The organism is Kitasatospora sp. NPDC051164 (genome assembly GCF_044455625.1).
In the GTDB taxonomy this organism is placed as follows: domain Bacteria; phylum Actinomycetota; class Actinomycetes; order Streptomycetales; family Streptomycetaceae; genus Kitasatospora.
The window spans coordinates 21,843-77,595 of record NZ_JBITFB010000008.1 but is presented as its reverse complement, the minus strand read 5'-3'; the positions used below and the strand labels follow the sequence as shown (position 1 = coordinate 77,595).

53 protein-coding genes and 1 pseudogene (1 of these 54 running past the window's edge) are annotated in these 55,753 nt (G+C 72.7%); 26 read left to right on the top strand and 28 right to left on the bottom strand.

The window, feature by feature from the left end; translation table 11 throughout:
• On the top strand, nt 1–663 hold the 3' portion of the coding sequence (locus ACIBEC_RS13935) for a helix-turn-helix transcriptional regulator (RefSeq protein ID WP_360499196.1). Its footprint begins 225 nt before the window's first position; 663 of the gene's 888 nt are visible here — the last part of the coding sequence; the start codon falls outside the window, past its left edge; the stop codon is at nt 661–663.
• A 55-nt stretch (nt 664–718) separates the two neighbouring features.
• Here ACIBEC_RS13935 and ACIBEC_RS13930 read toward each other — a convergent pair whose 3' ends face one another.
• The 4 genes from ACIBEC_RS13930 to ACIBEC_RS13915 all read right to left on the bottom strand — a co-directional run bounded on the left by ACIBEC_RS13930 (nt 719) and on the right by ACIBEC_RS13915 (nt 6,422).
• On the bottom strand, nt 719–1,486 hold the full coding sequence (locus ACIBEC_RS13930) for a ricin-type beta-trefoil lectin domain protein (protein WP_360499194.1): 768 nt from the start codon (nt 1,484–1,486) through the stop codon (nt 719–721).
• Nucleotides 1,487–1,837: 351 nt separating this feature from the next.
• On the bottom strand, nt 1,838–3,520 hold the full coding sequence (locus tag ACIBEC_RS13925) for a DEAD/DEAH box helicase (RefSeq protein ID WP_360499193.1): 1,683 nt from the start codon (nt 3,518–3,520) through the stop codon (nt 1,838–1,840).
• Between the two features lie 160 nt (nt 3,521–3,680).
• Nucleotides 3,681–3,887 carry a cold-shock protein gene (locus ACIBEC_RS13920; RefSeq protein ID WP_030242345.1) on the bottom strand — a complete coding sequence of 69 codons (207 nt, stop codon included), beginning with the start codon at nt 3,885–3,887 and terminating at the stop codon, nt 3,681–3,683.
• 342 nt (nt 3,888–4,229) lie between these two features.
• Entirely contained in the window at nt 4,230–6,422 is a 2,193-nt protein-coding gene (locus ACIBEC_RS13915; protein WP_360499191.1) for an MMPL family transporter, read from the bottom strand.
• 592 nt (nt 6,423–7,014) lie between these two features.
• On the opposite strand from ACIBEC_RS13915, the gene ACIBEC_RS13910 reads away from it, so the two are divergent.
• From ACIBEC_RS13910 to ACIBEC_RS13895, 4 genes are all read left to right on the top strand, one after another.
• Nucleotides 7,015–9,261, top strand: a complete 2,247-nt coding sequence (locus ACIBEC_RS13910; protein ID WP_360499398.1) for an MMPL family transporter — start codon at nt 7,015–7,017, stop codon at nt 9,259–9,261.
• Between the two features lie 120 nt (nt 9,262–9,381).
• Nucleotides 9,382–10,275, top strand: coding sequence for an aminoglycoside phosphotransferase family protein (locus ACIBEC_RS13905; protein WP_360499189.1), 894 nt, complete (start codon nt 9,382–9,384; stop codon nt 10,273–10,275).
• A 204-nt stretch (nt 10,276–10,479) separates the two neighbouring features.
• Entirely contained in the window at nt 10,480–11,553 is a 1,074-nt protein-coding gene (locus ACIBEC_RS13900; RefSeq protein ID WP_360499187.1) for a polysaccharide deacetylase family protein, read from the top strand.
• Between the two features lie 26 nt (nt 11,554–11,579).
• A complete protein-coding gene (locus ACIBEC_RS13895) occupies nt 11,580–12,668 on the top strand; it encodes a hypothetical protein (RefSeq protein ID WP_360499185.1) in 1,089 nt (362 codons plus the stop codon).
• On the opposite strand, the gene ACIBEC_RS13890 is transcribed toward ACIBEC_RS13895, so the two are convergent.
• From ACIBEC_RS13890 to ACIBEC_RS13875, 4 genes are all read right to left on the bottom strand, one after another.
• The gene (locus tag ACIBEC_RS13890; protein ID WP_360499396.1) at nt 12,596–13,309 is read right to left on the bottom strand and encodes a 3'-5' exonuclease; all 714 of its coding nucleotides are present in this window, start codon (nt 13,307–13,309) and stop codon (nt 12,596–12,598) included. The two genes, ACIBEC_RS13895 and ACIBEC_RS13890, sit on opposite strands and share 73 nt — an antisense overlap.
• Nucleotides 13,309–13,482 carry a hypothetical protein gene (locus ACIBEC_RS13885; protein WP_396287925.1) on the bottom strand — a complete coding sequence of 58 codons (174 nt, stop codon included), beginning with the start codon at nt 13,480–13,482 and terminating at the stop codon, nt 13,309–13,311. The genes ACIBEC_RS13890 and ACIBEC_RS13885 overlap by 1 nt, the downstream gene beginning before the upstream one ends.
• Before the next feature lie 311 nt (nt 13,483–13,793).
• Complete coding sequence (locus tag ACIBEC_RS13880; protein ID WP_360499183.1) at nt 13,794–14,726, bottom strand: GNAT family N-acetyltransferase; 933 nt, start codon at nt 14,724–14,726, stop codon at nt 13,794–13,796.
• Nucleotides 14,727–14,800: 74 nt separating this feature from the next.
• Nucleotides 14,801–15,991, bottom strand: a complete 1,191-nt coding sequence (locus tag ACIBEC_RS13875) for an SAV2148 family HEPN domain-containing protein (protein ID WP_360499394.1) — start codon at nt 15,989–15,991, stop codon at nt 14,801–14,803.
• A 502-nt stretch (nt 15,992–16,493) separates the two neighbouring features.
• Here ACIBEC_RS13875 and glgX point away from each other — a divergent pair.
• From glgX to treZ, 3 genes are all read left to right on the top strand, one after another.
• Nucleotides 16,494–18,719 (top strand): glycogen debranching protein GlgX, encoded by a 2,226-nt coding sequence (glgX, locus tag ACIBEC_RS13870; protein WP_360499181.1) that lies wholly within the window; start codon nt 16,494–16,496, stop codon nt 18,717–18,719.
• 152 nt (nt 18,720–18,871) lie between these two features.
• Complete coding sequence (gene treY, locus ACIBEC_RS13865) at nt 18,872–21,436, top strand: malto-oligosyltrehalose synthase (protein ID WP_360499179.1); 2,565 nt, start codon at nt 18,872–18,874, stop codon at nt 21,434–21,436.
• 41 nt (nt 21,437–21,477) lie between these two features.
• The gene (gene treZ, locus ACIBEC_RS13860; RefSeq protein ID WP_396287934.1) at nt 21,478–23,283 is read left to right on the top strand and encodes a malto-oligosyltrehalose trehalohydrolase; all 1,806 of its coding nucleotides are present in this window, start codon (nt 21,478–21,480) and stop codon (nt 23,281–23,283) included.
• Nucleotides 23,284–23,350: 67 nt separating this feature from the next.
• On the opposite strand, the gene ACIBEC_RS13855 is transcribed toward treZ, so the two are convergent.
• Nucleotides 23,351–24,244: a transketolase C-terminal domain-containing protein gene (locus ACIBEC_RS13855; RefSeq protein ID WP_360499176.1), complete on the bottom strand. Its 894-nt coding sequence runs from the start codon at nt 24,242–24,244 to the stop codon at nt 23,351–23,353.
• Nucleotides 24,245–24,337: 93 nt separating this feature from the next.
• The gene (locus tag ACIBEC_RS13850; RefSeq protein ID WP_396287924.1) at nt 24,338–25,087 is read right to left on the bottom strand and encodes a transketolase; all 750 of its coding nucleotides are present in this window, start codon (nt 25,085–25,087) and stop codon (nt 24,338–24,340) included.
• 57 nt (nt 25,088–25,144) lie between these two features.
• Here ACIBEC_RS13850 and soxR point away from each other — a divergent pair, with 57 nt between their 5' ends.
• Entirely contained in the window at nt 25,145–25,693 is a 549-nt protein-coding gene (gene soxR, locus ACIBEC_RS13845; RefSeq protein ID WP_360499174.1) for a redox-sensitive transcriptional activator SoxR, read from the top strand.
• Nucleotides 25,694–25,736: 43 nt separating this feature from the next.
• Nucleotides 25,737–26,666, top strand: coding sequence for an aminoglycoside phosphotransferase family protein (locus ACIBEC_RS13840; protein WP_360499172.1), 930 nt, complete (start codon nt 25,737–25,739; stop codon nt 26,664–26,666).
• Nucleotides 26,667–26,678: 12 nt separating this feature from the next.
• Here the strand turns inward: ACIBEC_RS13840 and ACIBEC_RS13835 are convergent, their stop codons facing one another.
• The 7 genes from ACIBEC_RS13835 to ACIBEC_RS13805 form a co-directional block, all read right to left on the bottom strand.
• Nucleotides 26,679–27,200, bottom strand: a complete 522-nt coding sequence (locus ACIBEC_RS13835; RefSeq protein ID WP_360499170.1) for a GNAT family protein — start codon at nt 27,198–27,200, stop codon at nt 26,679–26,681.
• Nucleotides 27,201–27,246: 46 nt separating this feature from the next.
• Entirely contained in the window at nt 27,247–27,918 is a 672-nt protein-coding gene (locus ACIBEC_RS13830) for an SUMF1/EgtB/PvdO family nonheme iron enzyme (RefSeq protein WP_360499168.1), read from the bottom strand.
• A gap of 182 nt (nt 27,919–28,100) precedes the next feature.
• Nucleotides 28,101–28,553, bottom strand: a complete 453-nt coding sequence (locus tag ACIBEC_RS13825) for a hypothetical protein (protein ID WP_360499166.1) — start codon at nt 28,551–28,553, stop codon at nt 28,101–28,103.
• A gap of 44 nt (nt 28,554–28,597) precedes the next feature.
• Nucleotides 28,598–29,056, bottom strand: coding sequence for a hypothetical protein (locus ACIBEC_RS13820; RefSeq protein WP_360499164.1), 459 nt, complete (start codon nt 29,054–29,056; stop codon nt 28,598–28,600).
• Nucleotides 29,057–29,121: 65 nt separating this feature from the next.
• Nucleotides 29,122–29,298, bottom strand: coding sequence for a hypothetical protein (locus ACIBEC_RS13815; RefSeq protein ID WP_360499162.1), 177 nt, complete (start codon nt 29,296–29,298; stop codon nt 29,122–29,124).
• The gene (locus tag ACIBEC_RS13810; protein ID WP_360499160.1) at nt 29,295–29,570 is read right to left on the bottom strand and encodes a hypothetical protein; all 276 of its coding nucleotides are present in this window, start codon (nt 29,568–29,570) and stop codon (nt 29,295–29,297) included. Before ACIBEC_RS13810 ends, ACIBEC_RS13815 begins: the two co-directional genes overlap by 4 nt.
• Nucleotides 29,567–29,959 carry an ATP-binding protein gene (locus ACIBEC_RS13805; RefSeq protein WP_360499158.1) on the bottom strand — a complete coding sequence of 131 codons (393 nt, stop codon included), beginning with the start codon at nt 29,957–29,959 and terminating at the stop codon, nt 29,567–29,569. Before ACIBEC_RS13805 ends, ACIBEC_RS13810 begins: the two co-directional genes overlap by 4 nt.
• A gap of 306 nt (nt 29,960–30,265) precedes the next feature.
• Between ACIBEC_RS13805 and ACIBEC_RS13800 the strand changes: the two genes are divergently transcribed.
• The 5 genes from ACIBEC_RS13800 (at nt 30,266) to ACIBEC_RS13780 (ending at nt 33,901) form a co-directional block, all read left to right on the top strand.
• Nucleotides 30,266–31,111: a helix-turn-helix transcriptional regulator gene (locus ACIBEC_RS13800; protein WP_360499156.1), complete on the top strand. Its 846-nt coding sequence runs from the start codon at nt 30,266–30,268 to the stop codon at nt 31,109–31,111.
• Complete coding sequence (locus tag ACIBEC_RS13795; RefSeq protein ID WP_360499154.1) at nt 31,108–31,329, top strand: DUF397 domain-containing protein; 222 nt, start codon at nt 31,108–31,110, stop codon at nt 31,327–31,329. The genes ACIBEC_RS13800 and ACIBEC_RS13795 overlap by 4 nt, the downstream gene beginning before the upstream one ends.
• 150 nt (nt 31,330–31,479) lie before the next feature.
• A complete protein-coding gene (locus ACIBEC_RS13790) occupies nt 31,480–31,683 on the top strand; it encodes a DUF6879 family protein (protein WP_360499152.1) in 204 nt (67 codons plus the stop codon).
• A 205-nt stretch (nt 31,684–31,888) separates the two neighbouring features.
• A complete protein-coding gene (locus tag ACIBEC_RS13785; RefSeq protein ID WP_360499150.1) occupies nt 31,889–32,605 on the top strand; it encodes a class I SAM-dependent methyltransferase in 717 nt (238 codons plus the stop codon).
• A gap of 36 nt (nt 32,606–32,641) precedes the next feature.
• The gene (locus ACIBEC_RS13780; RefSeq protein ID WP_360499148.1) at nt 32,642–33,901 is read left to right on the top strand and encodes an alpha/beta hydrolase-fold protein; all 1,260 of its coding nucleotides are present in this window, start codon (nt 32,642–32,644) and stop codon (nt 33,899–33,901) included.
• A gap of 113 nt (nt 33,902–34,014) precedes the next feature.
• Here the strand turns inward: ACIBEC_RS13780 and ACIBEC_RS13775 are convergent, their stop codons facing one another.
• On the bottom strand, nt 34,015–34,491 hold the full coding sequence (locus ACIBEC_RS13775; RefSeq protein WP_360499146.1) for a MarR family transcriptional regulator: 477 nt from the start codon (nt 34,489–34,491) through the stop codon (nt 34,015–34,017).
• 109 nt (nt 34,492–34,600) lie between these two features.
• On the opposite strand from ACIBEC_RS13775, the gene ACIBEC_RS13770 reads away from it, so the two are divergent.
• Both ACIBEC_RS13770 and ACIBEC_RS13765 read left to right on the top strand, forming a co-directional pair.
• The gene (locus ACIBEC_RS13770; protein ID WP_360499144.1) at nt 34,601–34,984 is read left to right on the top strand and encodes a hypothetical protein; all 384 of its coding nucleotides are present in this window, start codon (nt 34,601–34,603) and stop codon (nt 34,982–34,984) included.
• A gap of 580 nt (nt 34,985–35,564) precedes the next feature.
• Complete coding sequence (locus ACIBEC_RS13765) at nt 35,565–36,389, top strand: hypothetical protein (protein ID WP_360499142.1); 825 nt, start codon at nt 35,565–35,567, stop codon at nt 36,387–36,389.
• A 223-nt stretch (nt 36,390–36,612) separates the two neighbouring features.
• On the opposite strand, the gene ACIBEC_RS13760 is transcribed toward ACIBEC_RS13765, so the two are convergent.
• From ACIBEC_RS13760 to ACIBEC_RS13750, 3 genes are all read right to left on the bottom strand, one after another.
• The gene (locus ACIBEC_RS13760; protein ID WP_360499140.1) at nt 36,613–37,170 is read right to left on the bottom strand and encodes a hypothetical protein; all 558 of its coding nucleotides are present in this window, start codon (nt 37,168–37,170) and stop codon (nt 36,613–36,615) included.
• Nucleotides 37,171–37,313: 143 nt separating this feature from the next.
• Nucleotides 37,314–37,871: a GNAT family N-acetyltransferase gene (locus ACIBEC_RS13755; protein ID WP_360499138.1), complete on the bottom strand. Its 558-nt coding sequence runs from the start codon at nt 37,869–37,871 to the stop codon at nt 37,314–37,316.
• A gap of 68 nt (nt 37,872–37,939) precedes the next feature.
• Nucleotides 37,940–38,839, bottom strand: coding sequence for a LysR family transcriptional regulator (locus ACIBEC_RS13750; protein WP_360499390.1), 900 nt, complete (start codon nt 38,837–38,839; stop codon nt 37,940–37,942).
• A 79-nt stretch (nt 38,840–38,918) separates the two neighbouring features.
• On the opposite strand from ACIBEC_RS13750, the gene ACIBEC_RS13745 reads away from it, so the two are divergent.
• Nucleotides 38,919–39,665 (top strand): hypothetical protein, encoded by a 747-nt coding sequence (locus ACIBEC_RS13745; RefSeq protein WP_360499136.1) that lies wholly within the window; start codon nt 38,919–38,921, stop codon nt 39,663–39,665.
• Between the two features lie 32 nt (nt 39,666–39,697).
• On the opposite strand, the gene ACIBEC_RS13740 is transcribed toward ACIBEC_RS13745, so the two are convergent.
• The 3 genes from ACIBEC_RS13740 to ACIBEC_RS13730 form a co-directional block, all read right to left on the bottom strand.
• Nucleotides 39,698–40,312, bottom strand: coding sequence for a GNAT family N-acetyltransferase (locus ACIBEC_RS13740; protein WP_360499134.1), 615 nt, complete (start codon nt 40,310–40,312; stop codon nt 39,698–39,700).
• A gap of 169 nt (nt 40,313–40,481) precedes the next feature.
• Entirely contained in the window at nt 40,482–41,081 is a 600-nt protein-coding gene (coaE, locus tag ACIBEC_RS13735; protein ID WP_360499132.1) for a dephospho-CoA kinase, read from the bottom strand.
• A 134-nt stretch (nt 41,082–41,215) separates the two neighbouring features.
• Entirely contained in the window at nt 41,216–41,857 is a 642-nt protein-coding gene (locus ACIBEC_RS13730) for an MBL fold metallo-hydrolase (protein ID WP_360499130.1), read from the bottom strand.
• A 62-nt stretch (nt 41,858–41,919) separates the two neighbouring features.
• On the opposite strand from ACIBEC_RS13730, the gene ACIBEC_RS13725 reads away from it, so the two are divergent.
• Nucleotides 41,920–42,351, top strand: a complete 432-nt coding sequence (locus ACIBEC_RS13725) for a MarR family transcriptional regulator (RefSeq protein ID WP_360499128.1) — start codon at nt 41,920–41,922, stop codon at nt 42,349–42,351.
• Here ACIBEC_RS13725 and ACIBEC_RS13720 read toward each other — a convergent pair.
• Nucleotides 42,334–44,619: an MMPL family transporter gene (locus tag ACIBEC_RS13720; protein WP_360499126.1), complete on the bottom strand. Its 2,286-nt coding sequence runs from the start codon at nt 44,617–44,619 to the stop codon at nt 42,334–42,336. The two genes, ACIBEC_RS13725 and ACIBEC_RS13720, sit on opposite strands and share 18 nt — an antisense overlap.
• A 210-nt stretch (nt 44,620–44,829) precedes the next feature.
• Nucleotides 44,830–46,320, bottom strand: a complete 1,491-nt coding sequence (rpsA, locus tag ACIBEC_RS13715; protein WP_360499124.1) for a 30S ribosomal protein S1 — start codon at nt 46,318–46,320, stop codon at nt 44,830–44,832.
• Nucleotides 46,321–46,734: 414 nt separating this feature from the next.
• Here rpsA and ACIBEC_RS13710 point away from each other — a divergent pair, with 414 nt between their 5' ends.
• Complete coding sequence (locus ACIBEC_RS13710) at nt 46,735–47,646, top strand: class I SAM-dependent methyltransferase (protein ID WP_360499122.1); 912 nt, start codon at nt 46,735–46,737, stop codon at nt 47,644–47,646.
• 8 nt (nt 47,647–47,654) lie between these two features.
• Entirely contained in the window at nt 47,655–50,168 is a 2,514-nt protein-coding gene (gene hrpB / locus ACIBEC_RS13705) for an ATP-dependent helicase HrpB (RefSeq protein ID WP_360499120.1), read from the top strand.
• 47 nt (nt 50,169–50,215) lie between these two features.
• Here the strand turns inward: hrpB and ACIBEC_RS13700 are convergent, their stop codons facing one another.
• On the bottom strand, nt 50,216–50,761 hold the full coding sequence (locus tag ACIBEC_RS13700) for an NUDIX hydrolase (protein WP_360499118.1): 546 nt from the start codon (nt 50,759–50,761) through the stop codon (nt 50,216–50,218).
• Nucleotides 50,762–50,775: 14 nt separating this feature from the next.
• Nucleotides 50,776–52,065: a helix-turn-helix transcriptional regulator gene (locus ACIBEC_RS13695; RefSeq protein ID WP_360499116.1), complete on the bottom strand. Its 1,290-nt coding sequence runs from the start codon at nt 52,063–52,065 to the stop codon at nt 50,776–50,778.
• A 243-nt stretch (nt 52,066–52,308) separates the two neighbouring features.
• Here ACIBEC_RS13695 and ACIBEC_RS13690 point away from each other — a divergent pair, with 243 nt between their 5' ends.
• The 5 genes and pseudogenes from ACIBEC_RS13690 (at nt 52,309) to tgmC (ending at nt 55,607) form a co-directional block, all read left to right on the top strand.
• On the top strand, nt 52,309–52,737 hold the full coding sequence (locus ACIBEC_RS13690) for an ATP-binding protein (protein WP_360499114.1): 429 nt from the start codon (nt 52,309–52,311) through the stop codon (nt 52,735–52,737).
• Between the two features lie 14 nt (nt 52,738–52,751).
• Complete coding sequence (locus tag ACIBEC_RS13685; RefSeq protein ID WP_360499112.1) at nt 52,752–53,306, top strand: hypothetical protein; 555 nt, start codon at nt 52,752–52,754, stop codon at nt 53,304–53,306.
• 129 nt (nt 53,307–53,435) lie between these two features.
• Entirely contained in the window at nt 53,436–53,708 is a 273-nt protein-coding gene (tgmA, locus tag ACIBEC_RS13680; RefSeq protein WP_360499110.1) for a putative ATP-grasp-modified RiPP, read from the top strand.
• Nucleotides 53,708–54,061: pseudogene (locus ACIBEC_RS13675) on the top strand (MvdC/MvdD family ATP grasp protein); the annotation flags it as partial. The gene tgmA and the pseudogene ACIBEC_RS13675, both read left to right, overlap by 1 nt.
• A 400-nt stretch (nt 54,062–54,461) precedes the next feature.
• Nucleotides 54,462–55,607, top strand: a complete 1,146-nt coding sequence (gene tgmC, locus ACIBEC_RS13670; protein ID WP_360499108.1) for an ATP-grasp peptide maturase system methyltransferase — start codon at nt 54,462–54,464, stop codon at nt 55,605–55,607.
• Nucleotides 55,608–55,753: the final 146 nt, after the last annotated feature.

Here is a 55,753-nt window from a genome sequence, read left to right as displayed (position 1 = left end):
GCGAGCCTGGCCCGGACGCTGCGGCTGGACCGGGCGGAGACGGCGTACCTGTTCCGGCTGTCCGGCAGTCACCCGCAGGACGGGGAGGTGGCCGCGCCGGGGGACGTACCGGTCCCGCTGCTGCGGCTGATGCACGCGCAGTGGCCGGCGCCGTCCTTCGTGATGGACGCCAACTGGGACATCCGGGCCTGGAATCCGGGCGCGGACGCGCTGTTCGGCCTGACCGGCCGGCCGCCGCAGGAGTGCAACCTGGCCTGGGTGGTGTTCGGCAACCCCGTGCACCGGGCCCGGGTCGAGCACTGGGAGGAGCATGCCCGCAGTTTCCTGGCGCAGCTGCGTTCCGCCTATGCCGAGCGCGGTGGCGAGACGACGGCCGTGGGGCGCCATCTGGCCCGGATGATCCAGCAGATGCGCGGCGAGTACGCGGAGGCGGACCGTTGGCTGGATGAGCACCAGGTCGCCGAGCGTTCCGGCTCCGAGAAGGTCCTCCGGCACGAGGCGGTGGGTCTGCTGCGGATCGACCAGCATGTGCTGCTGGCCGCCGAGGGCCTGCAGCTGATCGTGATGGCCCCGCGTGACGCCGAGACGGAGGAGCGGCTGCGCGCCCTCGCCCCGGCCCCGGCCCTGGCCCTGACTCCGGCGGCGGCGGTGGCAGCGGTGTGACGCGGAACGGTCCGCCGCCCCCGTGTGGCGCGGGGCGGCGGATCGGGAGCGGCGGTCAGGCCGGGAGGTTCCACTTCTGGTTGGCGGCGCCGTTGCAGTCCCAGATGCCGAGCTGGTTGCCGTTGGTGGTGGAGAAGCCGAGGTCGTCCAGGCAGCGGCCGGACTGCGGGTTGAGTAGCGAGCCGTCCGGGCGGACCTGCCACTGCTGGGCGCCGGTGCCGTTGCAGTCGTAGATCTGCACCAGGGTGGCGTTGCCGGTGTTTCCGCCCTGGACGTCCAGGCACCTGCCGAGGGCGCGGATGGTGCCGTCGGTGCCGACCCTCCAGGTCTGGTTGGCGGCGCCGGTGCAGTCCCAGATCTGGACGGGCGTGCTGTTGGCGTTGCTGCCGCCGCGCACGTCCGCGCACTTGTTCACGTAGCCGCTGATCTGGCCGACCGGTCCCGCCGGCACCGGGGAGCCGTACACGATCCAGCCGGAGGTCGGCATCGCCGGGAAGAAGCACCCCGCGGTGGCGGTGACGTTGCCGGTGGCCCAGCCGCTGGACGTCCCCGAGAAGACGGGGAAGCCGTTGCTGCCGATGCTCTGGCAGGTGCCCGCGACGCGCCAGGTCTGCTGCGGGTCGATGCCCGTGCACGTGCCGACGAAGCCGTAGCCGTTGCGGCCGACGGTACAGCTTCCGGCGGTCAGGGCATTGGTGGTCGGCGCGGCGGACGCGGACGGCGCGTTCCGGGTGGTGCTCTCGGCGGCGTTGGCGGCGGGCGCGGTGAGCGCGGCGGCCCCGGCGAGCAGGGCGGTGGTCAGAAGTGCGGAGGTTCGGCGCATCGGTACGGTCGTCCTTCCGGTTGGCGGATCACGTCGACTCACCCTCGGCCGCACCGTGTTGACGGTGTGGCAGATGTGTGGGCCGGGTGAGAGCTTCGGGGCCTCGTGATCGACCGTCAACCGGCAGTAAGGCGGAAGCTGCCGGTGCGATCGGGGCTGACCAGCACCGTTGCCCCGGGCGGCAGTTTCACCGCGAGCGGGCAGTTTCACCGCGCGCGGGCAGCGGTGTCGCGGCCGCCTGGGTGCGGACAGGCGCTGTCGCGGCCGTCGGCCCCGAAAACGCGGAACGGGCCCCGCGCCCCCCACGACAGAGGGGAGGCACGGGGCCCGTTCGGCGGGCTCGGACGGTCGTCAGTCCGTCTTGCGACGCTGGCGCCCGGTCCCGTAGTTGGAGCCGGACTTGGTGCCGCTGCCCGGCTTGGCGCGGCCGGAGGAGCGGCCGATGAAGCCGGCCGCCTGGGGGCGGTCGCCCTGGGCGGCGGCGGCGCCCATCCGCTGCTTGGGGCGGGGGCGGCGCGGGTTGCCGTTCATGTCGACGTCGGCGGGCAGCCCGGAGCGCTTGCCGGAGCGGCGGCGCGGGGACCCGCTCTTGGACCCGGCGCGCTTCTCGTCCGCCGAACCCGCCGAGTCGGCCGGGGCCCCCGCGGCGGCCTGGGCCACCGGCACCGCCAGGGTGACCGGGACACCGCTCGGCGTGCGGGCGCCGGTGATCCGCGCCAGGTCGGCGTCGCCGGGGCGGATCTTGGTGACGGTCGGGCGGATGCCGGCCACCGTCATCAGCCGGTTGACCTCGCGGCGCTGCTCGGGCAGTACGAGCGTGACGACCGTGCCGGACTCGCCGGCCCGGGCGGTGCGGCCGCCGCGGTGCAGGTAGTCCTTGTGGTCGATCGGCGGGTCGATGTTGACGACCAGGTCCAGGCCGTCGATGTGGATGCCGCGCGCGGCGACGTTGGTGGCGATCAGCGCGGAGATGTGGCCGTCGCGGAACTGGTCGAGCACCCGGTTGCGCTGCGGCTGGGACTTGCCGCCGTGCAGGGCGGCGGCCTTCACGCCGTTGGCGAGCAGCTGCTTGGCGAGCCGGTCGGCGCCGTGCTTGGTGTGCACGAACATGATCACGCGGCCCTCGCGGGAGGCGATGTGCGCGGTCGCGGAGGCCTTGTCGGTCGGCTCGAGCTGCAGGACGTGGTGGTCCATGGTGGAGACCGCGCCGGCCGACGGGTCGACCGAGTGGGTCACCGGGTCGGTCAGGAAGCGCTTGACCAGCCGGTCGACGTTGCGGTCCAGGGTGGCGGAGAACAGCATCCGCTGCCCGCCCTCGGCGACCTGCTCCAGAAGCTTGCTGACCTGCGGCAGGAAGCCCATGTCGGCCATCTGGTCGGCCTCGTCCAGGACGGTGATCGCCACGTCGGAGAGGATGACGTCGCCGCGCCCGATCAGGTCGTCCAGCCGGCCCGGGGTGGCGACCAGGACCTCGGTGCCACGGCGCACGGCGTTGGCCTGCCGACCGATGGACATGCCGCCGACGACGGTGGTGATCCGCAGGTTCACGGCGGTGGCGTACGGGGTGAGCGCCTCGGTGACCTGCTGGGCCAGCTCGCGGGTGGGCACCAGGACGAGGGCCAGCGGGTGCCGGGCGTCGGCGCGGCGTCCGGCGGTCCGGGCGAGCAGCGGCAGGCCGAACGCCAGGGTCTTGCCGGAGCCGGTGCGGCCGCGGCCGAGCACGTCGCGTCCGGCGATCGAGTCGGGCAGCGTGGCGCCCTGGATCGGGAACGGCTCGGTGACGCCCTGGCGGGTGAGCGCGGAGAGGAGCGCCTTGGGCAGCTCGAGCTCGGCGAAGGTGGCCGCCGGGGGGCGGGCCGGGGTGCCCTGGACCACGGTGAAGTCGGCGGCCTCGGGCGCGGCGGCGCGGGCCTGCTTGGGGGCACCGGTGCGGCCGCGCGGCTTGCGCAGGCGGTCGCCGCCGCCGGCGTTGCGGCGGGACTGGTCGGTGGTGCGGGGGCCGCGGTCGCGCGGCGGGCGGGCAGGGGTGGTCATGGGATCTCCGATCCGTCGGTCTGAAGCCCGCGGTGTGCGGACTGGTCGGCCGTCGGAAGGGAGTGCGCCGCCCCGGCCGTACGGCGGCATGAACGGGGGCCCGCACCGTGCGGTGCGGGCCCCGCTTCGCGATGATCGCGAGTCAGCGCTGGGGCTGACGTCAGCCGATGATCATGATGTTCTCGGCCTGCGGGCCCTTCTGGCCCTGCGTGACGTCGAACTCGACCTTCTGGCCCTCGAACAGCTCACGGAAGCCCTGAGCCTGGATGTTCGAGTAGTGGGCGAACACGTCAGCGCCACCACCATCCTGCTCGATGAAGCCGAAGCCCTTTTCGCTGTTGAACCACTTCACGGTGCCGGTAGCCATAACCGTCTCCTCTAACTGGGGCATCAGGGACTCACACCTCGTGAATCCCCAAGTAGCCGCGATCCCCATCCGGAGACTGAAACACCGGACAAAACAAATGCGCCTGTTGGTTGGTACCAGCAGGCGCACATACACGTTCATGGGAACCAAAACTGCAACTGACTCGACTGTAGCACGGCGCCACCCAGAGCGACCGGGGATTTTCCGCTGAACAGATCACGTTTGGCGCCCCCGGCAAACGGGCAGGCGACGCCCCGCCGAAGCGGGGCGCCGCCGGTGGATCGGCCCGGGGCCGGTCCCGGGGAGGAACCGGTCCCAGGCCGATCCTGGGTCAGCCCGAGGTCAGTGCCGGCCGGCCGGCTCCGGCACGCCGTGCGTGCCCGCCAGCGGGGCCGGACCGTCGCCGTGCCCGTGGTCGGGGCTGTCGGCGTGGCCGGGCCACCAGGCGCGGTGGCCGAGCAGCGCGGTGAGCGCCGGAGTGAAGAACATCGCCATCACGAAGGCCGCCAGCACGATGCCGAAGGCCAGCGAGAAGCCGAGCTCCATGAAGAGCACGTTGCCCGCGAGCATGAAGGTCGCGAACGACGCCGCCAGGATGAAGCCGGCCGCCGCGACAGTCGGGCCGCCGTGCTTGACGGCCTCGCGGGCCGCGTCGCGCGGGTTGCGGCCCTCGCGGGCCTCCTCGCGGAGGCGGGCGATGATCAGGATGTTGTAGTCGGTGCCGATCGCCACCACGAAGAGGTAGATGAAGATCGGCAGCATGAACATCAGGCCCTGCTCGCCCTTGATGTTCTGGAACACCAGGGTGGTGGCACCGAGGGTACCGCCGAAGCCGAGGCCGACCGAGGCCATCAGGTACCACGGCGCGACCACGCTGCGCAGCTGCAGGCCCAGGATGATCATGATGAGCAAGGCCGCGATCGGGAAGACCAGCGTGTAGTCGTGCACCATCGCGGTGTTGATGTCCTTGTACACCGAGGTGATGCCGCCGACCAGGGCCTTGCTGTCCGCCGGGGCCGAGGCGTGGGCGGTGTCGCGGACCTTCTCGATGGCGTCGATGGCCTTGTTGGAGGCCGGGGCGTCGTTGAGCATCACCGTGAAGTCGGCGGTGCCGCCGTCGGCGCTGATCCCCTTCTGGGCGACCGGCGTGGTGACCGAGGCCACCCCGGAGACGCCCTGGAGCTTGCCGGCGAAGTCCGTGATCGCCGAGTCGCTGAGCTTGGCGCCGTTGGTGCTGGTCAGGTAGACGTGGCTCGGGTCGGCGGCGCCGGCCGAGAACGCGGTCATCAGCTTGTCCTGGACGACCATCGACTCCTTGCCCTTGGGCATGGAGCTGCCCGCCAGGTCGTAGGTGCCGTTGTAGTTGATGCCGGTCAGGGTCAGCAGCACCAGGACGCCGCCGGAGACCAGGGCGACCAGGCCGGGCTTCTTGCCGGTCATCCGGCCGAGCGCGGCGAAGCGGGCGTTCTTCGGCTCCTGCATCCACTTCTTGCCGGGCCAGAACACGGCCTTGGACGGGAGGACGGCGAGCACGGCGGGGGCCAGGGTCAGCGAGACCAGGGCGGTCGCGATGACCGCGATGGCCAGTGCCGGGCCGAGCGCGGTGAACATGCCCAGGCTGGACAGGATCAGCACGGCGAAGGCGACGGCGACGGCACCGGCGGCGGAGGCGATCGCCTCGCCGACCCGGCCGACGGCGTTGGCCACGGCCGTCTTGCGGTCCTCGCCCAGGCGCAGCCGCTCGCGGTAGCGGAAGGCCAGGAAGAGGAAGTAGTCCGTGCCGACGCCGAGGACCACGATGATCAGGATCGCGGAGGTCATCGGGGAGGACTTGAGGTCGAACATCTTGATCGCGTCGGCGATCAGGCCGTTGGCCACCGGCATCGCGATGACCAGCGAGAGGAGGACCGGCAGGAGTCCGGCCAGGATGCTGCGGAAGATGATTCCGACGATCAGTATGACGAGCAGCAGGCTGCCGAGCATCACGATGGCGTCGGTGGAACCGGAGGCGTCCTTCTGGTCCAGGCTGCTGGCGGCCTGGCCGCCGACCTGGAACTTCAGTCCGGAGCCGTCGGCGAGCTTGGCGCCCTCCTCACGCAGCTTCTTGGCCGCGTCGGGGAACTCGTCGGTCTGCATCTTGGTCTTGTCGATGGCGACCATGGACAGCGCGTACTTGCCGTCCTTGGACTTCGAGGCCTTGGGGTCGACCGGGATGATCTTCTCGACGGCGGGGATGTTCGCCGCGGTCAGACCGTTGACGACCTTGTCCATCGAGGCCTGGTCGGCGTCGTTCAGCGCCTGGCCGTCGTTGCGCTCGAAGAGCAGCAGCGCGGCGGGGGTGAAGCTGGACGGGAAGGCCTGCTCCTGGAGCTGCGCCGCCTGGATCGACTCGTAGTGCTTGGGCAGGAACGCGGACTCGTCCGTCTGGGAGGTGACCTTCGGGGCCGACGCGACGATGGCGAGCATCGCGACGACCCAGGCGAGGATCACCCACCACGCACGGCGAACGACGAAGTGTCCTAGTCGGTGGAACATGCTCGTGATGCCTCCTGGGCATGGTTCACCGCCGGCCCTTGGGGGACGGGACGCTGGGCGACGGCAGGACCGGCCCAGGCATGCACGGGAGGCACACCCTTGCCGGTCGGCAGGTAAGTAGGTTTGGGGCATCATCTTACGAGCACTTGCTTGCCGCCCGGCAAGGAGCCCCCGTATTCCAACCCCCGTTACGGGGCCGCCCCGAACGGCCCCGACCCAGTTTCTCCCGAGCGCAAGCCCGTTGACCTCGTGCTCCGGGTGGAGTCGCCTCCCCCTCAGGGTGGAGTTGTGCCCCCTACCCCTGAGGAGGAGTTCTCGGGGTCGGGAGGTAGGGAAAACCCCACCCCGGCCCCGAGGCAAGCCCCAGGGAAGGGTCACCCGCCAGCCGGATTACCGGCCAACCCCCGCTTCCCTACTGTCTGTTGGGACGCCGGATCCGCACCCGGCAGACAGCCGGCGGGCAACCGGCGCGGCACCGGCGACCACCGCCGCCACCGCTCCCGTCCGGCGACGACCGCTCTCCCAGGGGGGACCTCCCGTGAAGCCCGTACAGACCGGACCCGTGCAGGCCCGACCAGGCCTGGCCGCCGCCATGGGCGTCTGGAGCGCCCGGCACCGCAAGACCGCCGTCTTCGGCTGGCTGCTCTTCGTCGTGCTGGCCGCCGTGCTCGGCGGCATGCACGGCAGCACCAAGGTGACCGACGCCGAGTCGATGCCCGGGCAGGTCGCCCGGGCCGCGAGGATCCTCGACGAGGCCGGACTGACCAGCCCGGCGAGCGAGACCGTCCTGGTCCAGAGCGCCACCCGCAGCGCCGACGACCCCGACTTCCGCACGGCCGTCGGCCAGGTGGTCACCGCTGTCGACGGCACCGGCAAGGCCGCCGGGATCCGCTCGCCGTACGACACCAAGGCCGTCTCCCCGGACGGCCACTCCGCGCTCGTCCTGGTCACGCTCAAGGGCGACCGGGACACGGCCGTCGCCGAGGTGCAGTCCGTGATGGACGCGGTGGCCGGCGTGCAGAAGCAGAACCCCGGCCTGACCGTGGTCGAGCTCGGCGACGCCAGCTCCGGCAAGTGGATCCAGGACCAGTTCAAGAACGACTTCACCCGCGCCGAGTGGACCGCCGTGCCGCTCGCCCTCGGCATCCTGCTGATCGCCTTCGGCGCGCTGGTCGCCGCCGTGCTGCCGGTGGTGCTCGCCCTGACCGCCTTCGTCGCGGCCGCCGGACTGGTCGCGCTCGGCAGCGGCCTGCTGCACACCAGCGACGACGCCAGCTCGGTGATGCTGCTGGTCGGCCTCGCCGTCGGCGTCGACTACTGCCTCTTCTACCTGCGCCGCGAACGCGAGGAACGGGCCGCCGGACGCGACGCGCACACCGCGCTGACCGTGGCCGCCGCCACCAGCGGGCGGGCGGTGCTGGTCTCCGGCGTCACCGTGGTGGTCGCCATGGCCGGCATGTTCCTCACCGGGATCGGCGACTTCCGGGCGATGGCCTTCGCCACCATCCTCGTCGTGGTCACCGCCGTACTCGGCTCGCTCACCGTGCTGCCCGCGCTGCTGTCGATGCTCGGCGACCGGGTCGACAGGGGCCGGGTGCCCTTCCTCTCCCGGCTCCGCCGCCCGAACGCCGCCGGGAGCCCCGCGACCGGCGGACGGTTCTGGAACGCGGTGCTCACCCCGGTGCTCAACCGCCCGCTGGCCTCCACCCTGCTCGCCGGTGCCTTCCTGCTCGCCCTGGCCGCGCCGCTGCTCACCATGCACACCGCCAACCTGACCTTCCAGCAGCAACTGCCCCGCGGCAACGAGCTGGTCGCCGCCTCACAGAAGATCGAGGCCGCCTTCCCCGGCAGCCCGGCCCCCGCCACCGTCGTCATCAAGGCAACGGACATCGGCTCCCCCGCGATGACCGCCGCGATCGCCGACCTCAAGGCCAAGGCGCTGGCCAGCGGACGGATGCACGGCCCGATCGAGGTCGCCGTGCACGCCGACCGGAACGTCGCCACCGTCGACATCCCGCTCGACGGCACCGGCAACGACGCCACCAGCAACGACGCGCTGAAGACCCTGCGCGAGGACCTGGTGCCCTCGACCGTCCTCAAGGTGCCGGGCACCGAGGCCCCGGTCACCGGAAGCACCGCCGGCTCGTACGACTTCAACGCCACGATGACCGGCTCGATGCCACTGGTCTTCGGCTTCGTGGTCGCCTTCGCCTTCCTGCTGATGCTCACCTCCTTCCGCTCGCTCGCCGTGGCCGGCACCGCCGTGGTGCTCAACCTGCTCTCGGTGGGCGCCGCGTACGGGGTGCTGACACTGGTCTTCCAGCACGGCGTGGGCGCCTCGCTGCTGGGCACCGCCGGCGTCGGCGCGGTGGAGTCCTGGGTGCCGCTGTTCCTCTTCGTCATCCTCTTCGGGCTCTCGATGGACTACCACGTCTTCGTGGTCTCCCGGATCAAGGAGGGCCACGACCGCGGCCTGCCGACCCGGGCCGCGATCGCCCACGGCATCCGCTCCACGGCCGGGGTGGTCACCAGCGCCGCGGTGATCATGGTGGCGGTGTTCGCGGTCTTCGGCACCCTGTCCATGCAGGCGATGAAGCAGATGGGCGTGGGCCTGGCGGTCGCGGTGCTGATCGACGCGACGGTGATCCGCGCGGTGCTGCTCCCCTCCGTGATGAGCCTGCTCGGCGACCGCAACTGGTACCTGCCGCGCTGGCTGAACTGGCTGCCGGACCTCTCGCACCGCGAGTCCGTCCCACCGCTGGGCACCGCGACCGCCCTGCACGGGCAGCCCGCCGCCCCCGCCGAGGGCACCGCCCGGCACCGGCGGGTCGAGGCCTGAGCCGCCACCGGTGACGCGCACCACGCCGGGCCCCGCCACGCGCGGGGCCCGGCGCCCGTGCGTCATGATGATCACCGTCCGGGGTCCCCCGGGTGAACCCCGCCGGAACGGAGCCCCCTCATGATCCCCTTCGACGAGGGCCGCGCCCGGCTGCTGCTCGCCCACGCCTGCGAGTCCGCCGACCTGCCCGGCTCCGGCGACGCCCGGCTGCTCGCACTCGGCGAGAACGCCGTCTTCGACCTCGGCGACCCGGCCGTGGTCGCCAAGGTCGGCCGCGGCCCCGAGCTGTACGACCGGGCGCACCGCGAGCTGACCGTCGCCCACTGGCTGGCCGGACAGGGCGTCCCGGTGGTGCGCCCGTACGACGCGGTCGCACCCGAACCGCAGCTCGCCGACGGGCACCCGGTCACCTTCTGGCACCGGCTCGCGCCCGCCGTCCGCCCCGCCCGCCCGGTCGACCTCGCCCCGCTGCTGCGCACCCTGCACCGGCTGCCGGTGCCGCCCGTCCCGCTCGGCCGGCGCGACCTGCTCGCCCCGGTGGAGCGCTGGCTGGCCTCCGCCGAGGGCCACGTCGCCCCGGCGGACGTCGCCTTCCTGCGCCACCGCAGGGACGCCTTCGAAGCCGCCCTGCCCGACCTCGCCCCGCGGCTGCACCCCGGGGTGATCCACGGCGACGCGCTGCCGCGCAACGTCCACGTCGGCCCGGACGGGCCGGTCCTGCTCGACCTCGAGTTCGTCGCCAACGACCTGCGGGAGCACGACCTGGTGGTCCTCGCACTCGCCCACGACCGCTACAGCGTGCCCGACGAGGAGTACCGCGCGTTCACCGAGGCGTACGGCTGGGACGTGCGCGACTGGCCCGGCTTCACCGTGCTGCGCGGCGCCCGGGAGACCGCCAGCGCCTCCTGGGTGGCGCAGCAGGCGGCGAGCAACCCGGCCGCGCTCGCGGAGTTCCGGCGGCGCGTCGACTCGCTGCGGAGCGGGGCCACCGAGGTGCGCTGGTACCCGTTCTGACGGCGGCCCGACCGGCCTCGACCGGCTGAGGTGAGGAGCCCGGTACCCCGATCGGCGGGCGGACGCCAACCGGTACGGGTGTGAGAAGGCTCTTAGAGCGCCGCGGTCCGGCGTGCAACCGGGCCACGTACGCTCGGCGTCCTATCGGACAGTCATCCTGACCCGAGAGATCGGCACCGCACTCGCACCTCAGGAGCCGCCGCCATGCACCGGAACGCCCACCGGACCACCCTCCGCCCCTCCGCCCCGACCCACCCGTCCCGCTCCCGGCGCCGGCTGATCGCGGGCTGCGTCGCGGTGGCCGCCGTCCTGGGACTGACCGCGTGCGGAACCGCCAGCGGGGCGCTGCAGCCACCGGGCGCCACGGCCCAGACCGGCACACAGCCGCCGATGGCCGCCCAGCCGAACGGGACGGCGGCGACCACCATCGCACCGACGCCCGGCTCCGACGGAATGCCGCCGGTCGCAGGCTCCTCCGGGTCCACCGGCTCCTCCGTGTCGTCCGCTCCGGCCGCGTCGTCCGCACCGGCGAAGCCGCGCACGCCCAAGCCGGCAGACCCCTCCTCCCCCGCCGCACCGGCCACACCCGCGGCGCCGGCCACACCCGCCGCACCGGCCTCCCCCGCCGCGGCCTCCTCGCCCGCCGCGCCGCGGGCCACCCCGCCCGAGCACCCCGGGGCGGGCACCGTGATCGGCTCCACCGCCTCCGGCGGCCGCACCGTCGCGCTCACCTTCGACGACGGCCCCGGCCCCGCGACCGGCCAGATCCTCGACCTGCTCGCCCAGTACCACGCCAAGGCCACCTTCTGCGAGATCGGCCAGAACGCCGCCGCCAACCCGGCCACGGTCAAGCGCGTCCTGGCCGCCGGGCACCGGCTCTGCGACCACAGCGTCCACCACCCGCAGCCCTTCGCGAAGCTCCCGCACGACAAGGCCGTGTACGAGATCACCGCGGCCCGGGACATGATCGTCCAGGCCGGCGGCCCGGGCACCCAGGTCGACTGGTTCCGCGCCCCGGGCGGCGGCTTCAACGCCGACAACGAGCAGATCACCGCGAGCCTGGGAATGGGCTCGCTCGGCTGGACCGTCGACCCGCGCGACTGGTCCCGCCCCGGCGTGCCCGCCATCGTCTCCACCGTGCAGAAGCAGCTCAAGCCCGGCGGCGTGATCCTCATGCACGACGGCGGCGGCGATCGCAGCCAGACCGTGGCCGCGCTCAAGCAGCTGCTGCCCTGGCTGGTCGCCCAGGGGTACACCTTCGACTTCCCTGCGGCCTGACGGACCGTACCCCTAGGGTGTGCGGCGTGACCGACACCCGCCCGACCCCCGCCGAACTCGTCGCCGCCGTACCGGGGCTGGCCCCGTACCTGCGGCCCGCCACCCTGCTCCACCCGTACGCCGCGACGCCCGACCCGCAGGCGAGCCGGATCGGCGGCCCCGCGCTCTGGCCGGCCGACGAACCCTGGCCGCACTGCACCGCCGGGCACCTGGAGGACGAGTACCAGGACGTCTCCGCCGCCGACCGCGCGATCTGGGAGGACATCGACCGCGCGGTGCGCGAGCGCACCCGGGCCGGCGGCCCCGCGCACGTCTTCACTTCGGCGGAAGCCGCCGAGCAGCGCCGGATCATGGGCGACGGCCGCTCCCTCGACCTGGTCAACTGGCGCACCCACCGCATGGTCCCCGAGCGGCCGGCCGCCGGAACGGCCATGGTGCCGCTCGTCCACCTCCGGGCCGAGGACGCCCCGCACCTGCCCTGGCCGGACGGCACCGACCGGCTCCAGGTGATCTGGTGCCCCAACGACCACGACGACCTCCCGAACACGCGCTACTACTACGGCCCGAACGTCGAACTCCACTGGCAGCGCGCCGCCGACCTCGCCCCGGCCACACCCCCGGCACCCCGCCGCAGCGACAAGACGTACCTGCCGACCCCGTGCGCGCTGCGCCCCGAGCAGGTCCGGGACCTGCCCGACCAGGACGAGCTGCCCAGCGAACTCCACGACGCAGCCGAGGAGTTCGCGCAGCGGCACGGCATCGAGTACCACCGCTTCCTGTCCTGCGCGGAGGGCTGGAAGGTCGGCGGCTGGCCGTCCTGGCACTCCACCGACCTGGTCCGGGAGGACCGAGCCGACCCGGAGCGATCGGAACTGGGCCTTTCTGAGGACTCTCCGCCGCGGGCAGATCGCCACCGGCACGGTCACCAAGATCCTCGACGTCGACCTGGTGCGCGAGCGCGTGCCGCTGTCCCTGAAGGCCTTGCAGGAGGACCCGATGTCGCCGTTCGTACGGCAGGTCGGCCGGACGGTGACCGACGCGGTCACCGACTCCGGGGAATGAGCGGCCAGGCCGGCTCGACGACTGCCGTCGGATCCGCGGTACGCCGCAGATAGGCCTGGAGGGAGACCGACTGCTCAGCCGCCGCACGCACCTGAAGGTCATGCAGATCCGCCAGCGGCATCAGGCCCACGGGCTGGTGCTTCTCACCCATGCGCCGCACCACGCGGGCGGCGGCCACGGCATCGGCCCTCGCGTTGTGCGCGTCATCGAGCGACACCCCGTAGTGCGCACACAACGCGTGGAGGGCCCGCTTGCCCTTCCGGTACTTGTCGATGTGCTTGTCGATCACCAGCGGATCGATGACGGGCGAAGGCACACCACCCAGCCGCGCACTGATCGACTCGACCCCGTGCCGCCGACACTCGCGGTCCAGCAGTGACAGGTCGTAGCGTGCGTTCATCACCACCAGAGGCGTCCCCGTGCGCAGCCCCTCGACGACGACCTGCACGATCTCCTCGATGGCCGAGGCAGCCGGCGCCCCGTGCTCGCGGGCGTGTTCCGTCGAGATGCCATGGATCGCCGATGCCTGCTCGGGTATGGCTACCCCGGGATTCAGCAGCCAGGTCCGCTCGGCCGAGACGGCCCCGGCCGATTCCAGGCGCACGACCGCCGCCGTCACGATGCGGTCGGTCTCGACGTCGGTGCCCGTGGTCTCCAGGTCGAAGGCCACCAAGGGCCCACTGATCCAGCTCATCACGCGGCCCTCGTTCCGGCGTGGGCTGCCGGCCGGCGCCGTGCCTCGCCATGAGACACCCGAGCGGCCCCGACCGTGTCCACGAGCGCGGCCGTGACGATGCGCTCCACGGCCGGGTCGGTGCCCGTGGTCTCCAGGTCGAAGCCGACCAGTGGCTGCTGCCACCAGCTCATCAGGTGTGTCCTTCCGTCCTACCGCTCGAAACAGCCCCTATCATCACCCGCCCCACCGACAACCCGACCCACGGGCCGCCCGCTCCCCCTGCCCGGCGGGCCCGGGCTGCTCCTCGGGCAAGAACGCAGGAGCCACCCATGAGCACTGCCCCGAACCTGCCCGGGTGCCCCCTTACCGGCCGGACGAGTCCCACCCGCTGCGGACGATCAGAGACGCGCCAGCGAGGGCGCCGGGCCGTGGGCATCTCGGATGACTACCGGCCGCCGGCCGTCCGGCCTACGGAGGCCTGAGGCCGGTCGCCGACGAATCGTTACTGCCTCAGGCGGCGGGCCTCGGCGAGGACGTCGGCGTCCAGGTCCTCCCGAGTGCGCGTGCCGTAGTCGAGCATGTCGTACTCGTCGTCGAGGCACGAGAGCGGGTCGGACTCGTCGAGCTGGTGCCCCCAGCGCTGGTGCACGACGCGGGTCAGCTCCCGGGGCGTCAGCTCCCCGTCCAGGCAGCGCGCGGCGAGCGCCCGCAGCGCGGCCTCGTCGGCGGAGCGGCTCCCGTTGGGGTGGAAGTCCAGGCCCTGTTCGGCCAGCGCCGGGGGCAGCAGCGCGTCCAGGTCGGTGACGGCGTCGGCGTACTCGCAGGCGGCCAGTTCGCGCAGGGCCGGCCCGTCGAGTCCGACGACCAGGGCCTCGCAGGCCGCGTCGATCACGGTGCGGCCGGGGGCGGCGCCGGTGCTCCAGAGGGCTGCCCAGTCCTGGAGCCGGGTGCGCGCCTGCTCCGGGGTGGTCGCGGGGGTGGGTTCGGGGGCGGGGCGGTGCATGTGGACGTCGATCGGGTCCTCGTGGACGACGGTGAAGCCGTGCCGCTCGTACAGCCGCTGGGCGGCGCTGCCCCGCAGGACGACGAGGCGCACCGGCTCTCCGGCGGCGTCGGCCTCGGCGAGGAGCCGGCGCAGCACGGCGGTGCCGAGGCCGCGGCCCTGGAGGTGCGGGGCCAGGTAGAACAGTTCCAGGTGGCGCCCGCCCTGCTCGTCGGGGCGGACGGTGACGGAGCCGGCGAAGGCGCCCTCGACCAGCAGCACGGACGTCCACCTGGTGGAGAAGGAGTCCGCCACCCGCCGGCGGGAGCGGTCCGGGTCCCAGCGGCCGAGGCGTTCCAGGTCGGCGCGCATGACCTGGTCCTTGAGGTCGGTGATGCGTTCGAGGTCGTCGAACGCGGCGGGTTCCAGGGTCCACGCGGGAAGGCTGTTCACGGTCCGCAGTCTGGCAGCCACCGCACCCCGTGGACCAGCGGTTATCTCACGACGCGGGCCTCACGGCGGGGGCCTCACGACACGGGCCGGGAGTCCGCCCAGACCCCTTCGAACTCCTCGCGGTAGACCTCCAGCAGTCCCGGCTCGGTGCCGCCGGGCTGCTGGCCGGCGCCGCCGCGCAGTACCAGCGCCGGGGACTCCATGCCGCGGGCGCGGCGCAGGTAGGGCTGGATGACGCCGAGGTCGCGGCCCTGTCGGCGGCCGCCGGCCTGGCCGGTGGTCCGGGGGCCCTCGACCAGGTAGGCGGTGAAACGCGGGGTCTCGTCGAAGACCCGGATCTCGAAGCCGCCCTGGTCGCGCAGCCGGGCCCGGACCCGCCGTACGTGCATGATGTTCATCTCGATCGAGCGGGACAACTCGTTGCGCCCGAGACCGAGTTCGCGTTCACGGCGGCGTACCGCGCTGCTCGCCGGGTTGAGGAAGAGCAGCCGGACCCGGCAGCCCTCCCCGGCCAGCCGCACCAGGCGCTTGCCGGTGTAGTTCTGACAGAGCATGCCGAGGCCGATGCCGAGCGCGTCGAGTCGTCGGGCACCGTCCAGGAGGTCCTCCACCGGAAGGTCGCGCTGCAGCCGGACACGGTCGGCGTGCACCGCGACCACGTCCGCGTACCGGCCGGCCACCAGGGACTCCACGACGTCGGCGGGCACCCCGCCCGCGCCGCCGTCCAGGACGGCCAGCAGCCGGGCGGCGGCCCGCTCGGTCTGGGCCAGGACGGTCTGGGTGAGCACCCGGTTGCGGGAGACCACGTGCCGGGCCACTTCCAGCTCGTCCAGGGCGAGTTCGATCTCGCGGCGGTCGGCGAGGTACGGCTCGAAGCAGGGCCAGTGCTGGACCATCAGCTCGCGCAGCTGGGGCAGGGTGAGGAAGACCAGCGGGTCGTCGTCGGCCGGGTCGAGCAGGTAGCCCTTGCGGCGGCTGACCTCGCGCACGGCCCCGGCCCGGTGTGCCCATTCCTCGCCGGCCGGTCCGGCGGCGGCGGTGACCCAGTCCTCGCCGTGGGCGGGGGCGTAGATGGGGTGCAGGACTTCGTCCACCAGGGAGCGCAGCCGCTGTTCGACCAGGTTGAGCCAGACGTAGGCGCGGCCGGACAGCCGCACCCGCTGGTAGGCGTCCTCCCATTCGGCGGCGGACCAGGCCAGTGCGGGTATCTCGACGGGGCCGCTCTGGGCGGGGACCAGCGCGCGGCCGGTCAGGGTGGGGCGCATGACCACCGTGGGCGCCTCGCTGCGGGCCCCGACCCGGTGGGGGCCGTCGGGCCCGGGGCCACGGCCGCCGGCGGGGAACACCATGCGCCACCTCATCTGGTTGCTGCTCGTTCTGCCCCGGGGCCGTCGACTGTCCGCTGACTGTCCGTCGGCAGTGCGCCGGGTCGGCCGGGGCGGCCGGACGATCAAGGGTACTGCCCGCCGCGAGCCGACCGCAGCCGGATGCTCGAGGGCTCCGCCCGCACCACTGGTCCGCACCACCCGCACCACTCTTCACAGGAATGCCCGCCGGACACTCGTTCGGACCAACCCGGGCCGGTTCTCCCGGCCCCCGGGGAAGGGCTCGGGAAGTATGCGGGCTGTGCCGTGCGTCACGGCGCACGAGCACCGCACATGCCCGGCCGCCCGGCCGGGCAGGAGAGCGTCCGAGTCCGGGCAGTCCGTCGGACTTATTGTCGGACCACATGTCAGTTTCCATAGGCAGCAAGGAAGTTGAGGAGTCATGCAGGTCTGGCCTGGTACGCCCTACCCGCTCGGCGCCACCTACGACGGGGCCGGCACCAACTTCGCCGTGTTCTCCGAGAGCGCCGACCGCATCGAGCTGTGCCTGCTCGACGAGGACGGCTCCGAGACCGCCGTCGAGCTGCGCGAGACGGACGCCTTCGTCCGGCACGCCTACCTCCCGGGCATCCAGCCCGGCCAGCGCTACGGCTTCCGCGTGCACGGCCCGTACAACCCGGGCCTCGGCCAGCGGCACAACAGCGCCAAGCTGCTCCTGGACCCGTACGCCAAGGCGATGAGCGGGAACATCGACTGGGACGAGTCGGTCTACGGATACCACTTCGGCGCACCCGAGCGCCGCAACGACCTCGACTCCGCCCCGCACACCATGCACTCGGTGGTGATCAACCCGTACTTCGACTGGGGCACCGACCGCCCGCCGCGCACCGACTACCACCGCACCGTCATCTACGAGGCCCACGTCAAGGGCCTCACCCGGCTGCACCCGGGCATCCCCGAGGAGATCCGCGGCACCTACGCGGGCCTGGCCCACCCGGCGGTGATCGAGCACCTGGCCAAGCTCGGTGTCACCGCGATCGAGCTGATGCCGGTGCACCAGTTCGTCCGCGACCACCGGCTGCGCGACCTCGGCCTGGCCAACTACTGGGGCTACAACACCATCGGCTTCTTCGCCCCGCACTCCTCCTACTCCTCCACCGGCGACCGCGGACAGCAGGTGCAGGAGTTCAAGTCGATGGTCAAGGCCCTGCACGCGGCCGGGATCGAGGTGATCCTGGACGTCGTCTACAACCACACCGCCGAGGGCAACCACCTCGGCCCGACGCTCTCGCTGCGCGGCCTGGACAACGTCTCCTACTACCGCCTTGCCCAGGACCAGCGCTTCTACGAGGACACCACCGGCACCGGCAACAGCCTGCTGATGCGCAGCCCGCACGTGCTCCAACTGATCATGGACTCGCTGCGCTACTGGGTCACCGAGATGCACGTGGACGGCTTCAGATTCGACCTCGCCGCCACCCTCGCCCGGCAGTTCCACGAGGTCGACCGGCTCTCCTCGTTCTTCGACCTGGTCCAGCAGGACCCGGTGGTCTCCCAGGCCAAGCTCATCGCCGAGCCCTGGGACCTCGGCGAGGGCGGCTACCAGGTCGGCAACTTCCCGCCGCTGTGGACGGAGTGGAACGGCATGTACCGGGACACCGTGCGCGACCTGTGGCGCGGCGAGAACGCCACCCTCGCCGAGTTCGGCTCCCGGCTCACCGGCTCCTCCGACCTCTACCAGGACGACGGCCGCCGCCCGATCGCCTCCATCAACTTCGTCACCTGCCACGACGGCTTCACCCTGCGCGACCTCGTCTCCTACAACGACAAGCGCAACCAGGCCAACGGCGAGGACAACCGCGACGGCGAATCCTTCAACCGCTCCTGGAACTGCGGCGTCGAGGGCCCCACCACCGACCCGGCCGTCGAGGAACTGCGCGCACGCCAGCAGCGCAACTTCATCGCCACCCTGATGCTCTCCCAGGGCGTGCCGATGCTCTCCCACGGCGACGAACTCGGCCGCACCCAGCTGGGCAACAACAACACCTACTGCCAGGACAACGAGCTCAGCTGGGTGCACTGGCCCGAGGACGACGGGCCGCAGGCACGGCTGCTGGAGTTCACCCAGGGGATGATCTGGCTGCGCCGCGACCACCCGGTGTTCCGGCGGCGGCGGTTCTTCCACGGGCGGCCGGTGTCGGGGCCGTCGTCGGTGTCCGAGCCGTCGGGGGCCGGGCGCTCGGGGGCCGGGCGGCCGGGCTCCGGACAGTCGGGGTCCGGGCGGCCCGGTGCGGGGGCGCCGGCCTCCGGCGGCTTCGACGACCTCACCGACATCGCCTGGTTCACCCCGACCGGCGAGGAGATGACCAAGCGCAACTGGGGCGCCAGCTACGCCAAGTCGCTGACCGTCTTCCTCAACGGCTACGCGATCTCCGAGCCGGACCGGCGCGGTGGGCGCATCGTCGACGACTCCTTCCTGCTGATGTTCAACGCCCACTTCGAGCCGCTGGAGTTCACCGTGCCCGCCGACCACGGGCAGGAGTGGCAGCTCGTGGTCGACACCGCGCAGGCCCGGCTGCCCGCCCGGGGCACGGGGGCGCGCGTCAAGGCGGGCGACACGCTGTGGCTCATCGACCGCTCACTGATGGTGCTGCAGCGGCCGGCGTAGCGAGACTCCCCGAACGGCGGCGGTCGCCCCTCCGCGACGGTGACGGTCACCGACCGCGAACGCTGACGGTCACCGTCCGCGAACGGCGGTGGTCACCTGTTCGGGTCAGCAGCGGGTCTTGGCGGCGGGCTCCCCCGGGTACCTATGGAGCTATGACCTCCGCCGCCGAGCCCGCGCAGTCCCGCCCGGCCGCCACCCCTCCCGGCGGCACGCCCACCGCCAGCTACCGCCTCCAGCTCCAGCCCGGCTTCACCCTCCACGACGCCACCGCCGCCGTCCCCTACCTGGCCGCCCTCGGCGTCTCCCACCTGCACCTCTCCCCGCTGCTGGAAGCCGCCCCCGGCTCCACCCACGGCTACGACACCGTCGACCACACCCGGATCAGCGAGCAGCTCGGCGGCGAGGCCGCGCTGCGCGCACTGGCCGCCGAAGCGCACCGACACGGACTGCGCCTGATCGCCGACGTGGTGCCCAACCACATGGCCGTGCCCGTCCCGGAGCGGCTCAACCGCCCGCTCTGGCAGGTGCTGCGCGACGGGCCCGACTCGCCGTACGCCCGCTGGTTCGACATCGACTGGACCGCCCAGCCCGGCCCCGCCGACGCCCCCGGGCGCGGCCGGGTCCTGCTGCCCCTGCTCGGCGACCGGCTCGGCACCGTCCTGGACCAGCTCACCGTCGACGGCGAGACCCTGCGCTACCACCGGCACGAGCTGCCGCTGCGCCCCGGCACCGAGGCCCTGCCGCTGCCCGAGCTGCTCGCCCGCCAGTGGTACCGGCTCGCCTGGTGGCGCCTGGCCCGCACCGAGCTCAACTACCGGCGCTTCTTCACCGTCAACGAGCTGATCGCCCTCCGCGTCGAGGACCCCGAGGTGTTCGCCGCCACCCATGCCGTGCTGCTGGGCCTGCACGCCGACGGCGTCCTGGCCGGCTTCCGGATCGACCACCCGGACGGGCTCGCCGACCCGCGCGGCTACCTGCACCGCCTCGCAGCGGCCACCAGCCGGGCGGGGGCCACCGGCGGGGCGTACGTCGTGGTCGAGAAGATCCTCACCGGCGAGGAGCGGCTGCCCCAGGACTGGCCGGTCGCCGGCACCACCGGCTACGACGCGCTGCGCCGCATCGACGGCGTGCTCACCGACCACGCGGGCGCCTGCCGGCTGGCCGGGGCCTACGAGTCGTTCCTGCGCGACCCCTCCCCGCACGGCGGCCCCGCCCGGGACCTGTGCGAGGACCCGCACCCGGCGATCGCCGCCGCCCGGCGCGGGCGGGCCGACATGACCCGACCGGACGGCGAGCTCGCCGCCGAGGTCGAGCGGCTGGTGCGGATCGCCCTGCGGATCGGCGCCGCCGAGCCCGCGCACGCCGACCACTCACCCTGGCAGCTGCGCGCCTCGCTCGGGCGGCTGCTCACCGGCTACCCCGCCTACCGGCCGTACGCCCGGCCCGGCGAACAGGTGCCCACCGCCTCGGCGCAGCAGCTGCGGGCGGCCCTGGACGGCTCCGCCGACCCCACCGACCGGCTGGTGGCCGCACTGGCGCTCGGCGAGCTGGGGCGCGGCGCTGACCAGGACGAGTTCTGCGTGCGCTTCGCCCAGACCGCCGCTGCGGTGGCCGCCAAGGGCGTCGAGGACACCGCCTTCTACCGCTGGAACGCGCTGCCCGGCCTCAACGAGGTCGGCGGCGATCCCGCCCGGCCCGGGCTGCGCCCGGCGGACTTCCACGACTGGTGCCGCCGGCAGGAGCGTGACTGGCCGCACGGCATGACCGTGCTCTCCACCCACGACACCAAGCGCAGCGCCGACGCCCGTGCCCGGCTCGCCGTCCTCGCCGAGCAGCCGGAGGTGTGGGCCGCCGAGGCCGCCGCCTGGTCCACCGCAGCCGGGCTCCCGGCTGTCGGGCCCGGCGCTGCCGGGATGGGCGTTCCCTGGCCCGCCGCTCCCGGGCCCGGCGCTTCCGGGCCCGGCACTTCCGGCCTCGACCGCGACGCCGACTGGCTGCTCTGGCACACCCTGGTCGCCGCCTGGCCGATCACCCCGGACCGGCTGGTCGCGGCCCTGCTCAAAGCGGTCCGCGAAGCCAAGCTGCACACCTCCTGGACCGAGCCCGACCCGCGCTACGAGCGGGCGCTGGAGGAGCGGGCCCGCGCCGTCTTCGGCAACCCCGGGCTGCTCCCCCGGATCGAGGGCACGGTGCACGCCCTCGCCCCGTACGCCCGCTCCAACACCCTGGCCGCCGCCCTCCTCCACCTCACCGTGCCGGGCGTGCCCGACCTCTACCAGGGCAGCGAGGAGCCGCTGTACACCCTGGTGGACCCGGACAACCGGGGCGTGGTGAACCTCGGCGCGCTCGCCGTCCGGCTCACCGACTCGGCCACGGCGCGCCCCGGCGACCTCGCCCGCGAGAAGCTGCACCTCACCACCCGCGCACTGCACCTGCGCCGCTCCCGCCCGCTCGGCCCGTACCGGCCGCTGCCCGGCGTGGGCCTCTCCAGCGACCACCTGCTGGCCTTCGCCCGCGGGAACGACGTGGTCACCGCCGTCACCCGGCTGCCGTACGGGCTGGAGCGGGCGGGCGGCTGGCGGGACACCGTGCTGGAGCTGCCACCGGGCGGACCGTGGACGGACGAGCTGACGCTGCGGAGCTTCCCGGCGGGCCCGGTGCCGGTCGCCGAGCTGCTGGCGGCCCTGCCGGTGGCGCTGCTGACGAGGAGGGGCTGATGCCGGCCGACGAGGCGCGGGCCAAGGAGGATCGGGTCGACGTGGTGCGGGTCGAGGAGGTGCGGACGTACGAGGTATGGGCGCCCAACGCCGCTTCCCGCGTCCGCGTCGAAGTCGACGGCGTGCCGCACGAGTTGGACCGCTGCACCGACCGTGACGGCTGGTGGTCCGGCGAGGCACCGGCGGGCGACTACGCCTTCCGCCTCGACGGCGGCCCGCCGCTGCCCGACCCCCGTTCGGCGTGGCAGCCGCACGGCCCGGACGGCCCGAGCCGGCCGGTGGACCACACCGCGTTCCGCTGGTCCCGGACCGGCTGGCGCGGCCGCGCACTGCCCGGAGCGGTGCTGTACGAGCTGCACATCGGCACCTTCACCGCGCGCGGCACCTTCGACGCCGCCGCCGAACACCTGGACCACCTCGTCGAGTTGGGCGTCGACTTCGTCGAGCTGATGCCGGTCTGCCCGTTCCCCGGCAAGCACGGCTGGGGCTACGACGGGGTCTCGCTCTGGGCCGTCCACGAGCCCTACGGCGGGCCCGAGGGGCTCAAGCGCTTCGTCGACACCGCCCACCGCAAGGGCCTCGGCGTGGTGCTGGACGTCGTCCACAACCACCTCGGCCCGTCCGGCAACTACCTGCCGTCCTTCGGGCCGTACTTCACCGACCGGCACCACACCCCGTGGGGCTCCGCGGTGAACCTGGACGCGCCCGGCTCGGACGAAGTCCGCGCGTACCTGATCGGCAGCGCGCTGGCCTGGCTGCGCGACTACCGCATCGACGGCCTGCGGCTGGACGCCGTGCACGCCCTCGCGGACGACCGCGCGGTCCACTTCCTCGAAGAACTCTCGTACGAGGTCCAGAAGTTGGCGGTCGCGACGAACCGCCCGCTGTTCCTGATCGCCGAGTCCGACCTCAACACCCCGCGCACCACCACCCCGCGCGAGGCCGGCGGCCAGGGCCTCGGCGCCCAGTGGAGCGACGACTTCCACCACGCCCTGCACTGCGCGCTCACCGGCGAATCCCAGGGCTACTACGGGGACTTCGCGCGCGAACCGCTCGCCGCCATCGCCAAAACCCTCACCCGGGGCTTCTTCCACGACGGCACCTGGTCCTCCTTCCGCGACCGCAGCCACGGACGCCCGTTCCCGGCGGGCGAGGGACACCGGCTGCTCGGCTACCTGCAGACCCACGACCAGATCGGCAACCGGGCGCTCGGAGACCGCCTCTCCACCACGCTCTCCCCCGGCCGGCTCGCCTGCGGCGCCGCGCTCGTGCTCACCTCGCCGTTCACCCCCATGCTGTTCATGGGCGAGGAATGGGGCGCCGCCACCCCCTGGCAGTACTTCACCGACCACACCGACCCGGACCTCGCCGAAGCCGTCCGGCAGGGCCGACGGCGGGAGTTCGCCGAACACGGCTGGGCCGCCGACGCCGTCCCCGACCCGCAGGAGCCCGCCACCGTCCTGCGTTCCGTCCTGGACTGGACCGAGCCCCGGCGCACCCCGCACAACGAACTGCTCATCTGGTACCGGACGTTGATCCGGCTGCGACGCGAACGCCCGGAGCTCGCCGACCCCGACCTCGGCGCGGTCCGGGTGGACTTCGACGAGGAGGCGGGCTGGCTGGTGGTACACCGCGGGCCGTACCGGATCGCGGTCAACCTCGGGCCGGCCGAGGCCGCGCTGCCCCTGGGGGCCACCGGGCTCGAGGTGGTCGCGGCCTTCGGCCGAACGGTTCCCGGCGACCCGGCGGCGCCGGACGGCTCGGCGGTGCTGGACGGCTCGGCGGTGCTGGACGGCTCGGCGGTGCGGGTCGGCCCGGACGCGGTGGCCGTGGTCCTGACCGGATGATCCGCCGACTGATCCGACCGGGACCGACTCACCGGCTGATCCGCTGACTGATCCGACTGGGACCGGCTCACCCCAGGAAGGTGCCGATCCGCTCCCGCAGCGCGGGCGCGTCCAGGCCGTAGGCGGCCAGGTGTTCCGCGATCGAGCCGTAGTGCCGGTGCTCCTCGCGCGGCACGCCGAGGCCCAGCACCCGGTGCGGGCGGTCGGCCAGCGCCTCGTGCGCCTCGTTCGCCGAGGTGCCCGCCAGGTACGGCTCGACCAGCACCACGTCCGCCCGGTCGCCGATCGCCGCACGCAGCCCGGCGGCGTCGAAGGGCCGCACCGTCGCCGCGTACAGCACGGTGACGTCCAGGCCCTCGGTGGCCGCGAGCACCGCGTCCAGCATCGGCCCGACGGCCAGGACCACGCCGCGCGAGCCGGTGCGGACGGTGGTGAAGCGGCCCGGCTCGACCGCCACCGGTGCCGCGTTCTGGTGCCCGGAGAGCCGGACGTACACATTGCGGTCGCCGTCCGCATAGGCGTGGCGCAGCAGCTGCTCGGCCTCGTCCGGGTGGCCGGGGACGTGGACGGTCCAGTCGGGCAGGGTGTCCAGCAGTGCGATGTCACCCGGGGACATGTGGGTACGGCCGCCGGCCGGCCAGTCGTACGAGCCGGCCGCGCTCACCAGGACGGCGCCGACGCCCTGGTGGGTCAGGTCCAACTTGACCTGCTCGAAGGGCCGTTCGATCAGGAAGCTGGCGAAGGTGTGGGCGATGGGACGCATCCCGCTGAGCGCCAGACCGCCCGCGGCGCCGATCAGCAGCTGTTCCCGGATGCCGACGTTGACCACCCGGTCGGGGTGGCGCTCCTGGGCCGGGGTGAAGGCGGCCGCGGTGATGTCGGCGAGCACCACGGCCAGCCGGGGATCCTCGTCCAGCAGGCGGGTGGTGACGTCGACGAAGCGGTCGCGCATGGTGTCCATCGGTGGGGTTCCCTTCGGGTTCTTGCAGTCTTGGCGTGCGTGCGGCACGTACGTGCAGTACGGGGCGGGGTGGCGGTGGGCGCCGGTGGGGGCTCAGTAGCCCTTGGGCTCCACCCGGGCGACCACCACGTGCGGGCGGCCCGGGTGCTCGGCGGTGTAGGCCCGGTACAGCGCCTCGTGGTCGCGGCCGTCCACCGTCGCGGTCGACCAGCCCTCGGAGGCGAACCGCTGCGCGATGCCGCCCTGCCAGCCGTGCGTGGCCGAGGAGTTGTCGATCACCACCACGTGCAGCCGGTCCAGCCCGTACGCCCCGGCGAAGGCGACCGCCTCGTGGTTGGAGCCCTCGTCGAACTCGGCGTCGCCGACCAGCACCCACACCACCGGGTCGTCCAGGCCCTGGGCCCGCAGCCCGAGCGCCGTACCGACGCCGAGCGGCAGTCCGTGCCCGAGCGAGCCGGAGGCGATCTCCACGCCGGGGATCAGCGTGCGGTCCGGGTGGTGGCCGAGCGGCGAGTCGTAGCCGCCGAAGCTCGGCAGCACCTCGGGGTCGATGAAGCCCTTGGCCGCCAGCACCGCGTAGTACGCCATCGGGCCGTGGCCCTTGGAGAGCAGGAAGCGGTCGCGGTCCTGCTTCTCGGCGGTGGCCGGGGTGACCCGCAGCACCCGGTCGTACAGCACCCAGAGCGCGTCCAGCGTGGAGGTGGCGGCCGGGCCGTGCTTCTCGTCGCCGGTCATCAGGCCCATCAGGGCCGACAGGTCCTCGAACCGGGCCTGGGAGAGAGCCTCGGCCTTGGTCTCGGTCACGGTTTCCGCCGGTGCGTTGATCACTGCGTTCGTCGTCATGACCACGATGGTGCAACTTAAAGCCAGCTTGAGGTCAAGCGGCTACAGTGGGCTCCCATGACCGCCCATCCCGACGGCCGCCGCGCCCCCGGTCCGCACCACAGCGACCTGCTCACCATCGGCCAACTCGCCGACCGCAGCGGCCTCGCCGCGTCCGCGCTGCGCTACTACGAGAGCCTCGACCTGATCCACGCCACCCGCACCGCCGGCGGTCAACGCCGCTACACCCGCGGCACCCTGCGCCGGATCGCGTTCATCCGCGCCGCCCAGCGGGTCGGCCTCTCCCTGGACGAGGCGAGGGTCGCCCTCGACCGCCTCCCCGATCGCCCGGCGCCCAGCCGCGCCGAGTGGGGCCGGGTCGCCGAGTCCTGGCAGAGCCGCATCGACGAGCAGATCGCCGAACTCGAACGGCTGAAGGGCAAGTTGTCCGGCTGCATCGGCTGCGGCTGCCTCTCGCTGTCCCGCTGCGCCCTCTACAACGCCGGCGACCGCGCCGGAGAGACCGGCCCCGGCGCCCGCTACCTGCTCACCCGCGACCCGGCCGCCGGGCCCGAGCCGGTCTCGCCGACCGCCGACGCCTGCGGCGGCCCCCGGGAGGAGCGGTGAAAACCCTTTGCGACGCGGCCGTCGGTCTGCGTACGGTGCGCCCGTGCTGCCCCTGGTACTGACGGACGAGGAATGGGACGCGGTCGTCCCCGACGAGTCGGTGATGCGCCCCGGCGCCGAGGCGCTGTGTGCCCGGCTCGGCGTGGGCGGCCTGCCGCTGGAACGCTTCGCGGAGGGTTCCGTCCCGGTGTACGCGGTCGGCGACGAGCACGTCCTCAAGCTGTTCCCGGCCTCCGGCGCCCAGGACGGCATCACCGAGGAACGCGTCCTCGGCCGGCTGCACGGCGCGCTGCCGATCCCCACGCCGGAGGTCCGGGAGGCCGGCGCGTACGTCAACGGCTGGCGCTACATCCTGATGTCCCGGCTGCCCGGCGAAGGCCTGGCACCCGCCTGGCCGCGCATCCCGCAGCCCGACCGCGAACGGATCGCCCGCGACTGCGGCTCGGCACTCGCCGCCCTGCACGCCCTCGACCCCGAACCGCTCGCCGACGTCCTCGGCCCCGGCGACTGGCCCGCCTTCGTGGACCGCCAGCGCGCCGGAGCCGTCGCCCGCCAGCGCCGACGCGGCCTACCCGAGGCCTGGTTGGAGCAGATCCCCGACTTCCTCGCCACCGCCCCGCTCCCCTCCCCCTCCTCCCCGGCGCGCGCCCTGCTGCACACCGAGTTCATGCGCGAGCACCTCCTCACCGACCCGGCCGCCGGCCTACGCCTCACCGGCCTGATCGACTTCGAGCCCGCCATGATCGGCGACCCGGCCTACGACCTCGTCGCCGTCGGCCTCTTCACCACCCGCGCCGACCCGCACCTCCTCGGGCAGCTGCTGCGCGCCTACGGCCGTGGTTTCGAGCCCCGGCTGGTGATGGCGTACACGCTGCTCCACGTCTACAGCCACCTGCCGTGGTACCTCCGGGAGTTGAAGCCCTCGGCGCGCACGCTCGACGCGCTCGCCGAGGAGTGGTTCGGGGTCCTCTAGGGTCGGGGCCCTCTAGGGTCGAGAGTCGGTGCGCAGCAGGCTGTAGCGGACGACGTCGCGCCACTGGCCGTCCCGGAAGGTCAGCGCGCGCTGCACGCCCTCGCGGGTGAAGCCGCACTTCTCCAGGGCGCGCTGTTCGGCGACGTTGCCGGTCTCGGTGTCCGCCTCCAGTCGGACGACGGGGGTGTGCGCGAACAGGTAGTCCACCAGCAGGCGTTGGGCCCGCGTGCCGATACCCCGGCCGCGCACGTGCGGCAGCAGCTGCGCGCCGATGTTCCAGTACGGGGCGGTCGGCAGCACGGCCTTGCGCAGCGCGGCGACGAAGCCGCAGAACTCGCCGTCGACGTCGACCGCGAGCATCCACTGCTCGTCCCCGAGCAGCCCGTCCTCCACCCAACGGCGGCGGAACCGGTCCAAGTCCCGCCAGCCGTACCACTGGTACTCCCCCAGCGCCCCGGGGTCGCCCAACAGTGCGCCGAGGACGGGGAGGTCGGCTTCGGCGATCGGGCGCAGGGAGATCGTTTGGTCGCTCATGCCAGCGCCAACGCCTATGCCCCGCACGCCGGTTCCTCGCCTGCCCTCATCCTTCCGCTATCCGCTCCTGCCCGTTCCCGTCCCTTCCCGTCCGCTCTCCTCCGCCGATCGACCGTGCGAGCCGGAAGCCCACGTCGTCGATGCGCAGCGTCGGGTGGCTGCGGCGGCGCACTGAGGCGCGGCAGCTCCAGTGCTCGTCGAACCAGCCGCCGCCGCGCAGGACGCGGTAGCTGCCGTACACCTCGGCGTCGTAGACCTCCCAGCACCACTCCCACACGTTGCCGAGCAGGTCGCACAACCCGTAGTCGTTCGGGCGCAGTTCACCCACGTCGTGGATGCGCTCGCCCGAGTTGGCGCGGTGCCAGGCGATCTCGTCCAGCGGGCCGTAGCGCGGGCCGTCCGTGCCGGCGCGGCAGGCGTGCTCCCACTCGGCCTCGGTGGGCAGCCGGTAGCCGTCGGCGGCGCGATCCCAGGCGACGTCCTCGCCGTCGAGGTTGTAGGCGGGCGCAAGCCCCTCACGCCGGGAGAGCTCGTTGCAGTAGCGGACGGCGTCCTGCCACGACACGCTGTGCGCGGGGCGCCGGTCGCCGGCCACGCCCTCGTACTGCTCGCGGGTGACCGGACAGGCCGCCAGCTCGTACGAGTCGACTTCGACGGCCCAACTGCGCTGGGTTCGACGGTCGGACAGCGTCACACGGCCTGACGGGATGATGATCACCCGGCGATCCTACGACGCGCCTCCGCGCAGCAGGTCGACCGCGCTCCGCTCTGCCGGCTCCTCCGCGTGCGCGGGCAGCGGCGCACCGGCGTGCAGGGGTCCGCGGACCTGGTGCACGGCGTCTTCTCCTCCGGCCTCGCCGCCCTGCGGGCGCACTTTGCGGCCTGACGGCTACATCACCGCTACATCACCGTCGCCTGAACGGTGACGCACACCCAGCCGATCACCGTGATCGCCGCACACGCCCAGGCGACCACGGCCGCCCCGCGCCCGCACTCACGGCCTCGGGCCCGCTGGAACCCGGCGATCAGGCCGGCGATCGCGGTGATCGGCAGAGCGAGGAAGGCCAGGTAAGGCGTCCAGCCCGCGATCGCCAGCGCGATCAGGAGGCCCGCGAGCGCCAGCGGCACCGACACCGCCGCGACGCCCATCCCGGCGGCCGCGCAGGCGACCCGGAAGCGTTTCGGGTCGCGGAAGAAGAGCGGCACGGCGCACCCGGCCGCACAGAGCAGCCCGACCGCGTACAGAAACGCTCCAGCCGGCCCGAACCCGGCCAGCACGGGCACCAGCGGCAGCAGGAACGCCACGATCCCCAACCCGGACAGCCACCGGGCACTCACCGGCACCGCAACCACGGTTCCCCCTCCACTGTTGGACGCGCGCGAGGCCGACATCCGGGCTACAGCCACCACGGCGCCGTGAAGATGGTGAGCAGGCCCCAGCACACCACCGAGGCGATCCCGACAGACCGGCCGAGTACGGCCACACCTCGGCCGTACACGGGGCCGCGGGCCTCCCGGACAGCGGCCACCAGGGCAGGGACAGCGGCGACCGGGAGGAACAGGAAGGTCAGGAGAAGGACCCATCCGCGGTACCCGAGCTCCGCCAGGACACCGGCGACCAGCGGCGGCACGGAGGCGATCGAGGCGGTCACGCCCGCGCACACGCAGGCGGTCCGGAACGCCTCCCGCGTGCGGAAGAACAGCGGGACGGCGCACGCCGCGGCACCGACGGACGCGCAGACGACCCGGACCGGCTCGCCGAAGCCGGACGTCAGCAGCAGGATCGGCAGCGGTGCCAGGCACACCAGCTCCGCCAGCACGGCCGAACGCCGCGCACTGCTTGCTACCCGCAGCATGATTCCCCCCACACAGCAGTAATTTGAACACGTTCAAACCTAGCATGCGGGGGGATTGGGATCCGTCAGGCGGTCCGGTCGTCCACGATCGCGGCGAGGACGCGTTCGCGGACCCTCACGGAGGCCTCGGGAAGCCACCGCGCCAGCTCGACGCCGAGGCGGCGCCGCTCGGCTCGCAGCAGCCGAGCGACGGGAGTGCGGGAGCAGTGCAGGAACCACCGGTCCCGGATGCGGTCGATCACGCCGGCTCCCCGGAGGGGTTCGCCCAGCGGATGCGGACTTCGCGGACACCGACGGGGATGACGAGGACGGGGCTGGCGGCGAGGTCGCGGATGATGTCGCGCTTGGCGCAGGGGCCGGTGAGACGGCGCTCCAGGGCGTGGTGCTGGGAGCGGGGCATCGGGAGGTGGCAGATGGAGGCCCAGATCCGGTCGAGGGCGTCGGGGGTGAGGGTGCGGACGGCTGGCGGCCTGACCCCGGGGATCTCCACGAGGATGTCGTGATCGGCCCTCACGCGGCCACCTCACACCAGACGATCTTGCCGCGCGGCTCGCGCGGGCAGCAACCCCACTTACTGGCCAGGGACTTGAGCAGCTGGAGCCCGCGCCCGGTCTCGTCATCGAGACCGGGCGCGGAGAGAACCGGCTCGTCGTCCCGCCGGGCGTCGTGCACCTCGACCCGGAGGCGGGTGGAGTCGACGTCGAGCGCGAGGTAGATGAGGTACCCCGCCGGCGTGCCGTGCAGAACGGCATTGGTGACCAACTCCGAGACGACGAGCCGCCCGGAGTCGAGGAACCGCTCCCCGCAAGGGACGGAGGAGAGGAGCGAGGAGAGCCGGCGACGGGCCTCCCCGGGAGCACGACGGCTGCGCGGCAGCCAGATGGTGGAGGAGTTCAGAGACATGGCGAAGACACCTTCCAGGCACATGAGTGGAGAAGGCCGGGCGGCCGACACGGCGGCCCGTACGCGTCCAACACGAAGCGCCCATGAGAGTGCGCCATAGCCGCACGCCATGCGCGTCACTCACAGCCAGCGCTTCGTTACTCACAGCATGGAGCATGTCGAAGGCGCAACGCAAGGCATGCCATCGAAATATGAAAACTTTCAGATCTGATGGCAAGGTGCGCCTCCCAGGCTCCTGCTGGCGGTGGCGAACCGTCACTACTCGCATGCACACTGGTCCCTGAACGTCCTGGAGGGGTTACATAGATGGCAGTCGCAGTGCCAGCCGTGCGGTACCGACGCATCGCCGCTGAGCTGAGGAGGCTTCGCGAGCTGAAGAACCTGTCAGCCGAAGAGGTGGTCGCCCAGGTCGAGGGCGTCAACCTGGTGAAGCTCAGCAGGTACGAGAACGCTCGCGTCCAACTGAAGCCCGATGTCGTCCGGGCCCTGCTCGACTTCTACGAGTGCGACGAGGAACTCAAGGAGGTCCTCGTCGAGATCCTTCGAGACAAACGACGCCCCGGCTGGATGGCGGGCTACGAGCAACTGAACCCGCTCTACACAGATCTGATCCGCCTCGAAGAGACGGCCGTGGGCAACAAGTCCTACCAATCTGCTTACATTCCAGGATTGCTGCAGACCCGTCAGTACGCCCACGCCATCATCGCCAGTGGAGTGATAAACAAGCCCAGCGTCGAAGAGCGCGTCGAAGTCCGGATCAACAGGCAGTCCGTGCTCACTCGATCCGAGCATCCGCTCAAGTTGTGGGCTGTGGTTCACGAGGCAGCCCTGACCATGAGTGCCGCCCCAGGCGTGATGGCCGACCAGTTGGACAAGCTGCTGCAGTTCAGCCAGCTCCCCAACATCAAAGTCCAGATCATGCCCGCGATGGCTCCGCCGCATCCGGGAATGGCTGGCGCGTTCGCGCTCCTGGAGTTTCGGCAACGCGATCTCGACCTGGTCCTGCTCAGCGGAATGCTCAGCAGCGACTGGGTGGAGGACCCGGACCAAGTCGACATCTATCGAGCAGCGTTCGACGAAATCATGGCAACTGCCTTGGATCTGGACCAGTCTCGTAACCTCATCGCACAGAAGAGAGACACGCTCAAGTGACCCACTTCCCCGTCGCCTCCGCACTCCCCGTGCAGTGGAAGAAAGCAAGCGCCAGCAACCCGAACGACGACTGCGTCGAAATCGCCGATGGCATCACCGGCATCATCCCGGTCCGCGACAGCAAGGATCCCCACGGTCCGGCCCTCAAGTTCACCCCGGAGGCCTGGCAGTCCTTCCTCGCCGGCATCCACTCCGACGACTTTCCGGCCGCCCTCTAGGCAATCGACGGGCGGCCCCGCGTGGCGCGCGGGGCCGCCCGAGTGCGCGGCATGTCGGCCCCGCACCCGGCCATGCCAAGGGCGTGCCCGATCCCGAGCTCGTCGTCCGCATCCCCGCCAGGGTGGCTCCGATCTTGGGGAAGGCATGCGATGACTCAGAGCGCCGATAAGGTGCCGGACTTCGCCGATCTGCTGAAGAGCGCCCAACGCTCTGCCGTTCACCTGGAGATGCGGGACACCTATGCCGGTCAGGACAGCGGCGGCTTCGCCGAGTTCCTTCGCAGCGGGTACGCCGACAACGACCCGGAGTCGCAGCACTGGACCCGGTGGGGGCGACGGTCCGCGCGGCTTTGACCAAAGCGTTACGCCGCCCCCGCTACAAGGCCTCCTGCCGCCGCGCAGAAAGGGCTGTTCCCGGCCTGCGGTGGGCGTGCTGCCGCGCGCCGGTCCGGCGCCGAACCACCCGTTCCCACGGCTGCCACCAGAGCCCCAACTGACCATTCCCCAGCGGGTTCTGCGTCGCTCGCGGCAGCTCATTGAACCGCCTACGCTCAGCCGCATGAACCGCACGATCCGCACCACCGAGGACGTTCTCGCCCTCCTTGACGGACTCTTCCCGCCGGCCGAGCCATTCTGGGAGCGCTTCTACGCGGACCGGTCCGCCGAGCCTCCGTTCTTCGCGCCCAAGCCGGACGAGAACCTGGTCTCCTACCTGGATCGCGGCCTGGTCGCCGCCCCTGCCCGCGCGCTCGATCTCGGTTGCGGGCCCGGCCGGAACGCGATCCACCTGGCAGCGGCCGGCTTCGATGTCGATGCCGTCGACCTGTCATCCGCCGCCGTCGCCTGGGCCGGGGAGCGCGCCCGCGAGGCCGGGGTCGGTGCCAATCCGCGCTTCCACCGGGCGAGCATCTTCGACGCCGAACTTCCGTACGCCCACTACGATCTGGTCTACGACTCCGGCTGTCTGCACCACCTCCCGCCGCACCGCCGGGTCAGCTACCTCGCCCTCCTGGACCGTGTTCTCGCGCCGGGCGGGTTCTTCGCCGTCACGGCGTTCGCCGCCGGGGCGATGGGCTCGGAGCGGCCGGACGAGGAGCTGTACCGGCTCGGCGCCCTGGAGGGCGGCCTGGCCTATTCACCGGACGAACTCCATTCCCTTTTCCGGGACTTCACTCCGGTGGAGGTCCGCCCGATGGCCGCCCAGTCGGCCGATTCCCCACTCTTCGGTGTCCCCTTCCTCCTCACAGCTCTCTTCCAGCGAGCTGTCAGTCTTTAACCGGTCTCTCATCCTCCGCGCCTAGCCTCCGACCGCATGAACGTCTCCCTGCTCGACGGCTGGTTCCCGTGGACGGTCCAGGCCGTGGCCCTTGCGTTGTTCCTGGGCACGCTGGTCCGGCGGGACCGGGCGTGGCGGGTGAGGTGGGGGCCGATCGCGCTCGGGACGGCGCTGGCGGTCACCGCGGTCGCCGCCGTGGCCGTGCTCACCCTGGCCGGGATCACCGATCCGATCCCGTACGGGGTGTGGCTGTGGTGCGGGGTGGCGGTCGCTGCGTTGTGCGTGCTCGGGTTCGGCTGGCGCGGCGCGCGGTGGTGGCGGCGGGCTCTGGCGGCGCCGACGGCCGTGCTGGCGCTGTTCTGCGCCGCGAACAGCGTGAACATCGCCACCGGCTACTACCCGACGCTGGGCGACGCGGTCGGCGAGCTGAGCGGGCAGCCGCTGCCAGACCAGATCACGCTGGCCGAACTCGCCTCGATCCACGGGAAGACGAAGACCGGCCGCATCGTCCAGGTCGACATACCGGACACCGCCAGCGGCTTCGCCCACCGCCAGGAGCTGGTCTACCTGCCGCCCGCCTGGTTCCGCAGTCAGGCCCGGCCCAAGCTGCCGGTGCTGGAGATGATCGGCGGCGAGTTCGCGGCGCCGGACAACTGGATCCGTTCCGGCAACGCGGTGAGGACGGCCGACGCGTTCGCCGCCCGGCACAACGGCTTCGCGCCGATCCTGGTCTTCGTGGACGCCACCGGCGGTTTCCGGGTGGACACCGAGTGCGTGGACGGCCCGCACGGCCACGCCGAAGCCCATCTGCTCAAGGACGTCCCGCCGTTCGTCCAGAAGACCTTCAACGCGGCCACCGACCCGCACAAGTGGGGGGTGGCCGGCTGGTCGATGGGCGGCACCTGTGCCGTCGACCTCACTGTCGAACACCCCGACGTCTTCACGCACTTCGGTGACTTCTCCGGCGACAGGGGCCCGTACATCGGCGACAAGGACCACACCGTGCAGGAGCTGTACGGGGGTGACAGCGCGGCCTGGGCGGCCCACGACCCGCTGACCGTGCTCGCCCATCACCCCAAGTACCAGGGGGTCTCCGGCTACTTCGGCCAGGGCGACGAGGAGCACGGCCAGATCGAGTCCGCCAAGGCCTTGGAGGCGGCGGCCAGGAAGGACGGCATCCGCACGGTCAGCTCCGTCGGCTCGGGCAAGCACAGCTGGCAGACCGGCGCCGCGACCTTCGCCCAGGCCCTTCCCTGGCTCGCCCAGCAGCTCGGTGTCCCGGGCACCCACGCGTAGCGGCGGCCGAAGCCAGGACCGAAGCCACAAAACCGAGGCCGAACCCAAAGCCAAGACCGAAGCCGAAGCCGAAGCCGAAGCCGAATCCGGAGCCGAGGCCGGCCCCGGGCCGGTCAGTCCCGTTCCCGCCCCACGGCCGCCTCGTACGCCAGGAGCGTGTCGACGACCAGGCGCCGCTGCGCGGGGTCGAGCGGGGCGAGGGCGGTGCGCCAGGCGGCGGCGCCGGGGGCGAGCCAGCTCTCGATGGCGGGCAGGTGGGCGGGGGCGATGGCGACGATGCGGCGCCGGCGGTCGGCCTCGTCCTCCCGCCGTTCGAGGATGCCTTGGCGGCTGAGGTCGCCGACCATCAGGCTGACCGTGGTGGGGGCGATCTCCAGGCGGGCGGCGAGGCCGTTGACGCCCATCGGCCCGTCGAGCAGCAGGCAGGCCAGCAGGGACAGGTGCCGGGGGGCGAGCGCGAAGGTGCGCAGCGGTTCGGGGACAGGGATCCGCTTGGCCCGTCCGACCAGCCGGGGCATCAGCAGCAGCATGGACCGTACGGCGTCGTCGAGGCCGTCCCCAGGCCGTGACTCCCCCTTGGGCGTTGACATCGCGCGCCTCTCCTCAGTTATCTTTGATATCAAAGATGTTTTACGTGCAAAGCGAGCCTGCCCGTCCATGGTACGAACCGAGCCGACCCGAACCGAACGGAGCTCCGCCATGCCGCACTTGAGCCTGCACATCCGCGAGGAGTCCCTCGACGCCACCGTCGAACCGCGCCTCATCGCCGCCCTCACCGAGGCCGTCGCCACGGTCTTCGGCGAGCAAGCCCGCCCGATGGTCGCGGTCGAGCTGATCGGCGTCCCGCAGCGCCGCCGGGGCATCGGCGGGGTGCCGACCGGCGAGGCCGCGCCGGTGGTCGCGCTCAGCATGCGGGAGGCGGCCTACCACCTGCCGCACGTCCCGGACGCGCCCGCCCGCCTGGTCGCGGCCGTCACCGAGGCGATCACCGGCACCCTCGGCGAGGCCGCCGGACGGCAGACCGTCGTCACCGTGGAGGGCGTGGCGGCGGGCCGCTCCGGCATCGGCGGCCAGGTGGCCTGACCGCCGACGATTCCCCGGTCGCCGCCGCCCGGGCCCCACAGGGGAAAGCCTTGGTGTCGGCGGCCGCCGGAGCCCCACCCGCCTGTCCGGCCGGGTCCGGACCGCCCGTCCGACCCGGCACCCCGAGGGCACCGTACGGGCCCGCAGCACCAGGCCCCAGCAGCGGAAATCCGCCGCCGCGAGCGGCGCACCACCAGGGCTGCGCGCCCCAGGAGTCCCCCGCGCACCGCCATAGCTCCCGCCGCCCCCGCACACACGTTCCCCATCATCGTCCTGCAACCGCCCCGGCCGCCGGAGCATCCGCCGGAATCCCGCTTTGCTCCCGGCGGCGCGTTGGCATAGGTTTTCGACCGCCGTCGACGCAGCACCGGCGCTGACCGCCCCTCAGACCAGAGGAGGGCGGCAGCGACCAGGAGCCGGACGGCCGTACGTCAACGGGGGAGGAACAGCCATGCCGAGTGCCCGCGATCACGGGTCACCCGGGCGGCGCGAACGGACGGGCGGTGCCGCGCACCCGCGGCCCACGGCCGACGCGCGCCCGACCCCGCCCCACGCCACCGGACACTTGAGGAATCGTCAGTTGCGCAGCATCCGACTGGTCACCGCCACCGCCGCAGCCCTCGTCTGCCTGGGCGCCCTCAGCGCCTGCGGACCGGACAACAGCGGCCAGGACGCCGGCAAGACCGCCGCCCCCGCCCCGTCCACCGCCGCCCCCGCGGGCACCGCCGCCCCTGCGGGCACCGCCACCGGCGCCCCCACCACGGGCGCCACCAAGCCGGCCGGCAACGGCGGCACCGACGGCGCCAAGGGCATCCCGGCCAAGGCCTGGATGGACACCAAGAGCATCCCGATGGACGAGACCTACCACTACGCGCCGCTGGCGGCCAACGCCAAGCCGCAGACCGGCCCGGTCCAGTTCAAGGGCATGGAGCTGTGCCACGCAGCGGTCGCCAAGGACGACGAGTGGATGTTCACCGGCACCGCCTCCGCGAAGGCCTCGGTGGGCTTCGGCGGCGACCGCTGGACGGCCCAGCAGACCCTGCTCTTCGAGGGCGACCCGACCCACAGCAGCGGCACCAAGCAGGCGACCAACCTGACGGACGGACACCTGACGGACGCCCTCAAGGGCTGCGCCAAGACCGTGCCCGGCGCCACCGTCAAGGTCAACAGCGCCGACGACGCGCCGTACTTCGCCGCCGTCCTGACCGTCCCGCAGGCCGACGGCACCACCGTCACCCTGCACGAGTACGTGGTCACCGACGGCGGGGCGGTCAGTGAGCTGTCCGTCTGGGCGACCACCAAGGCCGGCGCCCAGCCCAAGGACGCCTGGAAGGCCCCGGAGGACAAGTACGTCGGCACCGGCATGACCGCGCCGATGTGCGAGGCCCTTCCCGGCTGCAACTGATCCTCGGCGCTCCACGCGAGCGCCCGCACCCCCATAGACGGCCGTCCGGCCCGTCCGGCACAGGGGACCGGACGGGCCGGACGGCTCCTTCGCGCCCGCACGCGGTGAACCGGCTTCACCGCGTGCAGGCGTCAGCGCTTCAGGGCTTCAGGGCTTCAGGACGTCACCGTGTCAGGACGTCAGGGCGCCTGGAAGCCACCGAGCGTCTCAAGGAAGCAGGGCGTCACAACCCCAGGACGCTGAGCGCCGTGGTCCAGTCACTGGCGATCGCGCTGCGGGCGTCCTCCAGGCCGACCCGCCCGCCGCACACCGCGTTCTTGAGCTTGGTCTCGACGGAGTCCTTGCTCGTGGCCGGCTGGCTGCCGTAGCGCGGCTCGGGCCACAGGTTGGCCGGGTCGCGCGGGGCGCCGCCGAGCTCCAGCGGGACGAGGTGGTCCTCCTCGTAGTCGGCCGTGCTGGTGTCCGCGTAGCCGTACTGGGCGATCTGCTGCACCTTCAGGGCGTTGGTGTAGCTGGTCGACGGGCGGACGGTGGCGGTCCAGCCGGAGACGCAGATGGTCTGCCCGATGGTGTCCTGGGTGACGGCCGGGTTGTACGCGCCGGGGGTGCAGTACGGGTCGGGCAGCGGCAGGTACGCCTGCGAACAACTCGCGGAGAGCGTGTGGGACTTCGGGGCGGCGGCGGTCGCCGGGGCGGCGGCGTGCGCGGTGCCGGTGGCGAGGCCGGCGGCGGCCAGGGCGGCCGCCGCGGCGATGACGGTCATGCGCTGACGGAGCATCATGGGGAAGTCTCCTGGGTCGGCCCGGCCTGTTGCCGGGCGACTCTGCTCATGACAGCACCGCGCACGCGACGACCGTCAGACCCAGGACGTGAACGCCTGGTGACCCCGCCTTCACAACCGCGACCGGCCGCAACGTCGCGCGATCAGCCCCGGGACACCGCCAGTTCGACCTCCCGGCCCGGCACGTCACCCGGCAGGGGCAGCACCACGCCGGAGCGCTCGAACCCGGCCCTGACATACATCGCCTCGGCGCGGGCGTTGTCCTCGTGGACGAACAGCCGCACGCGCTGGATCCGGGGTTCGGCGAGCGACCACGACCAGTCCCGGGCGGCCCGGACGAGGTCGTGCGCCAGCCCGGTGCCGCGCGCCTCGGGCCGGACGTAGAACCCGGCGATCTGCGCCTGCTCGACCTCGACGACGTCGCCTTCCAGGGCTCCCGACCCGCCGGGCCGCTCCACCAGCACGCTGACCGTGCCGAGCCAGCGCCCGTCCGCGTCCTCGCCGACGAACTGCGCCACGGCGGAGCCCGCCGCCGCTCCCGTGGTGCGGTCCTGCCAGAACCGGTCGGGCTTGGCGGACGCCTGCTCGTAGGTGTCGAGGAAGGCGATGGCCGCGACCGGGTCGCGGAGCGCGTCCAGCCGGATCTCCTTGACCCGGGCCCAGTCCTCTTGCCGTACCCGCCTGATGGTGATGGTGCTCATCGCGTGATCATTTCATCGATGCAGGTAGCCCCCGCAAGCCGAATTCTCCCAACCCGAAGACGGCCCGATCAGACCGCGTCGGCCCGCGTCTCCTCCAGCAACCGCGCCAGCAGCGCCGCCGGCCCCTCCGGCAGGCTCCCGTGCACCAGCTCGGTGCGGTGCACCAGCCGGGGCACGGCGATCGGCGCGCTCGCGACCCCGGGCACCCCGGCCGGCACCGGCTCGGGCAGCAGCGTGAGCCCGTGCCCGGCCGCGACCAGCGCGAGCAGCCCGTGCACATCGGTGCCCTGGTAGCGGGTGGCGGGCCGGAAGCCGTCGACGCCCGCGGCCGCGCGCAGCCGGGCGACCGGCGGGGCGAGGTCGGGGGCGTCCAGCCAGCGGGCGGCGGAGAGGTCGGCGAGTGCGAGACCGCCGCGGCCCGCCAGCGGGTGGCCGGCGGGCAGGGCGACGACGACCGGCCGCTCGTCCACCGCGACGGTACGCAGCGGGCCGACGTCGGGCAGCGGCAGCGGGTCGCTGGGCGCGGCCAGGCCGTCGACCAGGGCGAGGTCGACCTCGCCGGTGGCGACCTGCGCGGGCAGCACGTCCTGGGCGAGCACCCGGACCACCGGCTGCACCCCCGGGTACGCCCGGCGCACCTCGCCGAGCGCGCGCCCCAGGGTCGCCCCGACCGCCAGTGGTGTGGCGCCGAGCACCAACCGGGCGCTCGCGGCACCCGCCAGGCGCGCGACGTCGGCGCGCGCCGCCTCCAGCCGGACCAGCAGCGGCGCGGCGTGCTCCAGCAGCCGCCGCCCCGCCTCGGTCGGGCCGACCGGGCGGCGGACCAGCAGGGCGGTGCCGAGGTCCGCCTCCAGCGCGGCGATCTGCTGCGAGACCGCGGACTGGGTGTAGCCGAGTTCCCGCGCCGCGTCGGAGAAGGAGGCGAGGCGGGTGACGGTGACGAAGGTGCGCAGCTGCTGGGGATCCACGGCGGTCATCAACCGATCTGATCGAGAGGTAAGAAATCATCGTTGGCGCTGATCTCGGATGCGGGGTCAGGATAGCCGCATGACCTACCTGACCCCTCGGATCGCCCTGGTCGGCGACCGCTCCCCCGCCGTCCGCTCGCACGCCCGCATCCCGGGCCTGCTCGACGCCCTCGCCGAACACGACCGACTCGCCCTGGACGCCTACTGGATCCCGACCGAGGACGCCGAAGCACCCGGCGCCCTCGACGGCTTCGACGCCGTCTGGCTGCTGCCCGGCAGCCCGTACCGCAGCGAGGCGGGAGCCCTGGCCGCCGTCCGGACCGCCCGCGAGCGCGGCATCCCCTTCCTCGGCACCTGCGCCGGGTTCCAGCACGCGGTGCTGGAGTACGCCCACAACGTCTGCGGCCTGACCGACGCCGTCCACGGCGAGGAGCACCCCGATGGGGAGCAGCAGGTGATCGCCCCGCTGAGCTGCTCGCTGGTCGGCCACGAGGGCCCCGTCACGCTCACCCCGGGCACCCTCGCCGAGCGGGTCCTCGGCACCACCCGCACCCTGGAGCGCTACCACTGCGCGTACGGCCTCAACGCCGCCTACCTGGACCGGCTGCGCGCGCACGGCCTGCGGTTCAGCGGCGCGGACGAGTCGGGCGAGGTGCGGATCCTGGAGCTGCCGGACCACCCGTTCTTCCTCGCCTCACTGTTCCAGCCCGAGCTGTCCGGCGACGGCACCCGGGCGCACGCCATGATCCGCGCACTGGCCGCCGCCGCCGTGGCCCACGCCGACGCCGGCGCCCACGCGGACACCGCCTGGGCCGTCACCGCCTGAGCCGGCCTCACACCGACGACGGGCGGCCGGCCTCACATCGGCAGGGACCGCAGCCGCACCGGTCCCTCCGGCCACCCGGCCCCCGCCGACAGCGGTGCCCACATCGTGCGCAGCGGCATCACCGCCAGCCTCCCCTCCGGCTGCTCCACCGTCACCTCCTCCGCCACCTCCCGGAAGCCGAGTCCCCGGTAGAACGCGGTCAGCGGCGGGCGGCAGAACAGCAGCGCGCGCCGGTGGCCGAGCGTACGCGCGTGGTCCAGGGCGGCCCCGACCACGGCGTGGGCGAGGCCGCCGCCGCGCCGGTCGGGCGCGACGCACACCCCGCCGACGCCCATCGCCGTCAGGTCGGTGCCGCCCGCGGTGAGCGACAGCGGCAGCAGCCCGGTGTGGGCGACCAGCCGGCCGCCGGCGGCCCGGACCCCGAAGTGGATCTCCTTGGGCAGGAAGGTCAGCCCGGTGTACGCGACCCCGTACGGGTCGTCCCCGGGGCCGAGGATCTCCTCCTGCTCGGCGCGGGTGTACCGCTCCAGCCGTTCGACGGCCGGCGCCCCGGCGAGGTGCGCCCCGGCGGGGTTCGGCTCGGCGAGGTGCGGATCGGGGGGAATCGACTCGGCAAGGTGCGGATCGAGCGAAAAACGATCATTCATTCCGCCATGCTCTCCCCACCGGCGGCCTTGCGACAGTCCCTTCCCGGCCACTCGATCCGAGCGGCCGCCGAACGCCCCGGCCGACGCGGGAGATGCGCGAGGTTCGCCCCGTGCCGCCCGGGCCGAGGAGCCGGCCGCAGCACGGCAGACACTCAGCCTGATCCGCAGGTCAGACCGCCGCGCGCTCCGCCAGTTCCGTCCAGACCTCGTCCACCCGGGCCGACAGTTCCGCCAGCCCGGCGCCGTTGTCGATCACCAGGTCCGCGATCGCCAGCCGGTCGGCCCGCGAGGCCTGGGCGTCCATCCGGGCCCGGGCCTCGTGCTCGGCCATCCCGCGCAGTCGCACCAGCCGGTCCAGCCGCACCTCGTCGGCCGCGTCGACCACCACGATCAGGTCGAACAGCGGCGCCAGCCCGTTCTCGGCCAGCAGCGGCACGTCGTGCACCACGACCGCGTCCGGCGCGGCCGCCGCCTCCAGTTCGGCGGAGCGGGTCCGCACCAGCGGGTGGACGATCGCGTTCAGTGCCTTCAGCCGCTCCGGGTCGGCGAACACGATCGCCCCGAGGGCCGGGCGGTCCAGCGCGCCGTCCTCCCGCAGCACCTGCGGGCCGAACTCGGCGACGACGGCCGCCAGACCGTCCGTCCCGGGGGCGACCACCTCGCGGGCGATCACGTCGGAGTCCACGATCACCGCGCCGTGCGCGGCGAACAGCCGGGACACCTCGCTCTTGCCCGCGCCGATGCCACCCGTCAGTCCGATCTTCAGCATGGCGTCAGGCTACCGGCGCCACACCGGGCCCGTCAGCCCGGCTCCGGGCTCAACCCGACCGCGGGCTCAGTCCGACTCCGGGCTCAACCCGACCGCAGGCCCGACCCGACCGCAGACGCAACCCGGCTCCGGGCTCAGCCCAGCTCCAGGCTCTCCCCGTCTCCGAGGACGGCCAGCTCCGCGCCCGTGCCCGGCCCGTCCGGTCCGACCAGCCGGCTGTGCACGGCGAACCCGGCCGGGCTGAGCACCGCCTCGTGGACCGGCACCGCCCGGCGCGGCCCCGCCTCCCGGACGTAGTCGACGACCTCGGAGGCCTTGCTCCACGGCGCCGCCAGCGGCAGCAGCAGGGTGTCCACGGTGTGCGGCGGCACGGTGAACGCGTCGCCGGGGTGGAAGAGCCGGCCGTCGAAGAGGAAGCCGATGTTCTGCACCCGCGGGATGTCCGGGTGGATCACCGCGTGCCACTCGCCGTGCACCGAGACGCCGAGCCCGCCGAGCTCGAAGGCGTCGCCCTCGCCGACCGCGGTGACCCGCTGCGCGACGCCGTCCAGCTGGGCGGCGACGGCGCTGTTGGTCCACACCCGCAGCGCCGGGTCGGCCTCCAGCGCGGCGCGCAGCCGGGACTCCTCGAAGTGGTCCATGTGCTCGTGGGTGATCAGGACGGCGTCCGCCCCGGCCAGTGCGGCGGGGTCGGTGAACACCCCGGGGTCGACGACGACGGTGGTGTCGCCGTGTTCGATGCGTACGCAGGCGTGTCCGAACTTGGTGATTCGCATGCCCGAAACTCTACAGCAAAGCTGTACAGTAATGCTGTAGATATTTTGGGTAGACTTCTCCCATGCCCAGCGAAGCCCCGCACCCGGACACCCTGGAACTCGCCGCCGACCTGCGCGCCGCCCTCGGCAGCGTGGTCCGCTCCCTGCGCGACAGCGACGAGCTGCCGCAGAACCAGGCAGCGGTGCTCGGCCTGCTGGTGCGCGACGAGCGCTCCTGCACCGTCGCCGAACTCGCCGACCTCCAGCGCGTCCGCCACCAGTCGATGGCCCGCACCGTCGCCCTGATGATCGAGGCCGGACTGGTCACCCAGCAGCCCCACCCCACCGACGGCCGCAAGCAGCTCATCGCCGCCACCGGGGCCGGCCGCACCGCCCTCCTCGACCAGCGAGCCCGCCGCGAACACCGCATCGCGACCGCTATCGAGGCCCGCCTCACCCCGGCCGAGCAGGACCGGCTCCGCGCCGCGGTCGGCCTGCTAGCCCGGCTGGGCTGAGCCCACCAGGTCCTCGGCCGCCGGCTCCCCGTCCACCGAGTCCCCGGCCGCCGACTTCCCGGCCGCCGACTCCCCGGCCACCGACTCGCCCACCGGCCGCGGGGCCGGGATCACCGCCGGCTCGATCTCCGGCAGCTCGACGTGCTCGCTGAGCCCGAAGCGCCGGTGCAGTCGCCGCAGCGGGGCGGGCGCCCACCAGTTGAACTCGCCGAACAGGCTCATCGCGGCGGGCACCAGCAGGCAGCGCACCAGGGTGGCGTCGACCGCGACGGCGACGGCCAGCGCGATGCCCATCTGCTTGACCATCAGCATGTCGCCGAGTGCGAACCCGGCGAAGACGATCACCATCAGCAGCGCCGCCGAGGTGATGATCCGACCGCTGCGCTGGACGCCCAGCTCCACCGACCGGGTACAGCTGTGGCCCTTGTCCCGTAGTTCCTTGATCCGCGCGAGCAGGAACACCTCGTAGTCCATCGACAGCCCGAAGGCGAAGGCGAAGACCAGCACCGGGATGAAGGTCTCCAGCCCGCCGGTCGGGCTGAAGCCGAGCAGCCCGCTGAAGTAGCCGTCCTGGAACACCAGGGTGAGCGCGCCGAGCGAGGCGCCCAGCGAGAGCAGGTTCATCAGCAGCGCCTTGACCGGCATCACCACCGAGCCGGTCATCAGGAACAGCAGCACCAGCGTCCCCACCGCGACCAGCCCGAGCGCCCATGGCCCGCGCGACATCAGCTCGTCCTTGAAGTCGACCACCGAGGCCGCGCCGCCGGTGACGTAGGTCTTCAGTCCGCCCCGGTCCGCCCGCAGCTCCTCGACCACGTGTTTGGCCTGCCCGCCCTGCGGGTCCCCGTGCACCAGCACGTCGATCGTGGAGACCGCGTCGCTGACCGGGCTGACCGCCCGCACCCCGCTCACCCCGGGCAGCTTGGCCACCACTTCGTCCGCGTACGCCTGTGCCACCGCCGCGCCGCCCTGGACCACCACGGTGATCGGCGCGGCCGAGGCCTGCGGGAAACGCTGGTCGACGGTCTCGGCGACCTGCCGCCCGGCCGAGGAGGCGGGCAGCACGGCGGCGCCCGAGTTGCGCATGTCGGCGTGGAGGAAGGGCGCCCCGGCCGCCATCAGCAGCGCGACGCAGGCGAGCGCGACCGGTACGGCCCGCTTGCGTACCCGGCGGACGGTCCGGCTGAAGAATCCTTCGTCCGGTACGGGCGTGGTGGGCGTCTTGATCCGCGCGCCGGCGAAGCCGAGCAGGGCGGGGATCAGGGTCAGCGCGGCGGCGACGGCGATCACCACCACGCTCACCCCGGCGGCGGCCACCGCCCCGAGCACCGGGCTGGTGAAGACGAACAGGCCCGACAGCGCGACGGCCACGGTCAGCCCGGAGAAGGCCACGGTGCGTCCGGCGGTCGCCGCGGTGCGTTCGACGGCGGCGGCGATGCCCGCGCCGTGGCCGCGCTCTTCGCGGAAACGATTCACCATGAGCAGCGCGTAGTCGATCGAGAGTCCGAGCCCCAGTACGGTCGCGATCGGCAGGACGCTGGTGTCGATGTCCATGATCTGGCTGAACCCGAACATGGCCAGCAGTGCGCCGCCCACCGAGGCGACCGCCCCGATCACCGGCAGCGAGGCCGCCGCGAGCCCGCCGAAGACCAGCACCATGACGACCAGCGTGAGCGGCAGCGTCACCATCTCGCCGAAGCGGGTGTCCTTTTCGGTCTGCTGCTTGACCTCCTGCTGCAGCACCAGGTCCCCGCCGACGGTCACGTGCGCGCCGCCGGCGCCGTTCAGCGCGGCGAGCCGCTGGGTGACGGCGTCGCTCTGAGCGGGGGTGGAGGTGTCGGCCATCCGGACGGTGACCAGGCTCGCCGTCCCGTCGGCGGAGCGCAGCGCGGCGGGCGCCGGCCCGGTGCCGTACGCGTCGAGCGTGGCGGAGACCCCGGGCAGTGCGGCGATCTCGGCGGTGGCCTTCTCGACGGCGGCCTTGACCGCCGGATCGTCCACCGGCTTGCCGTCCACCACCGCGGTGACGGTGCCCTTGACCGGGTCGGCCGCGGCGACCACCGCGCTGCCCCGGTCGGCCTCGGCACTGGAGGAGGAGGCCCCGGCCACCGAGCCCTCGAAGACCCGGCCGCCGATCAGGACGCCGACGACCAGGACGGCGGCCCAGAAGCCGAGCACCCAGCGGCGGTGACGGAAGCAGAACCGGCCGAGGGCGGCGAGCCGGCCGCCGACGACGGCGGCGGGGAGGGCGGAGGAGGGTTTGCGCATGAAGGAGCCTTTCGGGCAGCTCCACTCAATGTAGGTGCAACCCGAACTTCGACCTATAGACGGGCAATGAGCCTCATCTCACACTTCTCTTCACATAAAAGACACATAAGTCGGAGGCGTATAAGTCACCGCGGAAAACCAAATAGGCCCCACCCGGAGATTCCGGGTGGGGCCCATTTGCTAGCTATCGGCTAGCAGGAAGCGAGAGCCTCAGCTCTGGCCACCGGCCAGCTTCTCGCGCAGGGCGGCCAGGGCCTCGTCGGAGGCCAGGGCGCCCGAGCCCTCGTCGCTGCTGGACGAGTAGGAACCACCGGCGGCAGCGGCGACGGCGTCGCCACCCTCCTCGGCGGCCTGGGCGTCGGCCTCGCGGCTCTTGATGACCTGGGCCTGGTGCTGCTCGAAGCGGGACTGCGCCTCGGCGTACTGGCGCTCCCACTCCTCACGCTGCTTCTCGAAGCCGGGCAGCCAGTCGTTCGCCTCGGGGTCGAAGCCCTCCGGGTAGATGTAGTTGCCCTGGTCGTCGTACGAAGCGGCCATGCCGTACAGGGTCGGGTCGAAGTCGACCTCGGCCGGGTTGGCACCCAGCGCCTCGTTGGCCTGCTTCAGCGACAGGCTGATGCGGCGACGCTCGAGGTCGATGTCGATGACCTTGACGAAGATCTCGTCGCCGACCTGGACGACCTGCTCCGGGATCTCCACGTGGCGCTCGGCCAGCTCGGAGATGTGGACCAGACCCTCGATGCCCTCGTCCACGCGGACGAACGCACCGAACGGAACCAGCTTGGTGACCTTACCCGGGACGACCTGACCGATCTGGTGCGTACGGGCGAACTGCTGCCACGGGTCCTCCTGGGTCGCCTTCAGCGACAGGGAGACGCGCTCGCGGTCCATGTCAACGTCGAGAACCTCGACGGTGACCTCCTGGCCGACCTCGACAACCTCGGACGGGTGGTCGATGTGCTTCCAGGACAGCTCGGAGACGTGCACCAGGCCGTCGACGCCACCCAGGTCCACGAAGGCACCGAAGTTGACGATCGAGGAGACGACGCCGGAGCGCACCTGGCCCTTCTGCAGGGTGGTGAGGAAGGTCTGGCGGACCTCGCTCTGGGTCTGCTCCAGCCAGGCACGGCGGGACAGGACCACGTTGTTGCGGTTCTTGTCCAGCTCGATGATCTTGGCCTCGAGCTCCTTGCCCACGTAGGGCTGGAGGTCGCGGACGCGGCGCATCTCGACCAGCGAGGCCGGCAGGAAGCCACGGAGGCCGATGTCGAGGATGAGACCACCCTTGACGACCTCGATGACGGTACCGGTGACGATGCCGTCCTCTTCCTTGATCTTCTCGATCGTGCCCCAGGCACGCTCGTACTGAGCGCGCTTCTTGGACAGGATGAGACGACCCTCCTTGTCCTCCTTCTGGAGAACCAGGGCCTCGATGTTGTCACCGACGGCGACGACCTCGTGCGGGTCAACGTCGTGCTTGATCGAGAGCTCGCGGGACGGGATGACGCCCTCGGTCTTGTAACCGATGTCGAGGAGGACCTCGTCACGGTCGACCTTCACGATGACGCCCTCGACGATGTCGCCATCGTTGAAGTACTTGATGGTCTCGTCGATGGCGGCGAGGAACGCCTCGGCGTCGCCGATGTCGTTGACCGCGACCTGCGGGGTGGTGCTGAGGGAGGAGTCGGTGGGGCTCGTCATTAGGAAAAGGGCTCCGGTACGGACATGAAAGTCGTAGGTAATGCCACGCGGAGGGCCCGTATCGCTCCCACCGAAAGCCGGACAGCCCGGAAAACGGCACACCAAACTCCCGTACAACGAGAATCGGCGTCCGTCTTGCGACCGTGGGGTCTTCGACAGATGCGAGCGCGACCTGCTCCGTCCGAGGCGCGCAGGCCCGCAGCGCAACTTGTAGCATACGGGGACGGCCAGGCACGGTCAATGCCGAAGGACGGCAAGACGGTGGAGCCTGGTACGGATCAGGCCATATCCTCCGATTGCGCACCTCTCGGTGGCGCCCGCAGGAGCCTTTTCCCCGGATGCCACCGCCAGGACCCGGTCCCTTTCGGGGGCCGGTTCGCGACAGCGACGCTTCCGCGCTCCATACCCTACGCGATGGGCATTGTCACCGTGGCCACCACCCCCCAGTCCGATCTTCACGATCTTGACTCGACCGCCGAAACCGCCCCCGAAACCGAGGCCGGAACCGGGACCGGGACCGGGACCGAGGGCGACGACGACGCGGTGCGGCGCGAGGCCGGCACCGGGGAGAGCAGCCGGGCCAGCCGGCACTGGTGGGACCGCAACGCCGACGAGTACCAGGACGAGCACGGCGAGTTCCTCGGCGACGACCGCTTCACCTGGTGCCCCGAGGGCCTGGACGAGGCCGACGCCCACCTGCTCGGCGACGTCGCCGGCCAGGACGTGCTGGAGATCGGCGCCGGCGCCGCCCAGTGCTCGCGCTGGCTGGCCGGCCACGGCGCCCGCCCCGTCGCCCTCGACATCTCCTACCGCCAGCTCCAGCACTCCCGCCGGATCGACCTCGGCCGCGGCGCCGTGCCCGTCCCCGTCGTCCAGGCCGACGCCGCCGTGCTGCCCTTCGCCGACGGCTCGTTCGACCTCGCCTGCTCCGCCTACGGCGCCGTCCCGTTCAGCGCCGACACCACCGCCCTGATGCGCGAGGTGCACCGGGTACTGCGGCCCGGCGGGCGCTGGGTGTTCTCGGTGACCCACCCGATCCGCTGGGCCTTCCCGGACGAGCCGGGCGTCGAGGGCCTCACCGCGATGTCCTCCTACTTCGACCGCACCCCGTACGTCGAACAGGACGAGCAGGGCCACGCCACCTACGTCGAGCACCACCGCACCCTCGGCGACCGGGTCCGCGAACTCGTCGCCGCCGGCTTCCGGCTGGTGGACCTGGTCGAGCCCGAGTGGCCGGCCGGCCTGGAGCAGGAGTGGGGCGGCTGGTCCCCGCTGCGCGGGCGGCTCATCCCCGGCACGGCGATCTTCGTCACCGAGCGGGGCTGAGCCCTGCCATGAACCCGGCCTGGCACGACCTGCCCGTCCGCACCGCCCTGCCCGCGCTCCACGACGCCCTCGCCGGGCACGGCACCGCCGTCCTCGCCGCGCCGCCCGGCACCGGCAAGACCACCCTGGTGCCGCTCGCCCTGGCCGGGCTGCTCACCGACGGCCGGCCGGTGCGCCGGGTGCTGGTCGCCGAACCGCGCCGGCTCGCCGTCCGGGCCGCCGCCCGGCGGATGGCCTGGCTGCTCGGCGAGTCCGTCGGCGGCCGGGTCGGCTACACCGTGCGCGGCGAGCGCCGGGCCGGGCCGGACACCGTGGTCGAGGTGGTCACCACCGGCGTGCTGCTCCAGCGGCTCCAACGCGACCAGGAACTGCCCGGCGTGGACGTCGTCGTCCTCGACGAGTGCCACGAGCGGCACCTGGATGCCGACACCGCGCTCGCCTTCCTGCTGGACGTCCGGGCGGCGCTGCGGCCCGAACTCGGCCTGGTCTGCGCCTCCGCCACTTCCGACACCGCCGCCTGGGCCGAACTGCTCGGCGGCGCCCCGGTGGTGGAGGCGCACGGGGTCTCCCACCCGGTGGACGTGGTCTGGGCGCCCCCGCCGCGCGCCATCCGGCCCGCGCACGGCACCCGGGTGGACCCGGCGCTGCTCGACCACGTCGCGGCCACGGTCCGGCGGGCCCTCGCCGAACGTGACGGGGACGTGCTCTGCTTCCTGCCCGGCGTCGGCGAAATCGCCCGGGTAGCCGGGCAGTTGGCCGGTCTCCCGGCGGATGTCCTGCAGCTGCACGGACGCGCCCCGCAAGCCGTCCAGGACGCCGCGCTCACCCCGTCCCCCACACGCCGGGTGGTGCTGGCCACCGCCGTCGCCGAATCCTCCCTCACCGTGCCGGGCGTCCGCGTCGTCGTCGACGCCGGTCTCGCCCGCGAACCCCGCACCGACCACGCCCGCGGCCTCGCCGCACTGGTCACCGTCCGCGCCTCGCTCGCCGCCGCCCGCCAACGCGCCGGACGAGCAGGGCGTGAGGCCCCCGGCACCGTCTACCGCTGCTGGCACGAGGCCGAGGACGCCCGTGCCGCCCGCTACCCCACAGCGGAAATCGCCCTCGCCGACCTCACCTCGTTCGCCCTCCAGGCCGCCTGCTGGGGCGACCCGGACGCCACCGGCCTCGCCCTCCCCGACCGGCCGCCGGCCGGGGCGATGGCCGCCGCCCGGCAGACCCTGCTCGCCCTCGGGGCCGTCTCCGCCGACGGCCGGGCGACGAAGCGCGGCGTGCGCCTCGCCCGCACCGGGCTGCACCCCCGGCTGGGCCGCGCCCTCGTCGACGGCGCTCCCGCCGTAGGCGCCCGCCGGGCAGCCGAGGTCGTCGCCCTGCTCTCCGAGGAACCCCCGCGCGCGCTGGGGGACGACCTCGGCGCGGTGTGGCGCACCGTCCGTTCGGGCAACGACCCCTATGCCGGGCGCTGGCGCGACGAAGTCCGCCGCTTGCAGCGTGCCACCTCCGACGAACCCGCCACCCCGTTGCCCGACGCCACCGCCGCCGGACTCGTCGTCGCCCTCGCCTTCCCCGAACGAATCGCCCGCGCCCGGGCCGACAAACCCGCCCCCGGCGAGCGCAGCCCGTACCTGATGGCCTCGGGCACGGCTGCCGAACTCGCCCCCGGCACCGCACTCGGCGCCCTGCCCTGGCTCGCCGTCGCGGTCGCCGACCGCCCGGCCGGCGCGCACTCCGCCCGGGTCCTGCACGCTGCGGCACTGGACGAGGACACCGCAGTTCTCGCCGGAGCAGCCCTCATCAGCGCCCGCGAGGAAGTCCACTGGGACACCCGGCGAGGTGAAGTCGTCTCCCGCCAGGTGGAATCCCTCGGCGCCATCGAACTCGCCGAGAAGCCGCTGGCCCGCCCCGACCGGCCCCTCGTCCGCGCCGCCATCCTCGAAGGCCTGAGCCGCGAGGGCGTCAGCGAGCTGCTGACCTGGCCCTCCCCCAGCCTCCGCGAACGCCTCGCCTTCCTGCATTCCGCCATCGGAGACCCCTGGCCGGACGTCTCCGACGAGGCGCTGCTGGAACACGCCGACGAGTGGCTGGAGCCCGAACTCTCCCGCGCCCGCCGCCGCACCGACCTCGCCCGCATTGATACGACATCGGCCCTCCAGCGCCTGCTCCCCTGGGCGAGCGGACAGGCCGGCCGCCTCGACGAGTTGGCCCCCGAGCGCATCACCGTACCCAGCGGGTCGAAGATACGGGTCGACTACAGCACCGAACGCCCAGTGCTGGCAGTCAAGTTGCAGGAACTCTTCGGCTGGAAGGCCGCGCCGGCACTGGCCGGCGGCCGCGTGCCGCTGACCGTGCAGTTGCTCTCCCCCGCCGGCCGCCCCGCCGCCATCACCGGCGACCTGGAGGGCTTCTGGCAGAACGGCTACCGCGCCGTCCGCGCAGATCTCAGGGGCCGCTACCCCCGTCACCCCTGGCCCGAGGACCCGACCACAGCAGAACCCACCCGCCGCCTCAACGCCCGGAAGTGACAGGAGAGCACGACACCCAAAGCGATCTACCGGCGTGGCCTCGCCGGTCAGGAACGCCGAGCGAGTCGATGCGGGCCGAGGTAGTAGGACAGGGCAGCATGCGACGGACCGTCAGCAACCTTGCCGTTCGTCAGAAGCTTCACCACTTCGCTTTCCGGCACCCACTCCACACGGCTCGCCTCGGACACGTCCTCGGGCTCGCCGACCCGGGTGCAGTCGGTGACATGGTAAGCGCGGAAATGGGCGTCGCTGATGCCGGCCATGGCGTCGTACTCGGTCAACACCTCGACCCGGCCAGGACGCCAGCCGGTCTCCTCCTCGACCTCGCGGACGATGGCCGCCGCCGGGTCCTCACCGGGCTCGGCCCATCCGGCCGGCACCTCCCAGCCCCAGCGGCCAGTGATGAACCGGTGCCGATAGAGGAGGAGGAACTCGCCGACCTCGTTGGTGACGACGGCGGTAGTCGAGGCGCGGGGATAGCGGACGACGTGATGGTCGATCCGGCCGACACCGGGGATGTCGACGTCATCGAGCCAGACCTCGACCCACGGGCTCCCGTACACCTGCCGACGCCCGAACACCTCCCATTCCACGGCTAGTCCCTCCCTTACACGCGCACCAGTTGCGCTCCCGACTCTCTCACGCGTGCGGCGAGCTCCCGTACAGGCCTCTCGGTCGACCACGGCGACAGGGAGACCTGGAGTGCGCGGGCGCGCAGGACAATCGGCTGGATGATGGTGGCTCCTGCCAGGTCCAGGGCGGAGTGTGCGGTGACGCACGCCGCTTCGAAGTCTCCTTGGGCGAGCCGCACCTCGGCGAGGTCGAGGGTGAGGACGGCCCTCCCCTTGAGATCGACAGCTGCCCGGCGGCCGATGGCGGTCTCAAGTAGGCGGCCAGCAGCATCATGCTCACCGAGATGTGCGTACGTCTCGCCGGCGAGACCGTCCAGCCGTGGGGCGGTGAAGAAGTCCAGGCCGCCGATCGGGTCGCCCTCCGCGAGGTCGAGGTGGTGAGCGGCTTGGTCGAGCGCGGCCAACGCTACGGCCCGGTCGCCGCCTGCAGCAAGCACGCGAGCGAAGTTGGCAGTGATCCAGGCACGGCGCCGGGGTGCCGCAGTCTCGGCATACGCGGCGGCCTGCCGAAGGAGGACGGCAGCGGTGTCCCGACGGCCAGCGGTGTACTCGACGATGCTCTGCATGGTGAGGAGCCATGCGGTGAGATCATCTGCCTCCCCTTCGCCTGCAGCGACGGCACCGAGGTGGAAGTGCGCTTCGCTGCGGCTGCGATCGCCGATGTCGTGGTGGGCAAGCCCCAACAGACCGGCGACAGCAGCCAGTATCCGTACGCCGCGGCGCCGAGCGGTGAGGGACTGCGGACGAGCAAGCATCTCGTGTACGCCAGCCAGTTGCCGCTGGAGGATCGGCACGGACTCAGCTGGCGCAGTCGACGGGTAGCGGTAGGCGACGTCGGCGACAGCCGCTTCCAGGTGTGTCAGGGCGGCGTCGGACGCGGTGGAGCGGGACAGCATGTCAAGGACTTCCCAGGTCTCGGGTACGGCGGCCGGCTGGTAGCCGGTCGGAGCAGCCGTCGCCTCCCACGGCCGGTCGGCCAGGCCGAGCATCCGCCCGGGGAGGTGCAGGCCGTCGGCAATCCGCTCGATCACATCAATGCTGGACACTTCCCGAGGCCCGCTCATGATCTCCGTGACGCGACTGGTCGAGAGGCCGGTGCGTCGGGCGATCTGAGCCGGTCCGATACCTGCCCGCCTGGCGATAGCCCGGAACACGGGGCCGAGCTTCCTGTTCGCGCATGCCGCCACGAATGCCGGGTCGGTCAGCAGTCGCGCGGGGAGCGGTTCCGGTGCGGACAAACGGGCCTCCCGGGTCGATGGTGCCATGAGGGTATCGGCATTGGTGACTTGACGACGGCTCCACAGTGGGTACTCACCGTGACCCTAGTAGCGATCCTGATAACAGTCGAAGCTCTGCCTGTGACCATGCGTCAGCGACCGTTTCGCAGTGCTTGCTTCTAGCCCAAGGCCTGTATCCGTGCAGCGGCGAGGACGTCGAGTCGATCCCAGTTGGCCGTCCTGTCACACCCCTTTCGCACGCCCCTCTCCGCTCTCTTGAGGTGCTCCCCCATGCTCACTGTCCGTCGTCCCCCGATGTTCGTCGCGCGCCTCGACTCGCGAACCGAATCCACGCCCCTCGCGCGGTACTTGCTGCGCGCCTACCTCACCGGCCTCCCTTCAGGCGACCGCTACTCCGACGTCGCCGAACTCCTCCTCGGCGAGCTGTTCGCCAACGCCGTCCAGCACTGCGACGCGCCCGCCGACCGCCTCATCGAGGTCCGCTTCGCCCTCGTCGGCAGCCGTCTGCGCATCGAGGTCCACGACGCCGGCACTGGACGCCCCGCCCTAAACTCCCCCGCCCCCGAGGACGAGCACGGCCGAGGCCTGTTCCTCGTCAACGAGCTGGCCGAGCGCTGGGGTTGCTGCCCGCGCTCGGGCGGCATCGGCAAGTTCGTCTGGGCGCTCGTCGCTCCCTCCCCCGCCCTCCTCGCCGCCTGAAAGCAGCACCGCCCATGCACCCGCCCCTCGTCACCTTCGCCCGGCACGCCCTCGCCCAGGGCACCAGCCCCGCCGAGGCCTACGCCCTCCTCGCCCGCCGCAGCAACGAACCCCTGCCCTCCGCCCGGGCGGTCTGCCTCGCCCTCGACATCCCCCTCGCCGAGAGCACCCGCCGCCTCAACGACTGCTACCACTCCCTCCTCGCCAACCCGCGCCCCAACTCCGAGGCCGACACCGGCGAACTCCTCGAAGCCCTCGGCGTCTTCGACGTCCCCGTCACCCTCGACGCCACCAGCCTCGCCGTCGTCGACCTCTTCCTGGTCGCCATCGACGCCATGGGCGGCATCCGCCCCGGCCACCGGCACGGCCTCGACCGCTGGTTCACCACCGGCAACCTCACCACCGCCTACCTCTCCCTCGCCGCCGCCCACCCCATGCCCCGCACCGGCGACCCCACCACCTACTGGACCACCCTCATCACCGCCGGCGAACTGCTCCTCACCACCACCCCCGACACCCGCATCAAACTCGCCCTCACCCACTGTCACAGCCAAACCACCACCCTCTGAACACAGGAAGTCGACCCCATCGACTTCCCACTCCCCCACCACCCCCGCCCACCCACGGCGGGCCGATGAACGACTCTGCGCAGCAGCGGAGTTGCCGGAAATGACCGAATACCGATACAAGGAGGACACATGACGCAGACCCCCGCACCGTGGGGCATCCGCAGGATGCGGCCGTACGCAGCCACCGCCACGCTCCCGGCGTCCACGCCCGTGATCGACCCCGAGACGCAGATCGCCGTCATCGTGGACGAGCACGGCCGAACGGTCGAGTTGGGGAGCCACGGCACCAGCACCAGCGGTGTCACGCCCACCCACACGAGCCCCGCTGACGGGACGAAGCCGGGCGGGGCCACGGACAGCGATGTGACCGAGTCCTACGACCAGGACCAGAGCTCCGGCTGATGGACAGCCGAACCGGGTCGGTGCTGGTACTGACCAACTCCTCTGACGTGACGGCGGATGCGGTACTGCGGGTGCTCGCCGAGCGCCGCGTTCCGGTGGTCCGTCTCGATCCCGGCACCGACCTGCACGCGGGTGCCGCGCTGACCGCCACGTACCGCACGGGCGACCAGCGGGGCACCCTCCGCACGTCGAGCCGTGAACTGGACCTCACGGACGTTCGCTCGGTCTGGGTGCGCAGACCCTCGCCCTACGAAGGCCCGCCCGACCTCGACGGCCAGGACCGCCGGTTCGCCGCCTCGCAGGCGTTCTGGGGCGCGGGCGGCATCCTCGCCTCCCTCCCCGGGGCGCACTACGTGAACCACCCCTGGGACAGCCGGGCGGCCGAGTACAAGCCCGCCCAGCTCGCCACCGCCCAGCGCTGCGGATTCCGGGTGCCCGACACGCTGATCACCGACGACGAGCACGAGGCACGGGAGTTCACCGCCCGCCACGCCGACGGCACGGTGTACAAACCCGTATGGCACGCCCCGTACTCGGTCGGCGGGCAGGCCCGGGCCGTCTGGGTCCGCGAGGTTCGCAGCGATGAGATCACCGAGGCTGTGACGGTGTGCCCTCACCTGTTCCAGGCCAAGGTTCCCAAGGTGTGCGACACCCGGGTGACCGCCGTCGGGGACCGGCTCTTCGGCACCCGTGCGAGATCACCAACCGGATCGCGCACGCGATCGCCGACCGACTGGAAAGGGGCCACGACCAGTGACCACCTCCGACACCCTGCGCGCCGCCCTGGTCGAGCAGCTCACCGCGAACGGCACGCTCACCGGCCCCGTGTGGGCCGAAGCCGCCGCCGCCGTGCCGCGCGAACTGTTCGTCGGCAGCTACTTCGTCCCGACCGAGGGCAGCACCCCGACCGGCTACCGGGCCCTGCACCACGGCGCCCCCGGATGGCTGGAGGGGATCTACACCGACCGGACCCTCATCACCCAACTCGACGGCCGCACCCACCCGGAGGACGCCGGGGACCAGCCGGTGACCGGGGCGGCGCCCTCGTCCTCCTCCACACTGCCCTCGCTCGTGCTGGACATGTGGCAGCAGCTCGGCGCGGATGCCGGACACCGGGTGCTCGAAGTCGGCACCGGAACCGGCTACTCGACCGCCCTCGGGGCCCACCGCCTCGGGGACCGGAACCTCACCAGCATCGAGTACGACCCCCGGGTGGCCGCACGCGCCGCCGCCGCACTTCAGGCCGCCGGCTACGCCCCGCGCCTCATCGTCGGCGACGGTCTCGGCGGGGACCCCGACGGCGGCGCCTTCGACCGGCTGATCGCGACATGCTCGGTCCGGTACCTGCCGATGGCCTGGCTCCGCCAGGTGAAGTCGGGCGGCCGGATCCTGGTCACCCTGTCCGGGTGGAGTTACGCAAGCGCCCTGGCGCTGCTCGAGGTGACCGGCCCCGGTGAGGCCACGGGCCGGTTCCTGCCCGGCTACACCAGCTTCATGATCGCCCGGCCCCACGACCGGCCACCCCGCCCGACCCTGGCCCTGCTCCCCGGGGAGGAGCGCGCGAGCCGGATCGACCCCGCGAAGCTCGATACGTGGACCGGAGGCTGGGTTGCGCAGCTCGCGGCGCCCTCGGCCGAACGGATGGGAGCCGGCGGGCAACAGATCCTCGCGGACGTGGCCACCGGATCGCAGGCCCGGACCATGCCCGACTCCGAAGGCGGCTGGACCGTGGTCCAGCGCGGACCGCTCCGGCTGTGGGACCACGTGGAAGCCGCCATCGAGGCGTGGCAGAGCGCGGGCGAGCCGCACCAGGACGGCTTCGGCATCACGGTCTCGGCGGCAAGGCAACGAATCTGGCTCGGCAGCGAGAACGGTCCAGGCTGGGACCTACCGGTCTGACCTGCGGGGAGAGCTTTCCGCCCGCCGCCCGGGCAGCCAGGCGCGGGGGGGGGGGGGGGCCCCCCCCCAACCCCCCCCCCCCCCGCCCCCCCCCGCCCGCCCCCCGCGGGGGGGGCGGCGGGGGGGGGGGCGGGGGGGGCCCGCAC

What these genes read in the sequence shown, in the direction of transcription:
- ACIBEC_RS13685 (WP_360499112.1), top strand. Translation starts at nt 52,752, where the DNA reads ATGCACCCGCCCCTCGTCACCTTCGCCCGGCACGCCCTCGCCCAGGGC.
- ACIBEC_RS13730 (WP_360499130.1), bottom strand. Translation starts at nt 41,857, where the DNA reads ATGCGAATCACCAAGTTCGGACACGCCTGCGTACGCATCGAACACGGC.
- ACIBEC_RS13785 (WP_360499150.1), top strand. Translation starts at nt 31,889, where the DNA reads ATGAACCGCACGATCCGCACCACCGAGGACGTTCTCGCCCTCCTTGAC.
- ACIBEC_RS13800 (WP_360499156.1), top strand. Translation starts at nt 30,266, where the DNA reads ATGGCAGTCGCAGTGCCAGCCGTGCGGTACCGACGCATCGCCGCTGAG.
- ACIBEC_RS13775 (WP_360499146.1), bottom strand. Translation starts at nt 34,491, where the DNA reads ATGTCAACGCCCAAGGGGGAGTCACGGCCTGGGGACGGCCTCGACGAC.
- ACIBEC_RS13790 (WP_360499152.1), top strand. Translation starts at nt 31,480, where the DNA reads ATGACTCAGAGCGCCGATAAGGTGCCGGACTTCGCCGATCTGCTGAAG.
- hrpB (WP_360499120.1), top strand. Translation starts at nt 47,655, where the DNA reads ATGAACCCGGCCTGGCACGACCTGCCCGTCCGCACCGCCCTGCCCGCG.
- ACIBEC_RS13925 (WP_360499193.1), bottom strand. Translation starts at nt 3,520, where the DNA reads ATGACCACCCCTGCCCGCCCGCCGCGCGACCGCGGCCCCCGCACCACC.
- soxR (WP_360499174.1), top strand. Translation starts at nt 25,145, where the DNA reads ATGACCGCCCATCCCGACGGCCGCCGCGCCCCCGGTCCGCACCACAGC.
- ACIBEC_RS13930 (WP_360499194.1), bottom strand. Translation starts at nt 1,486, where the DNA reads ATGCGCCGAACCTCCGCACTTCTGACCACCGCCCTGCTCGCCGGGGCC.
- ACIBEC_RS13725 (WP_360499128.1), top strand. Translation starts at nt 41,920, where the DNA reads ATGCCCAGCGAAGCCCCGCACCCGGACACCCTGGAACTCGCCGCCGAC.
- ACIBEC_RS13770 (WP_360499144.1), top strand. Translation starts at nt 34,601, where the DNA reads ATGCCGCACTTGAGCCTGCACATCCGCGAGGAGTCCCTCGACGCCACC.
- ACIBEC_RS13805 (WP_360499158.1), bottom strand. Translation starts at nt 29,959, where the DNA reads ATGTCTCTGAACTCCTCCACCATCTGGCTGCCGCGCAGCCGTCGTGCT.
- ACIBEC_RS13915 (WP_360499191.1), bottom strand. Translation starts at nt 6,422, where the DNA reads ATGTTCCACCGACTAGGACACTTCGTCGTTCGCCGTGCGTGGTGGGTG.
- ACIBEC_RS13910 (WP_360499398.1), top strand. Translation starts at nt 7,015, where the DNA reads ATGGGCGTCTGGAGCGCCCGGCACCGCAAGACCGCCGTCTTCGGCTGG.
- ACIBEC_RS13885 (WP_396287925.1), bottom strand. Translation starts at nt 13,482, where the DNA reads ATGAGCTGGTGGCAGCAGCCACTGGTCGGCTTCGACCTGGAGACCACG.
- coaE (WP_360499132.1), bottom strand. Translation starts at nt 41,081, where the DNA reads ATGCTGAAGATCGGACTGACGGGTGGCATCGGCGCGGGCAAGAGCGAG.
- ACIBEC_RS13900 (WP_360499187.1), top strand. Translation starts at nt 10,480, where the DNA reads ATGCACCGGAACGCCCACCGGACCACCCTCCGCCCCTCCGCCCCGACC.
- ACIBEC_RS13780 (WP_360499148.1), top strand. Translation starts at nt 32,642, where the DNA reads ATGAACGTCTCCCTGCTCGACGGCTGGTTCCCGTGGACGGTCCAGGCC.
- glgX (WP_360499181.1), top strand. Translation starts at nt 16,494, where the DNA reads ATGCAGGTCTGGCCTGGTACGCCCTACCCGCTCGGCGCCACCTACGAC.
- ACIBEC_RS13720 (WP_360499126.1), bottom strand. Translation starts at nt 44,619, where the DNA reads ATGCGCAAACCCTCCTCCGCCCTCCCCGCCGCCGTCGTCGGCGGCCGG.
- ACIBEC_RS13710 (WP_360499122.1), top strand. Translation starts at nt 46,735, where the DNA reads ATGGGCATTGTCACCGTGGCCACCACCCCCCAGTCCGATCTTCACGAT.
- ACIBEC_RS13740 (WP_360499134.1), bottom strand. Translation starts at nt 40,312, where the DNA reads ATGAATGATCGTTTTTCGCTCGATCCGCACCTTGCCGAGTCGATTCCC.
- ACIBEC_RS13905 (WP_360499189.1), top strand. Translation starts at nt 9,382, where the DNA reads ATGATCCCCTTCGACGAGGGCCGCGCCCGGCTGCTGCTCGCCCACGCC.
- ACIBEC_RS13855 (WP_360499176.1), bottom strand. Translation starts at nt 24,244, where the DNA reads ATGGACACCATGCGCGACCGCTTCGTCGACGTCACCACCCGCCTGCTG.
- ACIBEC_RS13920 (WP_030242345.1), bottom strand. Translation starts at nt 3,887, where the DNA reads ATGGCTACCGGCACCGTGAAGTGGTTCAACAGCGAAAAGGGCTTCGGC.
- ACIBEC_RS13695 (WP_360499116.1), bottom strand. Translation starts at nt 52,065, where the DNA reads ATGGCACCATCGACCCGGGAGGCCCGTTTGTCCGCACCGGAACCGCTC.
- ACIBEC_RS13875 (WP_360499394.1), bottom strand. Translation starts at nt 15,991, where the DNA reads ATGCGCCCCACCCTGACCGGCCGCGCGCTGGTCCCCGCCCAGAGCGGC.
- ACIBEC_RS13820 (WP_360499164.1), bottom strand. Translation starts at nt 29,056, where the DNA reads ATGCTGCGGGTAGCAAGCAGTGCGCGGCGTTCGGCCGTGCTGGCGGAG.
- ACIBEC_RS13755 (WP_360499138.1), bottom strand. Translation starts at nt 37,871, where the DNA reads ATGAGCACCATCACCATCAGGCGGGTACGGCAAGAGGACTGGGCCCGG.
- tgmA (WP_360499110.1), top strand. Translation starts at nt 53,436, where the DNA reads ATGACGCAGACCCCCGCACCGTGGGGCATCCGCAGGATGCGGCCGTAC.
- ACIBEC_RS13760 (WP_360499140.1), bottom strand. Translation starts at nt 37,170, where the DNA reads ATGATGCTCCGTCAGCGCATGACCGTCATCGCCGCGGCGGCCGCCCTG.
- treY (WP_360499179.1), top strand. Translation starts at nt 18,872, where the DNA reads ATGACCTCCGCCGCCGAGCCCGCGCAGTCCCGCCCGGCCGCCACCCCT.
- ACIBEC_RS13745 (WP_360499136.1), top strand. Translation starts at nt 38,919, where the DNA reads ATGACCTACCTGACCCCTCGGATCGCCCTGGTCGGCGACCGCTCCCCC.
- ACIBEC_RS13690 (WP_360499114.1), top strand. Translation starts at nt 52,309, where the DNA reads ATGCTCACTGTCCGTCGTCCCCCGATGTTCGTCGCGCGCCTCGACTCG.
- ACIBEC_RS13890 (WP_360499396.1), bottom strand. Translation starts at nt 13,309, where the DNA reads ATGAGCTGGATCAGTGGGCCCTTGGTGGCCTTCGACCTGGAGACCACG.
- rpsA (WP_360499124.1), bottom strand. Translation starts at nt 46,320, where the DNA reads ATGACGAGCCCCACCGACTCCTCCCTCAGCACCACCCCGCAGGTCGCG.
- ACIBEC_RS13835 (WP_360499170.1), bottom strand. Translation starts at nt 27,200, where the DNA reads ATGAGCGACCAAACGATCTCCCTGCGCCCGATCGCCGAAGCCGACCTC.
- ACIBEC_RS13850 (WP_396287924.1), bottom strand. Translation starts at nt 25,087, where the DNA reads ATGACGACGAACGCAGTGATCAACGCACCGGCGGAAACCGTGACCGAG.